The 56,310-nt window shown below is 61.1% G+C and carries 52 protein-coding genes, 1 pseudogene and 2 riboswitches (2 of these 55 cut by a window edge); of the genes and pseudogenes, 31 read left to right on the top strand and 22 right to left on the bottom strand.

Annotated elements, in window-relative coordinates; translation table 11 throughout:
* From carB to C8D04_RS06490, 3 genes are all read left to right on the top strand, one after another.
* Positions 1-170, top strand: the 3' portion of a protein-coding gene (gene carB, locus C8D04_RS06500) for a carbamoyl-phosphate synthase large subunit (protein WP_116004119.1). The gene continues 3,076 nt to the left of window position 1, outside the view; 170 of the gene's 3,246 nt are visible here — the last part of the coding sequence; its start codon lies off the left edge, out of view; the stop codon is at positions 168-170.
* A 203-nt stretch (positions 171-373) separates the two neighbouring features.
* The gene (gene greA, locus C8D04_RS06495) at positions 374-850 is read left to right on the top strand and encodes a transcription elongation factor GreA (protein WP_116004118.1); all 477 of its coding nucleotides are present in this window, start codon (positions 374-376) and stop codon (positions 848-850) included.
* 18 nt (positions 851-868) lie between these two features.
* Complete coding sequence (locus C8D04_RS06490; protein WP_116004117.1) at positions 869-1,297, top strand: DUF4149 domain-containing protein; 429 nt, start codon at positions 869-871, stop codon at positions 1,295-1,297.
* Positions 1,298-1,315: 18 nt separating this feature from the next.
* On the opposite strand, the gene C8D04_RS06485 is transcribed toward C8D04_RS06490, so the two are convergent.
* Positions 1,316-2,065 (bottom strand): glycosyltransferase, encoded by a 750-nt coding sequence (locus tag C8D04_RS06485; RefSeq protein WP_116004116.1) that lies wholly within the window; start codon positions 2,063-2,065, stop codon positions 1,316-1,318.
* 4 nt (positions 2,066-2,069) lie between these two features.
* The gene (locus tag C8D04_RS06480; protein WP_116004115.1) at positions 2,070-2,546 is read right to left on the bottom strand and encodes a YhbY family RNA-binding protein; all 477 of its coding nucleotides are present in this window, start codon (positions 2,544-2,546) and stop codon (positions 2,070-2,072) included.
* A 32-nt stretch (positions 2,547-2,578) separates the two neighbouring features.
* On the opposite strand from C8D04_RS06480, the gene C8D04_RS06475 reads away from it, so the two are divergent.
* From C8D04_RS06475 to glmM, 5 genes are all read left to right on the top strand, one after another.
* Entirely contained in the window at positions 2,579-3,241 is a 663-nt protein-coding gene (locus C8D04_RS06475; RefSeq protein WP_116004114.1) for an RlmE family RNA methyltransferase, read from the top strand.
* Between the two features lie 157 nt (positions 3,242-3,398).
* A complete protein-coding gene (gene ftsH, locus C8D04_RS06470) occupies positions 3,399-5,315 on the top strand; it encodes an ATP-dependent zinc metalloprotease FtsH (RefSeq protein ID WP_116004113.1) in 1,917 nt (638 codons plus the stop codon).
* A gap of 65 nt (positions 5,316-5,380) precedes the next feature.
* Positions 5,381-6,214, top strand: coding sequence for a dihydropteroate synthase (gene folP, locus C8D04_RS06465; RefSeq protein WP_116004112.1), 834 nt, complete (start codon positions 5,381-5,383; stop codon positions 6,212-6,214).
* A gap of 400 nt (positions 6,215-6,614) precedes the next feature.
* Positions 6,615-9,233 (top strand): molybdopterin-dependent oxidoreductase, encoded by a 2,619-nt coding sequence (locus C8D04_RS06460; protein ID WP_199562977.1) that lies wholly within the window; start codon positions 6,615-6,617, stop codon positions 9,231-9,233.
* 222 nt (positions 9,234-9,455) lie between these two features.
* Positions 9,456-10,790 carry a phosphoglucosamine mutase gene (gene glmM, locus C8D04_RS06455; protein WP_116004110.1) on the top strand — a complete coding sequence of 445 codons (1,335 nt, stop codon included), beginning with the start codon at positions 9,456-9,458 and terminating at the stop codon, positions 10,788-10,790.
* An 80-nt stretch (positions 10,791-10,870) separates the two neighbouring features.
* On the opposite strand, the gene C8D04_RS06450 is transcribed toward glmM, so the two are convergent.
* A complete protein-coding gene (locus C8D04_RS06450) occupies positions 10,871-13,135 on the bottom strand; it encodes a bifunctional diguanylate cyclase/phosphodiesterase (protein WP_116004109.1) in 2,265 nt (754 codons plus the stop codon).
* Between the two features lie 323 nt (positions 13,136-13,458).
* Here C8D04_RS06450 and C8D04_RS06445 point away from each other — a divergent pair, with 323 nt between their 5' ends.
* The 3 genes from C8D04_RS06445 (at position 13,459) to C8D04_RS06435 (ending at position 17,074) form a co-directional block, all read left to right on the top strand.
* Positions 13,459-14,289, top strand: coding sequence for a GNAT family N-acyltransferase (locus C8D04_RS06445; protein WP_116004108.1), 831 nt, complete (start codon positions 13,459-13,461; stop codon positions 14,287-14,289).
* A 128-nt stretch (positions 14,290-14,417) separates the two neighbouring features.
* Positions 14,418-16,598, top strand: a complete 2,181-nt coding sequence (gene ppk1 / locus C8D04_RS06440) for a polyphosphate kinase 1 (protein WP_116004107.1) — start codon at positions 14,418-14,420, stop codon at positions 16,596-16,598.
* A gap of 14 nt (positions 16,599-16,612) precedes the next feature.
* Positions 16,613-17,074: a histidine phosphatase family protein gene (locus C8D04_RS06435; RefSeq protein ID WP_116006057.1), complete on the top strand. Its 462-nt coding sequence runs from the start codon at positions 16,613-16,615 to the stop codon at positions 17,072-17,074.
* A gap of 65 nt (positions 17,075-17,139) precedes the next feature.
* Here the strand turns inward: C8D04_RS06435 and C8D04_RS06430 are convergent, their stop codons facing one another.
* Positions 17,140-18,621 (bottom strand): exopolyphosphatase, encoded by a 1,482-nt coding sequence (locus C8D04_RS06430; protein WP_116004106.1) that lies wholly within the window; start codon positions 18,619-18,621, stop codon positions 17,140-17,142.
* A 290-nt stretch (positions 18,622-18,911) separates the two neighbouring features.
* Here C8D04_RS06430 and pstS point away from each other — a divergent pair, with 290 nt between their 5' ends.
* From pstS to phoR, 7 genes are all read left to right on the top strand, one after another.
* On the top strand, positions 18,912-19,934 hold the full coding sequence (gene pstS, locus C8D04_RS06425) for a phosphate ABC transporter substrate-binding protein PstS (protein WP_116004105.1): 1,023 nt from the start codon (positions 18,912-18,914) through the stop codon (positions 19,932-19,934).
* Between the two features lie 68 nt (positions 19,935-20,002).
* On the top strand, positions 20,003-21,007 hold the full coding sequence (pstC, locus tag C8D04_RS06420; protein WP_116004104.1) for a phosphate ABC transporter permease subunit PstC: 1,005 nt from the start codon (positions 20,003-20,005) through the stop codon (positions 21,005-21,007).
* Positions 21,008-21,035: 28 nt separating this feature from the next.
* Positions 21,036-21,890, top strand: coding sequence for a phosphate ABC transporter permease PstA (gene pstA / locus C8D04_RS06415; RefSeq protein WP_116004103.1), 855 nt, complete (start codon positions 21,036-21,038; stop codon positions 21,888-21,890).
* Between the two features lie 60 nt (positions 21,891-21,950).
* Positions 21,951-22,736 carry a phosphate ABC transporter ATP-binding protein PstB gene (gene pstB / locus C8D04_RS06410; RefSeq protein WP_116004102.1) on the top strand — a complete coding sequence of 262 codons (786 nt, stop codon included), beginning with the start codon at positions 21,951-21,953 and terminating at the stop codon, positions 22,734-22,736.
* Between the two features lie 10 nt (positions 22,737-22,746).
* Positions 22,747-23,448, top strand: coding sequence for a phosphate signaling complex protein PhoU (gene phoU, locus C8D04_RS06405; protein WP_116004101.1), 702 nt, complete (start codon positions 22,747-22,749; stop codon positions 23,446-23,448).
* Positions 23,449-23,463: 15 nt separating this feature from the next.
* A complete protein-coding gene (gene phoB, locus C8D04_RS06400; RefSeq protein ID WP_116004100.1) occupies positions 23,464-24,171 on the top strand; it encodes a phosphate regulon transcriptional regulator PhoB in 708 nt (235 codons plus the stop codon).
* Positions 24,172-24,177: 6 nt separating this feature from the next.
* Positions 24,178-25,536, top strand: coding sequence for a phosphate regulon sensor histidine kinase PhoR (gene phoR / locus C8D04_RS06395; protein WP_116004099.1), 1,359 nt, complete (start codon positions 24,178-24,180; stop codon positions 25,534-25,536).
* Here the strand turns inward: phoR and C8D04_RS06390 are convergent.
* From C8D04_RS06390 to trxA, 5 genes are all read right to left on the bottom strand, one after another.
* Positions 25,469-26,857: an MATE family efflux transporter gene (locus C8D04_RS06390; RefSeq protein ID WP_116004098.1), complete on the bottom strand. Its 1,389-nt coding sequence runs from the start codon at positions 26,855-26,857 to the stop codon at positions 25,469-25,471. The genes phoR and C8D04_RS06390 overlap by 68 nt on opposite strands.
* A gap of 30 nt (positions 26,858-26,887) precedes the next feature.
* Positions 26,888-28,603 (bottom strand): hypothetical protein, encoded by a 1,716-nt coding sequence (locus C8D04_RS06385; RefSeq protein ID WP_116004097.1) that lies wholly within the window; start codon positions 28,601-28,603, stop codon positions 26,888-26,890.
* A gap of 164 nt (positions 28,604-28,767) precedes the next feature.
* A complete protein-coding gene (locus tag C8D04_RS06380) occupies positions 28,768-29,025 on the bottom strand; it encodes a type B 50S ribosomal protein L31 (protein WP_116006056.1) in 258 nt (85 codons plus the stop codon).
* A gap of 101 nt (positions 29,026-29,126) precedes the next feature.
* Positions 29,127-30,389 carry a transcription termination factor Rho gene (gene rho / locus C8D04_RS06375; protein ID WP_116004096.1) on the bottom strand — a complete coding sequence of 421 codons (1,263 nt, stop codon included), beginning with the start codon at positions 30,387-30,389 and terminating at the stop codon, positions 29,127-29,129.
* A 269-nt stretch (positions 30,390-30,658) separates the two neighbouring features.
* Positions 30,659-30,991, bottom strand: a complete 333-nt coding sequence (gene trxA / locus C8D04_RS06370) for a thioredoxin TrxA (RefSeq protein WP_116004095.1) — start codon at positions 30,989-30,991, stop codon at positions 30,659-30,661.
* A gap of 218 nt (positions 30,992-31,209) precedes the next feature.
* Here trxA and C8D04_RS06365 point away from each other — a divergent pair, with 218 nt between their 5' ends.
* From C8D04_RS06365 to C8D04_RS06355, 3 genes are all read left to right on the top strand, one after another.
* Complete coding sequence (locus tag C8D04_RS06365; RefSeq protein WP_116004094.1) at positions 31,210-32,571, top strand: TIGR03862 family flavoprotein; 1,362 nt, start codon at positions 31,210-31,212, stop codon at positions 32,569-32,571.
* Positions 32,572-32,656: 85 nt separating this feature from the next.
* Positions 32,657-33,583 (top strand): adenylate/guanylate cyclase domain-containing protein, encoded by a 927-nt coding sequence (locus C8D04_RS06360; protein ID WP_116004093.1) that lies wholly within the window; start codon positions 32,657-32,659, stop codon positions 33,581-33,583.
* A gap of 89 nt (positions 33,584-33,672) precedes the next feature.
* Positions 33,673-34,383, top strand: coding sequence for a hypothetical protein (locus tag C8D04_RS06355; protein WP_116004092.1), 711 nt, complete (start codon positions 33,673-33,675; stop codon positions 34,381-34,383).
* Between the two features lie 196 nt (positions 34,384-34,579).
* Here the strand turns inward: C8D04_RS06355 and C8D04_RS06350 are convergent, their stop codons facing one another.
* The 5 genes from C8D04_RS06350 to C8D04_RS06330 all read right to left on the bottom strand — a co-directional run bounded on the left by C8D04_RS06350 (position 34,580) and on the right by C8D04_RS06330 (position 40,273).
* On the bottom strand, positions 34,580-35,827 hold the full coding sequence (locus tag C8D04_RS06350) for an acyl-CoA dehydrogenase family protein (protein WP_116004091.1): 1,248 nt from the start codon (positions 35,825-35,827) through the stop codon (positions 34,580-34,582).
* A gap of 35 nt (positions 35,828-35,862) precedes the next feature.
* The gene (locus tag C8D04_RS06345) at positions 35,863-36,948 is read right to left on the bottom strand and encodes a phosphotransferase (protein WP_116004090.1); all 1,086 of its coding nucleotides are present in this window, start codon (positions 36,946-36,948) and stop codon (positions 35,863-35,865) included.
* Positions 36,949-36,956: 8 nt separating this feature from the next.
* Positions 36,957-37,676, bottom strand: coding sequence for a Crp/Fnr family transcriptional regulator (locus C8D04_RS06340; protein WP_116004089.1), 720 nt, complete (start codon positions 37,674-37,676; stop codon positions 36,957-36,959).
* 247 nt (positions 37,677-37,923) lie between these two features.
* The gene (locus tag C8D04_RS06335; protein WP_116004088.1) at positions 37,924-38,703 is read right to left on the bottom strand and encodes an enoyl-CoA hydratase; all 780 of its coding nucleotides are present in this window, start codon (positions 38,701-38,703) and stop codon (positions 37,924-37,926) included.
* A 49-nt stretch (positions 38,704-38,752) separates the two neighbouring features.
* A complete protein-coding gene (locus tag C8D04_RS06330; RefSeq protein WP_116004087.1) occupies positions 38,753-40,273 on the bottom strand; it encodes a 3-hydroxyacyl-CoA dehydrogenase in 1,521 nt (506 codons plus the stop codon).
* A gap of 163 nt (positions 40,274-40,436) precedes the next feature.
* Between C8D04_RS06330 and C8D04_RS06325 the strand changes: the two genes are divergently transcribed.
* Positions 40,437-42,476 (top strand): hypothetical protein, encoded by a 2,040-nt coding sequence (locus C8D04_RS06325; RefSeq protein ID WP_133243609.1) that lies wholly within the window; start codon positions 40,437-40,439, stop codon positions 42,474-42,476.
* 88 nt (positions 42,477-42,564) lie between these two features.
* Here C8D04_RS06325 and C8D04_RS06320 read toward each other — a convergent pair whose 3' ends face one another.
* From C8D04_RS06320 to thiO, 4 genes are read right to left on the bottom strand one after another with little or no spacing between them, the layout of a single operon-like run.
* Entirely contained in the window at positions 42,565-43,467 is a 903-nt protein-coding gene (locus C8D04_RS06320) for a thiamine phosphate synthase (protein WP_116004085.1), read from the bottom strand.
* Positions 43,464-44,273: a thiazole synthase gene (locus C8D04_RS06315; protein WP_116004084.1), complete on the bottom strand. Its 810-nt coding sequence runs from the start codon at positions 44,271-44,273 to the stop codon at positions 43,464-43,466. Before C8D04_RS06315 ends, C8D04_RS06320 begins: the two co-directional genes overlap by 4 nt.
* Before the next feature lie 4 nt (positions 44,274-44,277).
* Positions 44,278-44,475 (bottom strand): sulfur carrier protein ThiS, encoded by a 198-nt coding sequence (thiS, locus tag C8D04_RS06310; RefSeq protein WP_116004083.1) that lies wholly within the window; start codon positions 44,473-44,475, stop codon positions 44,278-44,280.
* 12 nt (positions 44,476-44,487) lie between these two features.
* Positions 44,488-45,567 carry a glycine oxidase ThiO gene (thiO, locus tag C8D04_RS06305; protein WP_116004082.1) on the bottom strand — a complete coding sequence of 360 codons (1,080 nt, stop codon included), beginning with the start codon at positions 45,565-45,567 and terminating at the stop codon, positions 44,488-44,490.
* Between the two features lie 40 nt (positions 45,568-45,607).
* Positions 45,608-45,726, bottom strand: a riboswitch (TPP riboswitch).
* A gap of 137 nt (positions 45,727-45,863) precedes the next feature.
* Between thiO and thiD the strand changes: the two genes are divergently transcribed.
* Positions 45,864-46,718 carry a bifunctional hydroxymethylpyrimidine kinase/phosphomethylpyrimidine kinase gene (thiD, locus tag C8D04_RS06300; RefSeq protein WP_116004081.1) on the top strand — a complete coding sequence of 285 codons (855 nt, stop codon included), beginning with the start codon at positions 45,864-45,866 and terminating at the stop codon, positions 46,716-46,718.
* A gap of 34 nt (positions 46,719-46,752) precedes the next feature.
* Here the strand turns inward: thiD and C8D04_RS06295 are convergent, their stop codons facing one another.
* Together C8D04_RS06295 and C8D04_RS06290 are read right to left on the bottom strand one after the other, a co-directional pair.
* Positions 46,753-47,148: a glutathione S-transferase N-terminal domain-containing protein gene (locus C8D04_RS06295; protein WP_116004080.1), complete on the bottom strand. Its 396-nt coding sequence runs from the start codon at positions 47,146-47,148 to the stop codon at positions 46,753-46,755.
* A 57-nt stretch (positions 47,149-47,205) separates the two neighbouring features.
* Positions 47,206-48,477, bottom strand: coding sequence for a cytosine permease (locus C8D04_RS06290; protein WP_116004079.1), 1,272 nt, complete (start codon positions 48,475-48,477; stop codon positions 47,206-47,208).
* Between the two features lie 52 nt (positions 48,478-48,529).
* A riboswitch (TPP riboswitch) is annotated at positions 48,530-48,635 on the bottom strand.
* Between the two features lie 124 nt (positions 48,636-48,759).
* Here C8D04_RS06290 and C8D04_RS06285 point away from each other — a divergent pair.
* The 5 genes from C8D04_RS06285 to C8D04_RS06265 are packed head-to-tail and all read left to right on the top strand — an operon-like array spanning position 48,760 to position 52,356.
* Positions 48,760-49,470, top strand: a complete 711-nt coding sequence (locus C8D04_RS06285; protein WP_116004078.1) for a YebC/PmpR family DNA-binding transcriptional regulator — start codon at positions 48,760-48,762, stop codon at positions 49,468-49,470.
* Between the two features lie 8 nt (positions 49,471-49,478).
* Complete coding sequence (locus C8D04_RS06280; RefSeq protein WP_116004077.1) at positions 49,479-49,763, top strand: DnaJ domain-containing protein; 285 nt, start codon at positions 49,479-49,481, stop codon at positions 49,761-49,763.
* Positions 49,760-50,326: a hypothetical protein gene (locus C8D04_RS06275; protein WP_116004076.1), complete on the top strand. Its 567-nt coding sequence runs from the start codon at positions 49,760-49,762 to the stop codon at positions 50,324-50,326. The genes C8D04_RS06280 and C8D04_RS06275 overlap by 4 nt, the downstream gene beginning before the upstream one ends.
* A 12-nt stretch (positions 50,327-50,338) precedes the next feature.
* Positions 50,339-51,085, top strand: a complete 747-nt coding sequence (locus C8D04_RS06270; RefSeq protein WP_116004075.1) for a hypothetical protein — start codon at positions 50,339-50,341, stop codon at positions 51,083-51,085.
* On the top strand, positions 51,085-52,356 hold the full coding sequence (locus C8D04_RS06265) for a hypothetical protein (protein ID WP_116004074.1): 1,272 nt from the start codon (positions 51,085-51,087) through the stop codon (positions 52,354-52,356). Before C8D04_RS06270 ends, C8D04_RS06265 begins: the two co-directional genes overlap by 1 nt.
* Positions 52,357-52,430: 74 nt before the next feature.
* Here the strand turns inward: C8D04_RS06265 and C8D04_RS06260 are convergent.
* Both C8D04_RS06260 and C8D04_RS06255 read right to left on the bottom strand, forming a co-directional pair.
* A pseudogene (locus C8D04_RS06260) lies at positions 52,431-52,703 on the bottom strand (IS30 family transposase); the annotation flags it as partial.
* A 207-nt stretch (positions 52,704-52,910) separates the two neighbouring features.
* Positions 52,911-53,450 (bottom strand): PaaI family thioesterase, encoded by a 540-nt coding sequence (locus C8D04_RS06255; RefSeq protein ID WP_233521125.1) that lies wholly within the window; start codon positions 53,448-53,450, stop codon positions 52,911-52,913.
* Between the two features lie 51 nt (positions 53,451-53,501).
* On the opposite strand from C8D04_RS06255, the gene C8D04_RS06250 reads away from it, so the two are divergent.
* The 3 genes from C8D04_RS06250 to C8D04_RS06240 all read left to right on the top strand — a co-directional run.
* Positions 53,502-53,981, top strand: a complete 480-nt coding sequence (locus C8D04_RS06250; protein ID WP_116004072.1) for a MarR family winged helix-turn-helix transcriptional regulator — start codon at positions 53,502-53,504, stop codon at positions 53,979-53,981.
* Positions 53,978-55,345 carry an MATE family efflux transporter gene (locus C8D04_RS06245; protein ID WP_116004071.1) on the top strand — a complete coding sequence of 456 codons (1,368 nt, stop codon included), beginning with the start codon at positions 53,978-53,980 and terminating at the stop codon, positions 55,343-55,345. Before C8D04_RS06250 ends, C8D04_RS06245 begins: the two co-directional genes overlap by 4 nt.
* A gap of 64 nt (positions 55,346-55,409) precedes the next feature.
* Positions 55,410-56,310 carry the 5' portion of an NADP-dependent oxidoreductase gene (locus tag C8D04_RS06240; protein WP_116004070.1) on the top strand. Its footprint extends 101 nt past the window's final position, so the window shows 901 of its 1,002 coding nt (coding positions 1-901); the start codon lies at positions 55,410-55,412; its stop codon lies beyond the right edge, outside the window.

Here is a 56,310-nt window from a genome sequence, read left to right as displayed (position 1 = left end):
GCCGCAACGCCATTGCCGACTCGCGTGCCATCCGCACCAGTTCGCTGCAGGCACGGGTCACCACCTTTACGACCATTTTCGGTGCCGAGGCCGCTGTCGAGGGTATGAAGCACATGGACCAACTGGATGTTATTTCTGTGCAAGAGATGCACGCACAACTGCAGGCCTGAATTCGTACCAGCGACTTAAGAACTGGAGGCCGAACCCCGCGGGGTTCGCGACCGGTTTCAAACACGGCATAATTGCCGCATGAACCCAAACCGCCGCGCGGCAACGTGCGGCGGTTTGCTTTTGGGCGTCGCCACATCGTTGTGGCGCGCAGAACCAGTCGCGCAATGCGCGGCACCCCTATACACCCATGGAGACGGAGAGAATGGCCACCATTCCCATTACCAAGCGCGGCGCCGAGAAACTCAAAGCCGAACTGCATCGACTCAAAACTGTAGATCGTCCAGCGGTCATAGCGGCGATTGCCGAGGCGCGCGCACAGGGCGATTTGAGCGAAAACGCCGAGTACGAAGCGGCCAAGGACCGCCAAGGCTTCATTGAGGGGCGTATCCAGGACGTCGAGGGCAAACTGTCGGCCGCGCAGATCATCGACCCCGGCAGCATTGATGCCGAAGGCAAGGTGGTTTTTGGCGCGACCGTGGAGCTGGAAGACGAAAACACGGGCGACGCTGTGACCTACCAGATCGTGGGCGAGGACGAGGCTGACCTGAAGCTGGGGCTGATCAACATTTCCAGTCCCATCGCGCGTGCGCTCATCGGCAAGGAAGAGGGCGACACGGCCGAAGTGCAGGCGCCGGGTGGTATTCGTCGCTATGAAATCGTGGGCGTCAGCTACGTCTGACCGGCCCAGGCCTGCGCCATGACTGCCCGTTTTCCTGCACTGCTTGCTGCGCTCTGGTGGGGAAGCCTGGGGGCCATTGGCTTTCTGGCTGTGCCCTTGCTGTTTGTGTACCTGCCCACGCCGGCCATGGCGGGCAGCATGGCGGCACGGCTGTTTGCGGCCCAGACCTGGGTGTCCGTGGTCTGCTGCGTGCTCTTGCTGCTGGTTTCAAGGCCAAAAGGGGATGTAACGCTTTATCCATGGGCGCGAGAAGCTACACTTTTTATAGTGTTTGGCCTCCTGCTGGCGCTTTTGGTGCAATTTGGCGTGGCGCCACGCATCGTGGCGCGGCAGGATCTGCGGCTATGGCACAGCGTGGGGACGCTCATGTACGCCCTGCAATGGGGCTGTGCGCTGGCAACCCTGTGGCATACGCTGCGCGGCCCGACGCGGCCACTGCCCGCCTGAGGACGGTTTTTTCCGCTCTTACTCGTGCCAGTGCTCGGCCACCCAGGTGGCGGGCTGGATAAAGCGAAAGCGCCGGTTGCGCCGTCCTGCCAGGGCGTCTGGCGGATTGCATTCACCATGGAAAATCACCACCCGCGCACCTGCGGGAACAAAAGGTGGTTTCCAGTAATTGGTCGGCCAGGTGGGGATGCCGTCGTACTTGAAGCTGGGGCACCATTCGGTTGGCCAGTATTGCAGCTTGCCTTGCTTGTGCAGGAAGTCCGACAGATAAGCTTGTTCGTTGCGGAACTGCTGGCGAATTTCGTTGAAATGCCCGCGAAAATATTCCAGAACGTCGGGGTGCGCGCCCAGTTCAAACCGGTAGACCGAAGAGTTGCCGGTAATACGCCAGGGGCGTTTGTAATCGTGGATGATGAGAAAATCACCCGGTTGGGTGAAGAAATCGTCCAGGCTGCCGGTGACCACCACGTCCACATCCAGGAACAGTGCCGTGCCGCGCAAACCATGCAGATCGGCAGTGAAAGTGGCCAGCTTGTTCCAGCCGCGCTCGGGAATACCCGCGGGCAGGTCCAATGGCGGGATGGGCAGGCATTGCACCTCGGGGCGGATACCTTCGGCATCGTCCGTCAGGCAGACAAAATGGAAATCGCCGCTGAGATGGCGACGCACCATGGCATAGAGGCGATTGACGTATTCGGGCCCGTATTTGGTGCCCCATTTCATGCAGATGACATGGCGCTGGCGCGCCGTGGCGGCGGTACCGGTCATCGCGTCAGCTGGTTTGGCGCTTTTTTACCGAGGTCGGCTTGCGCTTTTTAGCGCGCTTGACCTGACCACCAGAGGTCAGGCGCTGGTTTCCCAGCACGCGCAACTGCTTGATCTCGGGGCGTTGGCCGCCGCGCTTGCTGTACTTCATCACTTTGACGTCGCGCGGGCCCGGCATGCGGTCTTCGTCCGGTGTCTTCACTTTTTCGGGCTGCGGGCGCCACAGCACCAGCAGCTTGCCGATGTGCTGGATGGGGGCTGCGCCCAATTCGGCGGCCAGTTCCTGGTACATCAGCTCGCGCGCAGCACGGTCGTCGCTGAAGACACGGATCTTGATCAGGCCATGGGCGTTGAGCGCGGCGTCGATTTCTTTGCGCACGCCGGGCGTCAAACCATCGCCGCCAACGAGGACGACGGGCTTGAGATGGTGGGCCTCGGCGCGGTATTCGCGGCGTTCGGCAGAGGTGAGTTCAATTTGGGGCATGGGCCGTATTATCGAGGCAGGACGAAAGAAGCATGAAAGTCAAATCCCAGAGCAAAAAAATCAACAAAGCATGGCTGAACGACCATGTGAACGACACCTACGTCAAATTGGCACAAAAAGAGGGGTTTCGCGCACGCGCGGCCTACAAGCTCAAGGAGATCGATGAACAGTTTGGCTTGGTGCGGCCCGGTGCCACCGTGGTGGATTTGGGCTGCGCGCCTGGGGCCTGGAGCCAGTACGTACGCCGCCGACTCTCCCCGGCCGGGGCGGCAGCAGGTACGCTCGACGGCCGCATCATTGGGCTCGACCTTCTGCCCATGGAGCCGATCGAGGGGGTCACTTATCTGCAGGGTGATTTCCGTGAGCCCGAGGTGCTGGCACAACTGGAAGATGCCTTGCAAGCCCGTCCTGTGGACGTGGTGGTGTCAGACATGGCGCCCAATCTGACAGGCATCGCATCGACAGATGCCACGCGCATTACGCATCTGGTGGAGTTGGCGGTGGAATTTGCTTGTGCCCATTTGCGGCCCGAGGGGGCGCTGGTCGTCAAGCTGTTCCATGGGGCAGGATATTCAGAGTTGGTGCAGTTGTTTCGCGAAACTTTTCGGGTGGTCAAGCCCGTCAAGCCCAAGGCTTCGCGTGACAAATCGTCGGAAACCTTTTTGGTCGGCATCGGTCTGAAAAACTCACCCTGAGGATCTTTGGGCGGGGCAGTGCAGCTTTTTTTCTTGTAAACCCTTGATCTTCCAATGGGTGCCAAGGGGTATTGCCCAACCTTGCCGGGTTGAAACGCCTAAAATCAGTCCCATTTAAGAACGTGAAATCGTTTCGCCACCCTCACCGGAGCTCCGCTTGAACAATCAGTGGTTTTCAAAAGTTGCCGTATGGCTTGTCATCGCCATGGTGCTGTTCACCGTGTTCAAACAGTTCGACACCCGCGCTGTAGGGGCTGCGGGCCATATCGGCTATTCGGAATTTCTGGAAGAAGTGCGCAACAACCGCATCAAGAGCGCCACCATCCAGGAAGGCCAGGGGGGCACCGAGATTGTGGCCGTCACCCAGGACGACCGCCGTCTCCGCACCACGGCCACTTACCTTGACCGGGGCTTGGTGGGCGACCTGATCAACAACAACGTCAAGTTCGACGTCAAGCCACGCGAAGAAGGTTCGCTGCTGATGACTCTGCTGGTGAGCTGGGGTCCTATGCTGCTGCTGATTGGCGTGTGGGTGTATTTCATGCGCCAGATGCAGGGCGGCGGCAAGGGCGGCGCCTTCAGCTTTGGCAAGAGCAAGGCGCGCATGATGGACGAGAACAACAACACCGTCACCTTTGCCGACGTCGCCGGTTGCGACGAGGCCAAGGAAGAGGTGAAGGAAGTCGTGGACTTTCTGAAAGACCCGCAGCGTTTTCAAAAGCTCGGTGGCCGCATTCCGCGTGGCCTGCTGCTGGTGGGTCCTCCCGGTACCGGCAAGACGCTGCTCGCCAAGTCCATTGCTGGCGAGGCCAAGGTGCCTTTCTTCAGTATTTCGGGCTCTGATTTTGTGGAGATGTTCGTTGGCGTGGGCGCAGCGCGTGTGCGCGACATGTTCGAGAACGCCAAGAAAAACGCCCCCTGCATCATCTTCATCGACGAGATCGACGCCGTGGGCCGTCAGCGTGGCGCTGGCCTGGGCGGTGGCAACGACGAGCGCGAGCAGACGCTGAACCAGATGCTGGTTGAGATGGACGGCTTCGAGACCAATCTGGGTGTGATCGTGGTGGCTGCAACCAACCGCCCCGACATCCTCGACGCAGCGTTGCTGCGCCCGGGCCGCTTCGACCGCCAGGTCTATGTCACGCTGCCCGATATCCGTGGCCGTGAGCAAATCCTGAATGTGCACATGCGCAAAATCCCGGTGAGCCAGGACGTGAATCCGGGTGTTATTGCCCGTGGTACGCCCGGCATGTCGGGCGCCGATCTGGCCAACCTGTGCAATGAAGCCGCTCTGATGGCTGCGCGCCGCAATGCGCGCACCGTCGAGATGCAGGACTTTGAAAAGGCCAAGGACAAGATTCTCATGGGCCCTGAGCGCAAGAGCATGGTCATGCCCGAGGAAGAGCGCCGCAACACGGCTTACCACGAGTCCGGCCACGCGCTGATTGGCAAACTGCTCCCCAAATGCGACCCGGTGCACAAGGTCACCATCATCCCGCGTGGCCGTGCCCTGGGCGTGACGATGAGCCTGCCCTCGCAAGACCGCTACAGCTATGACAAGGAGTTCATGCTGAATCAGATCAGCATGCTGTTTGGTGGCCGTATCGCAGAAGAAGTGTTCATGCACCAGATGACTACAGGCGCGAGCAACGACTTCGAGCGAGCGACTTCCATTGCGCGCGACATGGTCACACGCTACGGCATGACCGATGCACTGGGCCCGATGGTTTATGCCGAGAACGAAGGCGAAGTGTTCCTGGGGCGCTCGGTCACCAAGACCACCACCATGAGTGAGTCCACTATGCAGAAGGTGGACGACGAAGTGCGCAAGATCATCGACGAGCAGTACGCCTTGGCACGCAAGCTCATCGAAGAAAATAGTGACAAGATGCACGCCATGGCCAAGGCCTTGCTGGAATGGGAAACCATCGATAGCGACCAGCTTGACGACATCATGGCAGGCAAGCCACCGCGCCCGCCCAAGGACTGGACGCCGCGTATTCCACCGTCGGGCGATGGCCCCACGGGTGGCACACCTGCCGTGAGCACCGATCCTGCACCCACTGTGGCCTGAAGGGCCTGTGGGTGTCAAAACGGGGCCTTTGTGCCCCGTTTTTTTTGCATTTTTGACCACTGCACATGATCTGGCACACCACCCGTTTTGCGATCGACCTGTCCCGGCCCCGGATCATGGGCATCGTCAACGCCACGCCCGACTCTTTTTCAGACGGCGGGCGCCATGCCACGGCCCGCCAGGCGTTGCTCCATTGCGAGCAGTTGGTGCGCGAGGGGGCGGATATTTTGGACATTGGCGGTGAATCGACGCGGCCCGGCAGCCCTCCGGTGGCGTTAGAGGATGAGCTTGCCCGTGTTCTGCCCGTGCTGCGCGAAGCGGTGCATTTGGGCGTGCCTGTGTCGATCGATACCTGCAAGGCTGAAGTGATGCAGCATGCACTTGACCTGGGTGCTGACATCGTCAACGACGTGTGGGCGCTGCGCCAGCCAGGCGCCGCACAAGTGGTGGCCCGCCACCCGGCGTGCGGCGTTTGTTTGATGCACATGCACCGTGATCCGCAAACCATGCAGTCTGCACCGATGGAGGGAGACGCCGTTCTGCAGGTGCTCTCATTTTTGAAGCGCGCTGCGCTTGATTTACAGGCGCTAGGGGTCAATCGGCAACGAATTGTGCTGGACTACGGCATCGGGTTTGGCAAAACTGTGGAGCAAAATTTTGCCCTTCTGGCCCGCCAGGATGAATTGCTTGCCATGGGCTACCCGCTGCTGGCGGGCTGGTCCCGCAAGTCCTCGCTGGGTGCCGTGACCGGGCTGGATGTGGATCAGCGCTTGATACCCAGCGTCACTGCAGCCCTTTTGGCCGTGGAGCGCGGCGCGCATGTGGTTCGTGTGCACGATGTGCGTGAAACTGTGCTGGCGCTGGCTGTGTGGAAGGCGATGCGATCAGAGGGGCTCTGAACCTCAGCGGCCTTCCCAAGGGCGTGTTTCACTGTTGCACGGCGCTGCCGCCATGCTCTGCCAAGCCGGCATTTTCCATCCGCACGGCAAGCCGTGAAGCCTCGCCATTCATGCTCTACGGGCCCCTTAAAAAGTGCGGCGGCGCACTTCAGGCGCTTGAATGCGTCATTCATTTGCGTAATACCCGCGCATTGCCGTCATTTGTTGAGCCAGGTCATTGCGCTGTCAAATGAATTTGAATATTGAAAATATCCATTGACCTTTAATATATTGGGGTTTACCCTTCAATAACCACATTATTTGAAAGGTAAATATGAGGCTGACACGACGCAATTTACTCGGTGCTACCGGAGCATTGGGTTCGGCTGGGCTGGCAGTATCCTTGTTCCCGCTTGGGCCAGTGGCCCGCGCTATTGCACAGACGCCCGCACCGGCGGCAGCGGCGGTGGATTTGGCTTCCTGGACAGGTACGGTGGCGCATGCAGACCACTATGGGCCTTTCATTGCCACGGTGACCAATGGGCGGTTGACCCAGGTCACGCCGACGGCTGCAGACAAGCGTCCCACCCCCATGCTGACCGAAGGCATGCTGGCGCGCACCTACGACAAGACGCGTATCGCAGGGCCGATGGTGCGCAAGTCGTATTTGGAAGCTGTGCAAAGCGGTGGCAGCAGCAAGCCCGAGTTGCGCGGCAAGGACGATTGGGTGCAAGTGAGCTGGGATACAGCGATCGGCCTGAGCGCCAAAGCTATTCTGGACACGATTGAGAAGCACGGTAACGAGGGGTGCTTTAGCAGCAGCTATGGCGGCTGGTCGCATGGCGGTATCTTCCGGCCCAATGTGCTGCAGGGGCGTTTCTTCAACCTGCTGGGCGGCTCGTCCATGACGGCCGGCGACTATTCAGCTGGGGCCGGGCAGGTGATCATGCCCATGATCATTGGCGACCTGGAAGTCTATTCGGCGCAGACCTCGTGGGAGCAGGTACGTGACAACACCGAGGTCTTTGTCTTTGTGGGTTGCGACCCCGACAAGAACAACCGCATCGAATACACGGTGTGCGACCACGAGATGTATCCCAACTTCGATGCCATCAAGAAAGCGGGCGTGAAGTTCATCTCGATCAACCCGCAGGTCACCACCACCGACGAGCAGATGGGCTCCGAGTGGGTGAGAATTATCCCCAACACGGACACTGCGCTGTTCTTGGCGATGAGCTACCACCTGTACCGCACGGGCAAGTACAGCAAGGCCTTCATCAGCAAGTACACCGTTGGTTTTGACCGCTTTCTGGCCTATCTGGAAGGCAAGGACTCTGACGGCACGCCGCCCAAGACGCCCGAGTGGGCCAGCAAGATTACGGGCATCCCGGCGGCCAAAATTCGGGAACTGGCCGAGCTCATGGCCAGCAAGCGCACGCAGATTGCCGGTTCCTGGGCCATCCAGCGCGCGCACCACGGTGAGATGCCTTACTGGGCCATCGTCAACTTCGCCTGCATGCTGGGCAATATCGGTCTGCCGGGCCAGGGCATTGGTTTTTCGTGGCACTACGGTGGCGGCGGAACGGCGCAATCAGGCGGCACCGCACCCCGCGGCATGTCGCAGGGGCGCAATCCGATCAAGAAAATCTGCCCGGCATCGCGGATCAATGAAATGCTGTTAAACCCCGGCAAGGCATTCACCTACAACGGCAGCACCTACACCTTTCCCAAGGTCAAGCTGATCTACAACGCGGGCAACAACTTCTTCTCGCACCAGCAGGACTTGAACGAGTTGGCGCGTGCCATGCAAGTCGTGGACACCGTCATCGTGCAGGATTGCTGGTGGAACGGTTCCGCCCGCATGGCCGACATCGTCTTGCCCGCGACCACCACGATGGAGCGCAACGATATTTCCTCGGGCGGCACCTACAACATCGACAAGGTGTTTGCCATGCGCCAGGTGGTGGCGCCCGTGGGCGACGTGCTCGACGACTTCGAGATCTTCCGCCGCCTCTCGGAAGTGTGTGGTGTCGAATACGCCTTCACCGAAGGCAAGACACAGATGGACTACGTCAAGGAAGCTTTCGCCGCCAGTTCGGCCGAGGGCAGCATGCCCTTCGAGGAATTCTGGGAAAAGGGCATGGCCCCGATCAAGGTACCCAAGGAAGCACGCAAGTGGGTGCGCCACGCCGACTACCGCAAGGACCCGAAGAAAAACGCGCTGCATACCCCCACCGGCAAAATCGAGATGTATTCGGCCAGCATCGACAAGATGAAACTGCCCGATATGCCGCCCATGCCCAAATTTTTGGAGCCCGGTGAATATCTGGGCAATGGCAAAAAGGGCCAGTTGCATGTGGTCAGCCCGCACCCGTACTTCCGCCTGCACTCACAAATGAACAACGCGGAGCCGCTGCGCAAGCGCTATGCGGTGCAGACGCGCGAGCCGCTGACGATCAGTACGCAGGATGCGGCCGAGCGCGGCATCAAAGACGGTGATCTGGTGGAGCTGTACAACGACCGCGGCTCCCTAGTGGTGGGTGCACGGGTGTCCGACAAAATCATGCCCGGCGTGGTCAGCATCTACGAAGGCGCCTGGCCACAACTCGACAGCAAGGGCCGCTGCAACAATGGCCAGGTGAACTTCCTGACCTCCAGCCGAGGTGCCAGCGGCCTGTCCCAGGCTACGACGGCCAACACCTGCATGGCTTCTTTGCGCAAATGCACCGATGCGGACGCGGGAGGCACCAAGGCGTTCGATCCACCGCAGATCGTTGTCAAAAAAGACATTAAGTTTGACGAGAAGTTTTTTGGCCTGGAGCGTGCGCAAACGCTGCGCGAAAAGGCGACGGCCTCGCTCAGTCCGGGTGAAAAAATCTTCTACCAGCGTTGCACCGTCTGCCACGGCCCGCGGGACCCGGGCGGCTTCAATAAGAAGCAGTGGCTGGGCATCACGCAAAGCATGTTCCCACGCGCCGGTCTGGACGACGGTGAGCAAAAGCTCGTGCTGGAATTCCTGATGAAGAACGCGAAACAGTAAGCGATTTACTTGCCTCTGCGCCCTGACCCTGAAATGGGTCAGGGCGCTTTTGCTTTGAGGGGATGCGAAAATAGCCAGGCGTCGTGTGCGGAGTGGGTTGGTGGGTGGCGATCACGAGGGATAGCCACCGATCCATCGTCTCCATGGGCGCCGTCCGCGTGCGTGCACTTGCGTCCGGGCTACTTTCAAAATCCAGCGAACCAGCGCTTTAGGAAACCGGGAATGACAAGAAAATATTTTGGAACCGACGGCATTCGCGGCACGGTGGGGCAGGCGCCTATTACGCCCGATTTCGTGCTGCGCCTGGCACATGCCGTTGGCCGGGTGCTGCGCCAGACCGAGGACCGCCCCACGGTGCTGATCGGCAAAGACACCCGTATTTCGGGTTACATGCTGGAGAGCGCGCTGGAGTCGGGCTTCAACTCGGCCGGAGTGGATGTGGTGCTTCTGGGACCCTTGCCTACGCCAGGCGTGGCATACCTGACACGCGCCCAGCGCGCCAGCCTGGGTGTGGTGATTTCGGCCAGCCACAATGCCTTTCCTGACAATGGCATCAAGTTCTTCAGTGCCCAGGGTACCAAGCTGCCCGATGCGTGGGAGCTGGCGGTCGAGGCCGCGCTGGATGAACCCCCGGTATGGGCCGACTCGGCCTCGCTGGGTAAAACCCGCCGGCTCGACGACGCAGCGGGACGGTATATCGAATTTTGCAAAAGCACCTTCGATCAGGACCTGACGCTCAAGGGGCTGAAGATCGTGGTGGACGCGGCACATGGGGCGGCGTACCACATCGCTCCCAAGGTGTTCCATGAGCTGGGCGCCGATGTGGTAGCCATTGGCTGTGCGCCCGATGGCCTGAACATCAACCATGAGGTGGGTGCCACGCACCCGGATGCCTTGGTGCGGACCGTGCGAGCCAACCACGCCGACTTTGGTATTGCCCTCGATGGCGATGCTGACCGATTGCAGATGGTCGATGCGCAGGGGCGCCTGTACAACGGCGACGAGCTGCTCTATTTGATGGTGCGCGACCGCATGGCGCGCGATGAGCATGTCCCCGGTGTGGTGGGCACGTTGATGACCAACATGGCCATTGAGCTGGCCTTGCAGGCGCGTGGCGTGAAACTGGTGCGAGCCAAGGTCGGAGACCGCTATGTGCTCGAAGAGCTGGCCCGCCATGGCTGGATTCTGGGCGGCGAAGGCTCTGGCCACCTGCTGGCGCTGGACAAGCACACCACGGGTGATGGCCTGGTCAGCGCGTTGCAGGCGCTTCAGACCTGTGTGCGCAATGGACAGACCCTGGCGCAACTGCTCGATGGCGTGGATCTCTTCCCCCAAGTGCTATTGAACGTGCGTCTGCCCCCGGGAACAGATTGGCGTTCCAACGCTTTGCTGGCCCGCGAGACCCAGGCCGTCGAAGCAGAATTGGGGCAGGCGGGGCGATTGCTCATTCGTGCCAGTGGCACCGAGCCTTTGCTGCGCGTGATGGTGGAGGCGCGTGACGCTGCCCAAGCCAGTTCTTGCGCAGAACGGCTGGCACAGGCTGCACGACAAGGATAATTGCTACTTAATTAATAGCATATAGCGCTTGACTGGTAAGCGCTGGAGCCTGTTTTGATAGTAATTTTTCATGATGCAGCTCAGCGTTCCCGGTCCCTGCAAGGCGCTTCAGTGGCATCGATGGGAGTGCGTGATTGTGGCGTTTGCGGCTTGTGCAGGGCCTGTAGCAGGGTTTGCAACTGCGGTGCGGGTTGAGGGTGGCCGCAATAGTAGCCTTGCGCCTGATGGCAGCCTTGCGCATGCAAAAAGTCAAATTGCCCGCGTGTTTCCACGCCTTCTGCCACGGTCTGCATACCCAAGGCCTGGGCCATGCGGATGATGGCGCTGACGATGGCCTTGTCGCTGGGGCCGTTGTCCAGATCGCGCACAAAAGACTGGTCAATTTTGAGTGTGCTGACGGGAAACTGCTTGAGCTGGCTCAGAGATGAATAGCCGGTGCCGAAGTCGTCGATCGACAAGCGCACGCCACGCGCATGCAACTCGCGCATGGTGGCAATGGCGCTGCGGGGATCCTCCATGGCAACACCTTCGGTCAACTCCAGTTCCAGCGCGCCGGGAGGGACGCCGGTTTCTTCCAGGATGCGCGTGATCAGTTCCGGCAGCCGGGGCTCGCGGAACTGGACGGCAGACAGGTTGACCGACATGGACGGCAACGCTAGTCCTTGGGCATGCCAGTCGCGCATCTGGGTCAGCGCAGTGCGCAACACCCACTCGCCAATGGCGAGGATCTGACCACTGTCTTCTGCAATGGGGATGAATTCACCCGGCGATACCGCCCCCAGTTCTGGGTGCTGCCAGCGCAGCAGGGCTTCCATCCCCAGCACCTGGCGGGTGGCAATGCATACTTTGGGCTGGTAGTGCAGGGTGAATTGCTGGCGCTCAAGGGCGCGGCGCAGCGCGTTTTCCAATTGCAGCGCCCGCACCGAATGGGCCTGCATCTCCCGTGTGAAGAAGCGATAGGTATTGCGGCCATCGAGCTTTGCGCGGTACATCGCAACATCAGCCGATTGGCTCAGCGAGTCAAAATCATCGCCATCTTCGGGAAACACGGCGATACCCATGGAGGGGGCGATCGTCAATTCGTGGTGATCAATCTGGTAGTGCTGGCGCGACGCTTCCAGCAGCTTGCCGGCCACCCGTTCGGCTCCCTTGGCATTGGCGCCGGGTAGCAGCAAGATGAACTCATCACCACCGAGCCGGCAGACAGTGTCCTTGTCGCGCACCACGGCCCGCAGGCGCCGGGCAATGGCCACCAGCAAGGTGTCGCCTACCTGGTGGCCGAGCGAGTCGTTGACATGCTTGAAATGGTCCAGATCTAGGAAAATCACGGAGAGCGGGGTTTGCGTCTGGCGCGCCACCTCAATGGCCTGGATGCTGCGCTCTGCCAGCAAGGTGCGATTGGGCAGGCCGGTGAGAGGATCGTAGTGCGCCAGCCAGTAAATACGCTCCTGGTCGGCTTTGCGGTCGTTCATCTCGCGGTGCAGGCTGTCGACGGTTTCTCGCAGTTGCTGTGTGCGTTGGGCTACCAGCGACTCCAGCTCTGCGTGCACTTTGATCAGTGCAGCCTGTGCCTGGCGACGCTCCGTGATGTCCATGCAGATCCAGATCGATCCGAGCGCAAGGTTGGCGGGGTCAATCGCCTTGCTGCGCACATCGCACACCACGGGGGTGCCGTCTCTGCGGGCGAGTGTGACTTCGCCCTGGAAGGATTGGCCCTGTGAAAGTACCGGGGCGGAGCGATGGCCGACCTCTTCCCAGTCGGCGTCGCTGGTGTACCAACGCCGGGATGGACTCCCTTGCAGTTCTCCCGGGCCGTAGCCGAGCATCTGCTCGAAGTGCCGGTTGCAGCGTGTGAGAGTTCGGTTCTGCAGGTAGACGATGCCCACCATGGCGCTATCGAACAAAACCTCTTTTTCCCACAGCGCTGTATGGAGCTGGGTTTGCGCTGCTTTTTGTTCATCGATGTCGTCAATCAACCAAATGGAGCCTTCAAGGCTGTCCTGCGGATTGATGAGTGTGCCCGTAAGGCGCCCCCAGAACTGTGAGCCATCGCGCCTGCGCATGCTGCGCTCAGTGCGGAAAGTGTCTCCGGCCGCCACCACGGGATAGGCCGCACGGGTCAGTTCGCGATAGGCCTGCAGGTCGGGATAAAAGCCCTCGCTGCGTTGCCCAATGAGTTGTTCAGGCGTGCTGTAGCCAAAAATTTCCGCGTAACGCAGATTGCAGCGAACCACCTGGCGCTTGCGGATGAACGCAATGCCCGCGCCAGCGCTGTCCAGCAAGGTTTGCTGTTCTCGCAGGGCACGTTCTAGTGATGTGGTGGGACGGTGGGCAGGAGAGAGCAAATGTGAAATTTTTGAAAAGGGAGCCGCAGCGGACAAGCCTAGCAGAACCCGATTCCATCAGCTAATTGTATGAAATTGTACGTTCTTGGTGGATGGAAAGAAATATGGAACATGTTTGAAGGACGAGGGTTTTCTGTGGTTTTCAATTCGGCCCTGTCCAAGGTGCGGGTGGCGGAAAGCTCGTCATGGTTTGTTCACAGGCCTGACTTGGGTGCGTCATGCATGGAAGCCAGACTGCCATGGAGGTTGCCCCGTAGCGCTTGCAGTGCTGGCGTGCTACTGCTACTGCGGTTTCGCGGTGGGCCTCATACAAAGGAGTTTCCATGAGTGATTTGCCAAACCCAACGCGCCCCTTGTCGCCGGTATCGTTGCCTCGGGGGTCGCTTCATCGCCCCTATCGTTCGAATGGGGCGGCGCACCCTGTGCCGGGTGGGGGTGTGGAGGTGGTTTGGGCGCGACACCTCGACGAAGTCCGGCAGGCGCAACGCCTGAGATACGAAGTTTTTGCGACTGAAATGGGGGCGCGGCTAAAGCCCACCATCAAGGGCCACGACATTGACATCTTTGATGATTTTTGCGAGCACCTTCTGGTTCGTGACCTTGGCACGGGGCAGGTCGTCGGTACCTATCGCGTGCTGACGCCCGAGCAGGCACGGCGTGCCGGCTGCACTTACAGCGATACCGAGTTTGACCTGACCCGTCTGAGCGAATTGCGGCCGAGAATGGTGGAGTTGGGCCGTAGTTGCGTGCATGCACAGCATCGCCATGGTGGCGTCATCATGGCTTTATGGGGTGCGTTGGCCGATTTCATGGCACGTAATCAACTCGACACCATGGTGGGTTGTGCCAGCATTCCTATGCAGCACAACGGTGCTGCATGCGGCAATGCCGCTGCCAGCATTTGGCACAAGCTGCGTGAAACCCATATGGCTCCTATGGAGTACCAGGTGCATCCCCGTCTGCCGCTGCCTGTGGAGCGACTGGATGCGAGCCTGGATGTCGAGCCACCGGCCCTTATCAAGGGCTACCTGCGCCTGGGTGCTCGCGTGCTGGGAGCACCCGCTTGGGACCCCGATTTCAATACCGCAGACCTACCCATGCTCATGCGACTGGTCGATTTGCCCGTGCGTTACCGCAAGCACTTTTTGGGGTGATGGGGCTGGTTGCGTGGTGTGATGAAAGACCGCTGTGTCACGAAGCTGTCACGCATCCAATCCATATTTCGCTATCGATTGATCAGTATCCCAACGTGCCCATGTCCCCCGTCTTCAGTGAAATAAACATGATTGCGCCCTACACAACGGGCGTATTGGAGAACACCGCACGGGCTGCAGTCTCGGCTGAACGGGTCCCTCAAGCGTCGGACAATTCGTTGGCTATTCTTGCGCCTTGTCTGACGGCTCCAGGTGTTTCAGGATTTTTGGATCGTGACCACTGCATCCTCGCGTTCAACGAAAGGGTGTTGGATTGGGCGGCCCGTGCAGATGTGCCGTTGCTGGAAAGGCTGCGCTACTTGAGTATCGTGTCGTCCAATCTGGATGAATTTTTTGAAGTGCGTGCCGAGCCGCACATCACGGCTGCACGCAATGGCGAAACCAAGGGGCCTTATGGTGAAGCGTCGCTGGCCGCATTGACAGCCAAAGCGCATGAATTGGTGGCGCGTCAATACGCTTTGTACAACGAGGCCCTCGTGCCTGCGCTGGCAGTGAAGGGGGTGTGCATCGTGGCACATGGCGACCGCGGCAGTGCGCAGCGGCGCTGGGTGAGCGACTATTTCGCCCGAGAAGTCCGGCCACTGCTGGTTGCTGTGGGTTTGGACCCCGCGCATCCTTTTCCGCAGGTCGCCAACAAGTCGCTCAATTTTATTGTGCGACTCAAGGGTGCTGATGCGTTTGGGCGAGAAAACGACATTGCGATTGTGCGGGTTCCACGGGCATTGCCTCGGTTTATCCGGATGCCGATGGGAGTTGCACCCAAGGGCAAGAATTTCGTTAGTGTTTCCAGCGTGATCAGAGCGCACTTGTCCGATCTTTTTCCAGGGCGCGAAGTCACTGAGTTCTCGCAGTTTCGCGTCACGCGACACTCGGATCTTGCAGTAGACGAAGAGGATGTGCGCAACCTGCGCATGGTGCTGCGCCAGGGCTTGCAGCAGCGTAATTTTGGACAGGCCGTACGCTTGGAAGTCTCCAGCAGTTGCTCCGCCTACCTGTCGAATTTTTTGTTGCGCCAATTTGATCTTCCTGCGGCAGCCCTGTACAGGGTGCATGGACCTGTGAATCTGGTGCGGTTGGCGCAATTGGTAGATCTGGTCGATGACCCACAACTGCTGTTTCCAGTCTGGCGGCCTGTCTGGCCAAGTCAATTGATTTTGGGCACATCCATCATGGCCCAAATGCGACAGCGCGATACGCTGATCCATCACCCCTTTGAGAGCTTTGATGGGGTCTTGGCTTTTCTGCGCGAAGCTGTGAACGATCCACAAGTGGTGGCCATCAAGCAGACTATTTACCGAACAGGTTCCGATGCGGTACTGATGGAATTGCTGCGTGAGGCGGTACGCCGCGGCAAAGAAGTCATGGCCGTGGTGGAGCTAAAGGCACGGTTTGATGAAGAGGCCAATATCAACTGGGCAGAAGCCTTGGAGTCGGTGGGTGCCCAGGTGGTGTACGGCGTTGTTGGGTTGAAAACGCACGCCAAAATGTTGCTTGTGACACGCAAGGAAGGCAAGCAGCTGCGCCGTTATGGCCACTTGTCCACCGGTAACTACAACCCGCGCACAGCGCGTCTCTATACCGATCTGAGCTACCTCACCGCGGATGAGGAAACGACGGCCGACATGGACCATGTGTTCAACCATCTCGCCAGCCAGAATCGGCTCCCACGCATGCGACGCTTGCTAGTGGCACCGTTCCAGCTCCATCGCCGTATGCTGGAGAAGATCGAGCAGGTTGGCTTGGCGGCAAGCCGGGGTGAGGGCGGGCGCATTGTGGCCAAGATGAATGCTTTGACGGATGAGGCATTGGCCCGTGCGCTGGTGCTCGCCGGTCAGCGCGGCGCGAAAATTGACCTGATCGTGCGTGGCGCCTGCATCCTGCCCGCGCAAGTGCCCGGGTTCACTGAAAATATCCGTGTTCGCTCCATCATCGGGCGCTTTCTGGAACATTCCCGGATTTTTTATTTTGGCAAGGGCGCTGAGGAGGAACTGTTTCTCTCCAGCGCTGACTGGATGAACCGCAACATGCTGCGGCGCGTGGAAATTTCCTGGCCTGTGACGGACCCGATCCTGCGTCAACGTATTATTGATGAGTGCCTGGTGTCGTGTCTGCACGATGACCGAGACGCTTGGGAGTTGTTGTCTGATGGCACTTATATGCGTGCTGCAAAACCTACCAGCGGGCAGGGTGCACAGAATGCACTGATGGCGCGGTATGGTGTGTCGATTGTCGTGCCGCACAACGGCTGATCCGAATGTCCAGCATGGATCTGATTTTGTGGCGCCATGCAGAGGCAGAGATGGGTGCAGCGCACATGGATGACCTGTCGAGACCACTCACAGCACGGGGGGAAAAACAGGCCGCTCGTATGGCAGCATGGCTCGAGAGGCAGCTACCTGATGGGCTGAGGGTGCTATCGAGCCCGGCGCGGCGCGCAGAGCAGACGGCCACTGCTTTGGGGCGCAAATACAAGTTACGCGCCGAGTTGCTGCCCGATGGCACTGCACAGGATCTTTTGGAGTTGGTGCAATGGCCGCGTTCTCGAGGAGCCGTTCTGGTGGTCGGACACCAACCGGTATTGGGCCAAACCATCGCCCATCTGCTGGAGATCCATTCGAACCAATGTGCGGTGCGAAAAGGATCGGTCTGGTGGTTGCGACAGCGCCAGAGCGTGGAGCGCAGTGAAACAACTTTGCTGGCTGTCTTGTCACCAGATTTTCTTTGAAATCCTTTGTCGGTCCTGAGGGGCGTTATTCGGCCAGATGCACGGAAGCGGTCATCGTATGGGCATCAAGGCAGGTGTGCTTCCAGTTCCCAAGGGGTGCGTTGCCATGCGAGCATTTCTTCACGCAGCAGGTGGGCAGACTGAGGGTAGGCGGTCGCCCATCCAGGGTTCGCTGCAAGGTTAAAGCGCTGTCCTTTGATGGACAGCGTAAATCCTTCCAAGTCGGGATCACGCCGGGCGTGGCACAAAGCCACCGCAAGTCGAAGGGCCATCAGTTGAAAAATAAAAATGGGGTCATCTATATCGGCTTGTAGCTTGCGGACCTTTCCCCTATGACCCAGCACCAAGGATCCCAGGCCGTGCAATTCATGTTTGGCGAAGCCTGCAACGTCTGTGTTCTCGAGAATATAGGCGCCGTGGCGGTGGTAATCGCTGTGGGAGATGCGGCAGCCAATTTCGTGTAGGCGACCGGCCCAGTTCAGATTGCGCAGTACGGATTCGGAGGGCCTGGGTGAAATTTGCTTGAAAAGAAAGCAGGCGGTCTTTGCCACACGCTCGGCCTGAGAAAGGTCTACGGCAAAGTTGAGTGCCAGCCCCTGCACTGATGCGGTTCGCAGATCTGTCTGTGGTTGTTCGCGATCCAGCAGGTCATACAGGGCGCCCTGGCGCAGGGCCCCTTGTGCCACTTGCATTTCATGGATGTCCAGAAGATCGAAAACGGCTCTCAGTATGCTGAGCCCTCCGCCGATGACGGGACGGCGATCGTCTTTGAGACCATCCAGCCGGATGCGATCGACACTTTGCGCACGCAACAAACGCTCGCGCAGCCAGTCCAGTCCGCTGCGGGTGATGGTTTCCCCCGCAGACTGACCAGCGGCAACAAGCACGTCGCGCACCGCCCCTACAGTCCCTGATGATCCATAGGCTACATCCCAATGACTCGGACGATAGGTTTCCAGTGCCTCGTCCAGAACCGCTTTGGCAGCGATTTCGGCGGTTGTAAAAGCCGATGCAGACAACCGACCATTGGGGAAAAATTGTGTGGACCAGGCCACGCTGCCTACGCAGAATGAAGCGACAGCGTGGGATGTAAAACGCTCGCCCAGGATGAGCTCCGTGGATCGCCCTCCAATATCAACAACCAGACGTCGCTCCCCAGACTCTGGAAGCAGCCGCGAGACACCCTGGTAGATCAGCCGAGCTTCTTCCAGCCCTGACACCACATCGATCGGATGGCCTAGTACCTCGCCACCGCGTTGCAGAAAAACGTGGCTGTTGCGAGCCTCTCGCAAGGTCTGTGTGGCAACGGCGCGCACCTGAGCGCGGGGGAAATTGGCCAATCGTTCGGCAAAACGGGCCAGGCAGTCCCAGCCGCGTTGCATGGCTTCTGTGCTCAGGTTGTTCTCTTCATCCAGGCCGTTGCCTTGGCGCACGGTTTCCTTCAGGTACTCGATACGCTGAATATGTCCGAATTCGTAGCGACCGATTTCGAGACGAAAACTGTTGGAGCCGAGATCAATGGCGGCGAGGTGTGTGCCGTTCTGCATGGGTTTTTGAAAGAGGATTCGTGCGGCAAGGTAACGTGAGGGACTGAATTTCCGGGGGGCTGTTGCGAGACGATAGGCAACATGAGCCCGGCCGATGGTGGGCGATGCGAAGACGAATACTCTTGTGGTTGGAAAATTCTTCCCATTGTGTCTCAGCACCGTGTCAGCGCAGTGACTGCGTGAGGATGTTCTTGAAAATTCAGGAAAACTTTTTGTGTATGTCACAGGTTTGTCATTTAAGGTTTTTAAAGTTCGTTTTGTTCCTGTTAACGCTTACTGAAAGGTACTGAATGAAACGCACATTTCTGAAAATCGTCGCTGTCACGTTGGCTTCCATGACTATGGGCAGTGCGTTTGCTGCCGATATCACTGGCGCGGGTGCAACGTTTCCCTTCCCGATCTATGCCAAGTGGGCTGAGGTCTATAAAAAAGAAACGGGCACGGGCATGAACTACCAGTCGATCGGATCCTCGGGGGGGATCCGTCAGATCCGTGCCAAGACGGTGGCTTTCGGCGCGACCGATGCGCCGGTGCCAGGCAGCGATCTCGATAAGGACGGCATGGTGCAGTTTCCCGCCATCATTGGCGGTACGGTGCCAGTGCTTCACCTGGAAGGCTTTAAGCCCGGCGAATTGCGTGTGAGCGGTGGCGTTTTGGCAGATATTTTTCTAGGCAAGATCGCCAAATGGAATGATGCCAAGCTGGCAGCGCTGAACCCTGGAAAAACCTTGCCCGACCAGAACATCACCGTGGTACACCGGGCTGATGGTTCGGGAACCACGTTCAATTTCACGGATTACCTGACCGCTGTCAGCAAAGAGTGGGCAGATTCGGTGGGCAAGGGCGCTGCCGTGAAGTGGCCGGCACCGTCGTCGGTCGGTGGCAAGGGTAATGAGGGCGTTGCCGCCAATGTGAATCGCATCAAGGGCGCTGTAGGCTACGTTGAGTATGCTTACGTCAAGAAAAACAACATGAATTTCCTGCAACTGCAAAATGCAGACGGCAAGTTCGTGAGTCCTGACGACAAGTCCTTTGCTGCTGCTGCGGGTGGTGCAGACTGGTTCAGTATGCCGGGCATGGGGATTTCAATGGTCAACGCCAAGGGCGCCGAGAGCTGGCCTATCAGTACCGCCTCGTTCATCCTCATGTACAAGGATCCAGCCGACAAGGCGCAGTCTGCTGAAGTTTTGAAGTTTTTTGACTGGGCTTTCAAGAATGGCAAGGCGATGGCTGCAGAGCTGGACTATGTGCCGCTTCCCGATAGCCTGACTGCTGAGATCCGTGCCAAGATTTGGTCGCAGATCCGCAAGTAATCGGAGACTTCCGGGGTGTCTTTTGTCAGAGGGCTGGTGTTGGCAGAAGATGCCCCAAGGAAACCCACATGAGTGTTGAGATCACGATGAGCGCACAAACAATGCCCGATGCGGCGCATGCACCAGCCAAAGCGATGGTGTCGATTGCCCAGCGGCAGCGTCTTCAGGATATTTTCTTCCATCGGCTGACCCAGGGTCTATCGCTGCTGGTGCTGGCTGCGCTGATGGGCATCATCGTGTCGCTTTTCATCTATGCATGGCCGACGTTTCACAAGTTTGGTGCCCAGTTCATCTGGCGCGTGGAATGGGACATCGTCAATGAAGAGTTTGGTGCAGCCATCGCGATCGTGGGAACCCTGGCCAGTGCGGGCATTGCGCTGTTGATTGCCGTGCCCCTGGCCTTTGGTATTGCGCTGTTTTTGACAGAAACCTGCCCTGTGTGGTTGCGCCGCCCGTTGGGCACAGCGGTGGAGTTGCTGGCAGCGGTGCCGTCCATCATCTACGGCATGTTTGGTCTGTTTGTTTTTGCCCCGCTGTTTGCCGACTACTTTCAGATGCCGGTGCAAAAACTGCTGGGCTCAATGCCATTGGTGGGTTTTTTGTTTGGCGGCAGTACCAACGGGTTTGGCATTCTGGCGGCGGGCATTGTGCTCGCATTCATGGTGCTTCCCTTCATCGCTGCGGTGATGCGGGATGTTTTTGCGATTGTTCCACCCATCCTTCGCGAATCCGCCTATGGGCTGGGGTGTACCACTTGGGAGGTGGTCCATCGTGTCGTGCTGCCCTATACGCAGAAGGGTGTTGTGGGCGGAATCATGCTGGGTTTGGGGCGCGCCCTGGGTGAAACCATGGCAGTGACTTTTGTGATCGGCAATGCCAACCGCATGCCTGCATCACTGTTCTCGCCGGGCACTTCCATTGCATCCACTTTGGCCAATGAATTTGGCGAGGCAGCGGACTTCCACCTGTCCGCATTGTTTGCGTTGGGATTCCTGCTTTTCGTCATCACTTTCGTGGTGCTTTCGGCAGCAAAAATCCTAATGTTGCGGGCGGAAAAGGCCAAGGGTCTATAGGCGCTCTCAAGGCCATCAAAGAGTCTTCATGGAATACAACACCAAAATCTATCAAAAACGGCGGCGCGCCAATGCGGTGGGCCTGACGCTTTCCTTGGGCTCCATGGCCCTGGGGTTGTTTGTGCTGCTCTGGATACTGAGCGTGCTGTTTACCAAAGGTTTTGCTGCGCTGGACTGGAACTTGTTTACCCACTCCACGCCAGCCCCAGGTTCCGAGGGGGGTGGCCTGGCCAATGCCATCGTCGGTAGCCTGATGATGGTGGGGTTTACCGTGCTGGTGTCTACACCGGTAGGTGTCTTGGCCGGCGTGTACCTCGCGGAATACGGCGATCAGAGCAAAACGGCTGAATTGACCCGCTTTGTGACCGACATCATGTTGTCGGCACCCTCCATTGTTCTGGGGCTCTTCGTTTATGCCATTGCCGTCGCCTCCATGGGCCATTTTTCCGGCTGGGCCGGCAGCATGGCGCTGTCGCTGATTGCCGTTCCGGTGGTGGTTCGCACGACCGAGAACATGCTGCGCCTAGTACCAGGCAGTCTGCGTGAAGCGGCCTTTGCACTCGGCGCACCGCGCTGGAAGGTTTCCATCATGGTGAGCTTGCGCGCCGCGCGCAGTGGTGTGATGACGGGTCTTTTGCTGGCTGTGGCGCGTATCAGCGGTGAGACGGCTCCGCTGCTGTTCACTGCCCTGAACAACCAGTTTTTCAGCACCAACATGAATGCGCCTATGGCCAATCTGCCCGTGGTGATCTTTCAGTTTGCGCTCAGTCCGTACGACAACTGGGTACGCCTGGCCTGGGCCGGCGCACTGCTCATTACGCTGGCGGTGCTGGTGCTCAACGTTGTGGCGCGGATCTTTCTGCGCGAAAAAGACAAGGTCTGACATTTACGCCCTTTTTTGCACGGCCTGTCGATGCAGGTACGTCCTTTAACAGAACTGACAATGACCAACGCTACCGCGACGACGACTCCCACCAGGAATGCGCTGGAATTGCGCAATCTGAATTTCTACTACGGTAAGTTCCAGGGACTGCGCAACGTCAGTCTGGATATTGCCGAGCACAAGGTCACCGCTTTTATCGGCCCCTCGGGTTGTGGAAAATCGACCTTGTTGCGCACGCTCAACCGGATGTATAGCCTCTATCCCGGCCAGCGGGCGGAGGGCAGCATCCGCTTTTATGGGCAGGACATCCTGGACCCGAAGCAAGACATCAACTTGCTGCGCGCGCGTATCGGCATGGTGTTCCAGAAGCCCACGCCTTTTCCCATGTCGATCTACGACAACATTGCTTTTGGCGTGAAGCTCTATGAAGCGCTGTCCCCCAGCGAGATGGATGACCGGGTGGAGTGGGCGCTGTCGAAGGCCGCCTTATGGACCGAAGTGAAAGACAAGTTGCACCAGAGCGGCCTGTCGCTTTCGGGCGGTCAGCAGCAGCGCCTGTGCATTGCGCGCAGCGTGGCGGTGAAGCCTTCTGTGCTGCTGCTTGACGAACCCACTTCGGCGCTGGACCCGCTGTCTACGGCCAAGATCGAGGAGCTGATCGATGAGCTCAAGCACGACTACACGATTGCCATCGTGACCCACAACATGCAGCAAGCGGCGCGTTGCAGTGACTACACCGCTTACATGTATCTGGGCGAAATGATCGAGTTTGGAGCGACCGAGGCGATCTTCTTCAAGCCCGAACGCAAGGAAACCGAAGACTACATTACCGGCCGTTTCGGCTGAGGAGCGATTTATGGCAGACAAACATCTTTCTTCCCAGTTCGACAGTGAACTCAATGGGGTTTCCTCACGTGTCATGGAAATGGGGGGGCTGGTGGAGTCCCAGATCCGACAGGCAATTCACGCGCTATCGCAGTTCAGTCTTGAGGCGGTAGAGCAGGTTCGTACGATCGAAAACCGGGTCAATGCCATGGAGGTAGAAATCGACCATGAACTCTCCACCATCATCGCCCGGCGCCAGCCCACAGCACGCGACCTGCGCCTTTTGCTGGCTTTTTCCAAGGCCACGGCCAATCTGGAGCGTATGGGTGACGAGGCCCACCGCATGGCACGCATGGTGCAATCCATCATTGAAGGTGGTGCGCCGCGCTGCCTGCCCTCGAATGACCTGCGGGTGGCCGCCGACCTGGCATCGGGGCAGTTGCGCAAGGCGCTCGATGCCTTTGCCCGGCTGGACACAAAAATGGCCGTCGCAATCCTCAGGGAAGACGACCTGATTGACAGGGAGTTCGATGGCTTCGTTCGCAAACTCATCACCTACATGATGGAAGATCCGCGCACGATCTCCCCCAGCCTGGACCTGCTTTTTCTGGCCAAAGCCATCGAGCGGATTGGCGACCACTCCAAAAATATTGCCGAGCTCATCATTTATCTGGTGAAGGGCATGGATGTGCGACACACCTCTTTGGATGAGATTGAATCGGCGGTCCTGTAAAGGGGTAGAAAAGGAATGAGAAAGCTTCCCCATGTCCTGATCGTGGAAGACGAACCCGCGATTGCTGAATTGATAGCTGTGAATCTGCGACACAACGGTTTTCAGCCCGTTTGGGCTGAGGACGGCGAGACTGCACAGCGCGAACTCGACGCCGTCTTGCCCGATGTAATCCTGCTCGACTGGATGTTGCCCGGCCAGAGTGGCCTGCAGCTTGCGCGCAAGTGGCGTGCCAGTAGCCGTACCAAATCCATCCCCATTCTGATGTTGACCGCCCGCGGGGATGAGCCGGACAAGGTTGCGGGGCTGGACGCTGGAGCGGACGACTACATCACCAAGCCTTTTTCGACCCAGGAGTTGCTCGCACGTATCCGCGCAGTCCTGCGTCGCCGCGCACCAGAGCAAGCACAAGAAAGTGTGACGATGGGGGCATTGGTTTTGGACGCTGCAACGCACCGTGTCTCGTTGGACGGGCAAGCCTTGAAAGTCGGCCCGACCGAATTCAAGTTGCTGCATTTCTTCATGACCCATCCCGAGCGGGTGCACAGCCGCGCCCAGTTGCTGGACAAAGTGTGGGGTGACCATGTGTTTATTGAGGAACGTACGGTCGACGTCCATGTCAAGCGGCTGCGCGAAGCACTGGGCGAGGCGGGCCTGATGGTGGAAACGGTGCGCGGCGTAGGTTACCGGTTTGCGGCTCCGCCACAGGTGCCCTTGCGGGTCTGAGCTCCCATGCTCTGGCGATTTTCTATTTTCCTGTGCTGGCAATTGCTGGGCATGGGTCTGGGGTGGTGGCAAGCTGGCGCCTGGGGGGCCGCTTCAGGGGCTGCGGTTGCGGCATGGATCTGGTTTTTTCTGGATTTGTGGCGCGGTGCCCGAGTGCTGGGCTGGATGCGCACGGGTGAAATGGTCAAGGCACCTGCGATGCGGGGCATGTGGGGTGAGGCAGTGGAGCGCACCCGGCGCCTGGTGCGCAAGCAGGAATCACAGGCCCAGGAGAGCCAGAGCCGGCTGGAGGACATATTGGCTGCCTTGCAGGCGTCGCCCAACGGCGTTGTGCTGCTGGACAAGGCGGGCCGCATTGAGTGGTGCAATGCCATGGCCGCGGCACATTTCGGGTTCGATGCGCAGCGCGATGCGCTCCAGTCCATCCGAAATCTGGTGCGCGACCCGGAGTTCAATGCCTATTTTGCTGCCCAGGACTATTCTGCAAGTGTGGTGCTGGAGGGGCGCGAGAGCACGCCGTCCCGGCCGGTACGGATTGCCGTGCAATTGCATCCCTATGGCGATGGCCGCAGTTTGCTGCTCTCACGGGATATCACGGCACTGGAGCAGGCCGACGCCATGCGGCGAGATTTCGTCGCCAATGTGTCGCACGAAATCCGTACGCCTTTGACGGTATTGATGGGTTTTGTGGAAACCTTGCAGACGCTACCGATTTCGGCCGATGAACGCGCGCGGTATCTGGAATTGATGGCACAGCAGGCCACGCGCATGCACAGCGTAGTGCAGGATCTGCTGGCGCTCTCTCGTCTGGAAGGCAGCCCTTTGCCGGGGATGCGCGAGTGGCATCCCGTGCAGACCTTGTTGCTGCGCTGCGAGGAGGAGGGACGGGCGCTTTCGAACCTGTTGATCCGTGGCCAGGCGCGTCCGCATGAATGGACGTTTCCGGAGCCCGCCGCAGGGGCCGAGGCGCTCGACATTGCCGGCAGCATGAAGGAGTTGCAAAGCGCTCTGTCCAATCTGGTGGGCAATGCCGTGCGCTATACCCCGGCCGGGGGGCGTATTGCAGTGCAGTGGAAGACACTTGCCGATGGCCGTGGTGTTTTTTCGGTGCAGGATACCGGCCCCGGCATTGCTCCGGAGCACATTCCCCGGTTGACCGAGCGCTTCTACCGCATTGACCGCAGCCGCTCACGCGAAACGGGGGGCACAGGCTTGGGGTTGGCCATCGTCAAGCATGTGCTGCAGCGCCATGGCGCTGAGCTGCACATTGCGAGTGTGTTGGGGCAGGGCTCGACGTTCAGTGTTGTTTTCCCTGCAAACAGGCTGCGCCATGTAACGCTGGAGCAGGATGAAGAGACGCATTGAGTGCGCGTTGGAGCATCCATGCGAAGGCGGCCGCGGTCACGGCCAGCGCCGCTGCGCTCGCCGCCCAGAACGGCGCAGGGGACTGCAGCGCGGGTAGGCTGCCCATGCCCTGATAGGCCAGCACATAACCGCCCCCTAAGCCCATACCCCACAGCATGCAGCCATACACCACAAGGGGCGCAAGGGTGATGCGGTAGCAGCGCAGCACGAACACACACAGCGTCTGGACCGCATCGAACAAATGGTAGACAGCGACCCAAACCAGCAGTGCTGACGTCAGCAGGATGACGTCAGCGTCATTGCTGTACACACGAGCCAGAGATTCTTTTGCTATAAATAATATAGCTGATAGCGCAATACTGGTAAGCGCTGAAAGCCAAAAACCCATCCAGGCTACATGGCGGGCCAACGCATCGTTGCCGGCGCCGCGCCAGAAGCTTACCCGTGCGCTGGTGGCAATGGCAAAGGAGAGCGGGACCATGTACAGCACGGCAGCCAGATTGGCGGCAATCTGGTGCCCGGCGGTCGCCAGGGTGCCCTGCCGCGCGATGAAAAGCGCCATCAGCGTGTACGAAGTAACCTCCACCGTGATGGCCAGGGCGGCGGGGACGCCCAGCCTGGCAAAAGCGCCCAGCTGCGTCCAGTCAGGGCGCTCCATGGACCTCCACAGGCGCAATGGTGTGTAGATGTCCTGGGTGCGCAGCAGGTACAGCCCCAAGCCGAGCAGGGTGCAGTTCACCACCAGTGTGGCCCAGGCGCACCCCACAACCCCCATGGCAGGCAGGCCGGCGCCGCCAAAAGTGAACCAGATGGACAGGGGGATCTTGACGAAAAGCGCGGCCACCTGCAGCCACGTCACCAGTTGGGGATGGCCCAATGCCTGGTTGAGGGTGCTGTACAGCCGAAACAGCAAGGCCGGTGGTAAAGCCAGTGCCAGAACGCCCAGGTATTGGGAAACCGGCGCACGCAGCGCTGTGGGTACATCGGTCCATTCAAGGACGGCATCTGGGAACAGCAGAGCGGCCATGCCCAGCAGACAGGTGGCAGCGCACAGGTAAAGTGCTTGGCGGAATGTACGGCCAATGTCTGCCGGATTCTGAGCGCCGCGCTGTTCCGCCCAGACCGGCAGGAGCGCCTGCAGCAACCCCATGAGCGCCACGTAAACACTGATGAAGATGGCTGAACCAATCGACAGAGCGGCCAGTGAGGCCTCGGCATGTCGGCCCGCCACAATGGTGTCCGTGACGCCAAAGGCCATGACGGCGAGCTGACCCGCCAACACAGTCAGTGCATGGCGAGTAATCGCCGATCGTTCCGACATTGTTGTCACACTCATTCCACCCACAAGCGCTTAAGGTGCGCTGTACCGGTACAGCAGCAAGGCGTCGTTGCGGTCGGTGGGGCGTCCTTGTGTGGTGTTGAGTGTCCAGCCGTTCAAGTCAGGCATCCATGGCGGGCCCATGGGCAAGTCCGTAGCATCTATTTGCTGAGCCCACACCAGCCATGGGCAGCTGGGGGGGCTGGCGAGGGGGGTCAACCGTAGCTGGCCATGAAATTGCAAGGCTGCGATCTGGCTGCGGCCCAGGCCGAACATGTGCATGCAGGGCGGTTGGTGGGCCGCCGACACAATGGCATGCATCTGTGGGGCATCGCTGCGGGCGTAGTTGAGCATAGGAAGCCAGAGTGTCATCAGCAGCAGCCAGCTGAGCGTGGCGCCGGAGGCAGGAAGCACCAAACTTTTCCAGATTGGTTTGCGATCCCGGCCTGTACGCCACCCTACCAGAGCGCACCACGCCGCGGTGGCAGCCAACGCTACGGCAAATGCCAGAAATGAGAACTCGGGCTCGAACCCGCGCGCCAGTTTGGCGACGTTGGCGGCAGGCTTGGCGGGAATGCCGGTCTGTGTAGAGACCCAAACCACCCAGATGGCGATGGCGGACACGGAGAAGAACAGCAGCGTGAACCAGTCGATCAATGCGGCCACGCTGCGGCGCAAGGTAGGCAGGGCAAAAGCCGCCAAAGCCGCCAATGCGGGAAGACCCAGCAGCAGGGCACGGTCGGCCGGCTGAGTGCACAGGCTGGCGCCCATCGAGATCAATACAAACCACAAAGGCAGCATCAGATGACGGTGCAATTGCCGGTTCCAGATTTGCTTGCGCCAGCGCCAGAGGGTCCACAAAGCCAAAGGCCATGCGGGCCAGGTAAACCACACCAGAAGGCGTCCCAGGCTGGGCCAGTCCTTCGTATCGGCTTGGGGCCAAACAATCCGCCAGCGCCACAGGTCCAGTTGCCAGGCTAGAACGGTCACGGCCACCGCCAGCAGGGAAATACCCAGAGCCAAAAACCGGGCACGTACATGGGATGTGCCTGCGTTGTTCGGGTCGCAAACGCACATCATGCTGCCGCCCAGGCCGTAGAGCAAGGCCAGTGCAGGAGCACCACTGAGCACCAGCCCCGGCAGCCCCACTATCAGGGCCAGGAGTGGTCCGAAGGTTCTATGAGGCGCCGCAGCCAGTCCATAGAAGAGCAGGGAGGTGCAGCACAACTGTACAAGATACGAAGTGGTTTCGTGGGAAGGCTGGGCCAACCCCAGGCAGGCCAGTAGGGCCAGCAGGCCGCCATCGGCCATGGCGCGGGCATAGTCTGCGGGGTCGGCCTCGCCACCAAAGGCAAATGCGACAGGTTGCGCCCCTGGGCTGCGCGCCAAGTCATGAATGCCATACCAAGTGGCCTGAAGGGTTAACGCGAGCAGCAGAACAAATGGAATGCGGACGGCCCATTCAGGCGCCAGCCAGGGCGATGTAAATTGAATAGCCCATGCACCGAGCCAGTATGGGAGCAGGCCATCTGTCTCAGGCGGTAGATCGCCCAGCAGGGGAGACAGCCATGGCGTATGCCCTTGCGCCAGTTCGATCATGTAACCTAAAGCGGTCATGTCGGCGCCACGCCATGGGTCCCGCCCCAGAAAACCCGGCACGATGTAAGCTAGACACAGCAGCAAGAGAGCCCAACGGGGCAAGCGACGCACGGCACTCTGGGGAACGATGGCGGGAGTGGGCTGGTTCACGCTGCAAAAGAGGAAGAGGGTGTGCCGTTTTTAAAAACCTGCGATAGCGTAAAGACAGCGCTTGCGGGCAGAGGTGTCCAGGCGGGATGATCGCAAGTATCCCGGAAATGCAAAGAAAAAGGCAGCGCGGTTGCCCGGGCTGCCCTTTGGCGGATTGGCGAGAATTACTTCGCCGTGGTCTTGCCGAAGCGGTTGCGGAAGCGTTCCACACGGCCACCCATATTGTCCACCGATTTTTGCGTGCCGGTGTAGAAGGGGTGCGATTCGCTGGTGGTATCAAGCTTGAACAGCGGCAGTTCGCGTCCGTCTTCCATCTTGATCATTTCCTTGGCGTTCACGCACGAGCGCGTGACAAACTTGAAGCCGTTGGACATGTCCTGGAAGCAAACTTCGCGGTAGTTTGGGTGAATGCCTTCTTTCATGGCGAATCCTTGTATGTGTATCAACTGCGGCAGCCACTGCAGCACCTATTTGCCACAGCACTTTTCGCGAAAAGCTCTAGATTATCGCATGAATGGGGCGATCAGCCACCGCGCCGCATCATGTCGAAAAACTCGACGTTGCTCTTGGTTGCCTTCATGTTTTTGATCATGAGCTCCATCGATTCGATTTCATCCATGTTGTACATGAATTGGCGCAGGATGCGGGTTTTCTGCAGAATCTCGGGTGCCAGCAGCAGCTCTTCGCGGCGTGTGCCGCTCTTGTTGAGCTCGATGGCGGGAAATACGCGCTTTTCGTACAGGCGGCGGTTCAGGTGGATTTCACAATTGCCGGTGCCCTTGAATTCTTCAAAGATCACTTCGTCCATGCGGCTACCGGTGTCTACCAGCGCTGTGGCGATGATGGTGAGCGAGCCGCCTTCTTCGACCTTGCGGGCTGCTCCGAAGAAGCGCTTGGGGCGTTGCAGAGCAGCAGCATCCACCCCCCCCGACAGCACCTTGCCGCTCGACGGCACAACGTTGTTGTAGGCGCGGGCCAAGCGAGTGATCGAGTCCAGCAGAATCACCACGTCCATCTTGAGCTCGACCAGGCGTTTGGCCCGCTCGATCACCATTTCGGCCACGTGCACGTGGCGTGCGGCGGGCTCGTCAAAGGTGGAGGCAATGATTTCGCCCTTCACGGTACGCTGCATTTCCGTCACTTCTTCGGGGCGCTCGTCCACCAGCAGCACCATCAGGTGCACGTCGGGGTTGTTGGCCGTGATGGCGTGGGCAATGTGCTGCATCATCACCGTCTTGCCGCTTTTTGGCGGGGCAACGATCAGGGCGCGCTGGCCACGGCCGATAGGCGCGATGATGTCGATGATGCGGCCAGTGATGTTCTCTTCGCTCTTGACGTCGCGCTCCAGGCGCATCTGCTCCTTGGGGAACAGGGGCGTCAGGTTTTCGAACATCACCTTGTGCTTGTTTTGCTCCGGCGGGCCGCCGTTGACCGAGTCCAGCTTGTTCAGCGCAAAGTACCGTTCACCATCTTTGGGTGTGCGGACTTCACCTTCGATCATGTCGCCGGTGTGCAGGTTAAAGCGACGCACCTGGCTCGGGCTGATGTAAATGTCGTCTGTGCTGGCCGTGAAGCTTGTGTCTGGGCTGCGCAGGAAGCCAAAACCGTCAGGCAGGATTTCCAGCACGCCATCGGCGATGATTTGTTCCCCGGTCTTGGCCCGCTTCTTGATGATCGCAAACATCAACTCCTGCTTGCGCATGCGGCCGCCGTTTTCGATTTCAAGCTCTTCAGCCTGCTTGAGGACTTCAGACACGTGCAGTGCCTTGAGTTCGTTTAAGTGCATGGATTGACTCCTTGGCGGAGCTGGTATGAATCTTGGGAGAGGGGGGCTGGTGCCGGGTGGACTGCTGTTTGCAGACCCAGCTTGCCTGGGATCTTGACCCGGCTGCCAATGCATGCAGTCCGGTGATCTGTGGGAATTATGACAGGAAAAAATGCAGAGGCTTTGTGGGCACTGAATCGGGTGGGGCGATAAATGTCGTCCGGGGCCACTGGCCTGTGTTGTCTGTGGCCCCAAAAACCGCTGGCTGCAAAGCCAGCAGTTTTCTCGAATCAGGCCAATTGCTGGTCGATGAACGCGGTCAGTTGTGCCTTGCTCATCGCGCCGACCTTGGTCGCGGCCAACTGGCCATCCTTGAAAATCATCAGCGTGGGGATGCCGCGGATACCGAACTTGGCCGGAACTTCGCGGTTTTCGTCGACATTCATTTTGGCAACTTGCAGCTTGCCTTGGTAGGCGCCTGCCACTTCGTCGAGAATGGGGGCAATCATCTTGCAGGGGCCGCACCATTCTGCCCAGTAATCGACCAGGACCGGTGTACCGGATTTCAGTACATCAGCCTCGAAGCTGGCGTCAGAAAGATGTTTGATGAGTTCGCTGGCCATGCGCTTTCCTTGTTGGTGGTGTACCGGTACGTATAAAGTTCTTTTATTGTGACAGAAACAAGGGCGCCCCTGTCGTCGACAAGGCGACGCGGCGCTATGACTGTCATAGCAAAAATCGATGAACGAAATACCCGTTGTGTTCCGTGGGCACCATCGACAGCAGCCATCTCATTTCACCAGCCTCCAATCGCCGCATGTCGGCATGAACCTTATCCAATATGACTGAGTTGATATCTGTTCCGCCACAGCGCGTATGTGATGTAGCCGTGGTGGGCGGCGGGCCCGCGGGCTTGATGGCCGCAGAGGAGTTGGCCCGCGCGGGCAATGCTGTGCACCTGTTTGACGCCATGCCGTCGGTGGGACGAAAATTTTTGCTGGCCGGCAAGGGCGGGCTTAATCTGACGCATTCTGAACCGTTCGATATCTTTATTTCCCGTTTTGGGGGGCGCGCACCGCAGTTGTTGCCTTTGCTCAAAGAGTTTGGCCCTGAAGAGTTGCGTGGCTGGGCAAAAGCACTGGGTGTAGATACCTTTATCGGCACGTCTGGCCGGATCTTTCCTGCCGACTTGAAGGCTGCTCCTCTGCTTCGCGCCTGGCTGCACCGTTTACGGACCATGGGCGTGCAATTTCATATGCGCCACCGGTGGTGTGGCTGGGCAGAAGACGGCGCTTTGCGGCTGGTGTCGCCGACGGGTACGCTGTTCGTGCAGGCAAAGGCAGTGGTTTTGGCCCTTGGCGGCGCTAGCTGGGGCAGACTGGGGTCTGACGGCGCTTGGGTGCCGGTGCTGGAATCTTGCGGTATGCCGGTGGCGCGGTTGCGGCCTGCCAACTGTGGTTTTGATGTCCCAAGTCGGGTGGCTTTGGCCGGAGAGACGCGGCGTGAATTTCTGCAGGAACTCATGGGTCAACCGCCAGTAGTGCAGACGGGCTGGTCGCCACATTTCGCGCAGCGCCATGCAGGCCAGCCTTTCAAATCGGTCGCCATTACCTTTAGCAGCCGCGATGGCCGCAGTTTTTCGCGCAGAGGCGAGTTTGTTGCCACAGTGACCGGCGTGGAGGGTAGTCTGGTCTACGCGGTGTCGGCATTGTTGCGTGATGAGATCGAGGCCCACGGCAGTGCTACGTTCCAGCTGGATCTGCTGCCCGATCACTCGCTCGAGCGCGTGCTGACGGAGGTGCGCCACCCCCGTGGATCGCGTTCTTTGACCAGCCATCTCAAAAGTCGCCTGGGCCTTGATGGCATCAAGATGGCCATTCTTCATGAGCAACTGGACAAGGCGCAGATGAACGACCCGGTGGCTTTGGCGCAGGCTATCAAGGCCTTGCCCATTACCGTGGTGGCGCCCCGGCCATTGGACGAGGCCATCAGCACCGCTGGCGGCGTGGCTTTCGAAGGATTGGATGACCAGCTTATGGCTCTTGGTCGTCCAGGTGTCTTCTGTGCAGGGGAAATGCTCGATTGGGAAGCCCCCACCGGAGGCTATCTGTTGACGGCGAGTCTGGCAACAGGGTTTCATGCCGGGCGCGGCGCTGCGGCATGGCTTGAGGCCAACGAGCGAGGAGCAGCGGCGGTCCCTTGAAGAAGTGGGGCGCGCAGAGGGTTCTGCGTGATGTCATCACTTGATCTAAACTGCTGACGATGACAACCACTGTGTCTTTGCCTCCATGAGTTCAATCTCGACGGTGGTCTTTGCCGACCTCTCCGGGAGCACCTCGCTCTACGAAACGATGGGCAACGAGCGCGCGGCCAAGACGGTCATGCGTCTGACGCAATGGATCGCCGAAGTCATGCAGGCGCACCAGGGGCGTGTGGTCAAAATGCTGGGGGATGGCGTGTTGGGCATCTTTGCCAGCGCCAACCAGGCAGTAGCGGCTGCCGGCGAACTGCAGCGCAGCCACCAGATTCATCTCCAGCGCTGGCCCGAAGTATTGCGCATGGAAATGCACGTAGGCGTTGCCTGCGGAGAGGTTTTGGAAGTCGACGGTGATGCCTATGGCGATGCCGTCAACGTGGCATCCCGGCTGTGCGAGCGCGCGGGACCAGGCGAAATCTGGACCAATGATGTCACGGCTGTGGATGCTGGGGTGGTTCCGCATGTGCGCTTTCGCAAGCTGGGCGTTTTTGAGATACGCGGCAAGACCGAGGCACAACTCATCTACCAAGCCGAATGGCGAGAACAGGATTCGCCGGAGCAGCTGACCATGCAAGCGGGTCTTCACAGCAATGTTGCGCCTTTGGACTCGTTGCCGGGTTCGATCGAGTTGGCATGGAAAGGCGAGACACTTTTGTTTTCGTCGGAGGATATGCCCTTGCACATTGGCCGCTCCAGTGCGGCGCAGGTCAGCATTGCGGACCCCCGTGTTTCTCGTATGCACGCCCGCATCGACTGGACGAATGGCGCCTTCGCACTGACCGATGTCAGCAGTTTTGGCACATGGGTTCAGTTTGCGAACAGTGACACTGCCGTTCCTTTGCGTCGCAGTGCCTGCTTGCTCCATGGTGAGGGACGGTTGGCCCTGGGCATGCCTTTTGATGCCGGGGCGCCGACACTTGATTTCCGCGTCACTGGCAGCAGCATGCATCTGGGGTAGGTGCGGCTATTCTGCCAAGCGGGCAGCAGGGTGCATTCAGGGTCAATTTGGCGTTTAATGGAATGCACTGTCCATACCGCAAACCTGCCATGTTTGAACGACTTCGTTCCGTCTTTGCACGCAGCCAGGAGCCTGTCCATATCCAGGGCATTGCAACGCCTGCGCAGCTTGCGCTCTGGGCTGCTGCGCAGCGTTGGTCTTTCGATTTTCAGGGTGAACCGGCACGGTTTCAGCTGAGCGGTACGGTGGTGGGGCAACCTTGGCTGCTGGAAAGCGGATCGCCTACGCGCGACTATCTGAAGGGTACGGAGTTGCGTGCCAGAACCGACCCGCATGCAACCCCTGATGCCAGTGTCATGGTGATCAGTCGCACGCTGAAAGAGGTTTTGGAGGGGCGCGTTTATGGCGCCCTTACGGAAACCCTGCAGACCGCTGTGGACGAAAGCCTGCCCCAAGAAATGCGCTGGCTTGCCATGTACGAGGAAGTGCAGTGGCCTGAACTGCCGCCTTCTTTCATACGGCTTTTTTCCGTGGTGGGCGACCGCAAAGAGCAGGCGCGCCGTTGGGTCAATGCAGCCGTGGTGTCACACCTTCTTGGGAGCCGCAGTGCAGAACAGGCGGCGTTGCCCCTTGTGCTGATGCTGTCGGGTGGCCAGTTATCGCTGCGGATGCAGACCATGGACTGCTACCTTCCCGACCTCGAATACGCTACCACCCTGTTGATGGCCGCAGCTACCGTGGCGGCGCAGAAGCTGCCGCCTGCGTCTGACTCGGGGCCCGCCACGCTGCCGCCCGGGTGAGGTCGGCAGGTTCCTGCAGACTTAGGGCAATGCTGAACAAGTCCCTCACGCGCTGCGCATCCGTACCTCGGGCGGTCTGCGGCGTTGCAAATCCTCGCCATAGCTGCGGCTATGGCTGCGGTTTGCGCCTTGCATCCCATCCCGATGCACGGCGCGCATCATCGCGGTGACTTATTCAGCATCGCCTTAGAGCGCCTTAGTGCGCCTTGGGCGGTGCGTACTTGCCCAGTTCCATTTTGGCAATGGAGGCGCGGTGCACTTCGTCCGGGCCATCGGCAAAGCGCAGGGTGCGCGCCTGGGCATACGAGAAAGCCAAGGGGAAGTCATCGCTGACGCCACCGCCACCGTGGGCCTGCAAAGCCCAGTCGATCACCTCACAGGCCATGCTGGGAGCGACCACCTTGATCATGGCGATTTCGGTTTTGGCGACCTTGTTACCGGCCATGTCCATGATCCAGGCCGCCTTGAGCGTGAGCAGGCGCGCCATGTCGATCTTGCAACGTGCTTCGGCAATGCGCTCTTGTGTCACGCCTTGCTGGGCCACCGTTTTTCCAAAAGCCACGCGGCTCATGGAGCGCTTGCACATGAGTTCCAGCGCGCGCTCGGCCAGGCCGATCAGGCGCATGCAGTGGTGGATGCGTCCGGGGCCAAGGCGCCCCTGGGCGATCTCGAAACCGCGGCCTTCGCCCAGCAAAATGTTAGAGACGGGCACGCGCACGTTCTCGAACAGTACTTCGGCGTGGCCGTGGGGTGCATCGTCGTAGCCGAACACGTTGAGCGCACGTACCACCTTCACGCCGGGCGTGTCGGCGGGTACCACGATCATGCTTTGTTGCGAATGGCGGGGCGCTTCGGGGTCTGTCTTGCCCATGGTGATAAGCACCTTGCAGCGCGGATCCATCGCACCGGAGGTCCACCACTTGCGACCATTGATGACGTATTCGTCGCCCTGGCGCTCGATGCGTGTCTCGATGTTGGTGGCGTCGCTCGATGCCACATCGGGCTCGGTCATGGCGAAGGCTGAGCGGAACTTGCCTTCGAGCAGGGGTTTGAGCCAGGTGGCCTTGATACCGTCGGAGCCGTAGCGCGCAATGGTCTCCATGTTGCCGGTGTCGGGCGCGGAGCAATTGAAGACTTCGCTGGACCAGAGCACGCGGCCCATGATTTCGGCCAGCGGGGCGTATTCAGCGTTGGTCAGGCCAGCGCCGTGGTAGCCCGAGGCCTCGGCCGTATCCACAGGCATGAACAGGTTCCACAGTCCAGCAGCCTGGGCTTTGGCCTTGAGGTTTTCGACGGTCTGTAGCGGCGTCCAGCGCTTACCGATCGCCGTGTTGGCGGCCAGCTCGGCGGCGTACTGGCTTTCAGCCGGGTAGATGTGGTCGTCCATGAACTGGAGCAGTTTCTTCTGCAGTTCCTTGGTTTTGGGCGAGTAATCGAAGTCCATGGGTTCTCCTTGAAAAACGGGGGTATTGGCGGTGCTTAACCGCGCTGGGCGAAAGACCAGGCCATCTGGGCCAGGGGGCGGGCGCCTTCGCCCGAGGCCTTGGCCTGGGCGCTCGATGCCGTGCCGGCTTCGACGCGCTTGGCAATGCCTTGCAGGATGGCGGCCAGGCGGAAAAGGTTGTAGGCCATGTAGAAGTTCCAGTCGGCGGCCAATTCCTCGGGGGTGGCCAGGCCGGTGCGCTCGCAGTATTTGCGGATGTATTCGGCTTCGGATGGAATGCCCAGCGCCGCCAAATCCAGCCCGCCAATACCCCGGAACATGCCCGGCGGGATATGCCAGGCCATGCAGTGGTAGCTGAAGTCGGCCAGCGGGTGGCCGAGCGTGGACAGTTCCCAGTCCAGTACGGCAATGACGCGCGGTTCGGTGGGGTGGAACATCAGGTTGTCCAGCCGGAAGTCGCCATGCACGATGGAGACGCGGTTCTCGTCGCGTGCACCGGCAGGCATGTGGGCGGGCAGCCAGGCCATGAGTCGGTCCATCTCTTCGATGGGCTGTGTGATCGAGGCCATGTACTGCTTGCTCCAGCGGCCGATCTGGCGTTCGAAGTAGTTTCCAGGCTTACCGTAACCGGCCAGGCCTCGTTCGGCAAACGGGACCGTGTGCAGGGCGGAGATAACCCGATTCGATTCGTTGTAGATGGCTGTGCGTTCCTCGGGATTCATGCCGGGCAGAGCCTGGTCCCAGAGCACGCGGCCTTGCATGAACTCCATGATGTAGAAGGCGCGCCCGATGATGGATTCGTCTTCGCACAGCACATGCATGTGCGGCACGGGCACATCGGTGCCTTGCAAGCCACTCATCACTGCGAATTCACGTTCAATGGCGTGGGCCGACGGCAGCAATTTGGCCACGGGGCCGGGTTTGGCGCGCATCACGTAGCTCTTGCTGGGCGTGATGAGCTTGTAGGTAGGGTTGGATTGCCCGCCCTTGAACATTTCGACGCTCAGGGGGCCTGCGAAGCCTTCCAGGTGCTGCTCCAGCCAGCTGCTGAGGGTGGCTGTATCGAATGCGTGCTGATCGGAGACGGCACGGGTGCCGATGAAGTGGTCGAAATTGCTCATGGGTGGGGTCAGTTGTCGAGTTCGGTGATGTCCATCAAGGCGTCGCGGTCGCGCACGACCAGCCCGCCGGGTTCGATGCGGATGATGTCTTCACGTTCAAGTGCCTTGAGTTCCTGGTTGACACGCTGACGCGAAGCGCCCAGCAGCTGGGCCAGCTCTTCTTGTGCCAGTTGCAGGCCGATGCGCATCTCGTTGCCATGCGAAAGGCTGGGGATGCCGTAACTGCGCACCAGGTGCAGCAACTGCTTGGCCAGCCGTGCGCGCAGCGGCAGGGTGTTGAGGTCCTCCACCAAGCCGTAGAGCTGGCGAATGCGCCGGGCATGCAGGCGCAGCATCGCTTCGTACAACTCCACATGCATGGCCAGAACCTTCTTGAAATCGGCCTTGGCTACGCACAGGATGGTGGTCTCGCCATGTGCGTAGGCATCGTGCGTGCGCCGGTCTCCGTCGAAGATGGCCACGTCGCCAAACCAGATGCCCGGCTCCACGTAGGTCAGCGTGATCTGCTTGCCCGAGATGGAGGTTGAGCTCACGCGCACCGCGCCCTTGGCGCAGGCGATCCACTCCTCGGGCGGGTCGCCGCGGGCAGCGATGAGGCCACCATCCTTGAAGCGTTTGACGTAAGCGCATCGCAGTATGTCGTGTCGAAGTGAAGGTGAAAGAGATGAGAACCAGCGACCGGAGTTGATCGCTTCACGTTCTTCGATAGTAAGAATAGGGTCGTCCATGGGCTGTCTTTTGGGTGACTAGGTACGCGGTCATTGTCGCGTCAGGGACGGCCAGCGGACATGGGGGTTGTCACCTGCGTGTCTGGATGCGGGCCAGGCGCGCAGGTGCACAGCGGCACGCAGCGCCCCCATAGCTGCTACGGCGTGCCTGAATTGTTTGAATGAAAAGTGGCTCTAACGCTTGTGGGTAAAGCGGTAGTAGCTACTCAATCAATAGCGTTGCAGGCGCTGCGCGCCATACGCCCGATCAGCGGTACTGCGGCTTGCGCTTTTCCAGGAAAGCGCTGATGCCTTCACCCGCGTTGGCATGGTGCAGGTTGCGCACAAAATGCTGGTGCTCCAGATGGAGGTGGGTATTGAGCGTGTGCTGGCCCGCTTCGTCCAGCAGTTCTTTGATGCTGGCCAGTGCATTGGGGGCACGTTCGTTCAGCGTCTGGGCCAGTTCCAGTGCGGCGGCCAGTGCGCCGCCGGGGTCGGCCAAGCGGTTGACCAGGCCCAGAACGTGCAGGCGCTCGGCGCTGGTGCGCTCGCCACACATCAGTAGTTCGGCGGCCAGGGGGCGGGGCAGGGTGTGGGCCAGGCTCCAGCTGGCGCCGCCATCGGGCGAGAGGCCTACCTGGCTGTACGACATGGCAAAAACCGCATTGCGCGCGGCCACGATCAGGTCGCATGCCAGGGCCAGCGAGAACCCGGCACCGGCTGCGGCCCCTTCGATGGCGGCCACCACCGGTTTGGGGTAGGCGCGGATGGTCTCGATCCAGTTGTGCAGCGCCTCGATGCTTTCTGATTGCACCTCAGTGCCCAGGCTGCGGTTGGCCTGCAAACGCTGCAGGTTGCCGCCGGCGCTGAACATGCCGCCGGCCCCCGTGATGACCACGCTGCGCACCTCGGCGTTGCGTTCGGCGCCATTGAGTGCTTCGGTGCCTGCTGCGTAGATGGCGGGGTCGAGGGCGTTGCGCAGATCGGGGTTGCTGATGGTCAGAACCAGGGTCTGGCCGTGGCTGGTGCTGTGAAGTTCTGCGGGCATGTAGGTGCGATTCCGTTGGATAAAGGGGGGCGGCAGAACGCGGCTGACCTTACTCTTCCTCGTGCTGCAGGCTCAGGCCAATGGCGCCACGGCGGCGCAGCCAAGGGCTGGGGCGGTAGCGGGGGTCGCCATACACGGTCTGCATGTTGAACAGTACTTCCAGGATATTGGTGGGCCCCCAGCGGTCACCCATGGCCAGGGGCCCAAGGGGGTAGCCCAGCCCCAGGGTGACGGCGGTTTCCAGGTCGCGCGGGCTGCAGATGCGCTGCTGGCAAATGTCGCTGGCAATATTGACAATGGTGGCCACCACCCGCTGGGTGACAAAGCCCCCGCTGTCGCGCACCACGCTGACGGCCTTGCCGTCGCGTGCCATCAGGGCGTGGGCAGCATTGCGGATGTCCACGCGCGTCACGGGGTTCGTGGCCAGTACGCGGCGGCGGGTGGTATTTTCTTCGATCAGCATGTCGATGCCGATGGTACGTGCCGGGTCCAGACGCTCCACCACGGCCACGGTCGTGATGTCAAAGCCCAAGGGCGCCACCAGAATGATGGCGCTGGCTGAAGGCGCCGCGCCGGTCTCGATGTCGGCGCCCAGGTTCTTGAGCATCTGGTAGATCTCCGTGCGGCGTGCCGCCCGGGGCGATACCCACACGGGGGGCATGTTGTCCACCACGGGCACTGGAGCTTCGGGGGTTGCCTGGGCTACGCCGTCGGTATAGCGGTAAAAGCCTTCTTCCGTTTTACGGCCCAGCAGGCCACCTGCCAGGCGCTGCGCCGTGACCACGCTGGGGCGGTAGCGCGGTTCTTCGTGGTACTGGTGGTAGATGGATTCCATGACCGGGTGCGATACGTCCAGCCCCGTCAGGTCCATCAGTTCGAAAGGCCCGAGCTTGAAGCCCGCCTGGTCGCGCAGGATGCGGTCGACCGTGGCGAAATCGGCCACGCCTTCGTCCACGATGCGCAAGGCCTCGGTGGTGTAGCCGCGGCCCGCATGGTTGACGATGAACCCCGGACTGTCCTGGGCCTGCACTGCGGTGTGTCCCATCTGGGCTACTTGCGCGGCCAGGGCGGTGCACAGGGCGGGGTCGGTCCGCAGGCCAGCCACGACTTCCACCAGCTTCATCAGGGGAACGGGGTTGAAGAAGTGCAGCCCTGCCATGCGCCGGGGGTTTTGCAACGCCGCAGCGATGGCCGTGACCGACAGCGACGAGGTGTTGCTGGCGAGCGCTGCCTCTGGCCGCAAAACGGTCTCCAGTTCACGCAGCAGGGCTTGCTTGGCGTCCAGGCTTTCCACGATGGCTTCGACGACCAGGTCGCAGTCGGCAAGGTCGGCCAGCGCATGGGCCGTCTGCAGGCGCGCGGCGCAAGCGTCACGCTGGTCTGCGTCCATGCGGTTTTTGGTGACCTGTTTGTGCCACTGTTCCAGAATGGCATCGTGCGCGCGCTGCGCCATGCCAGGCTGTGTGTCCAGTAAACGCACCTGGCTCCCTGCCTGGGCCATCATTTGCGCAATGCCCCGGCCCATGGCACCAGCACCCACCACACCCACTACTGGAAATTGAATTTTCATAGCGTAATTATGACCATGGCCTTGTTGATAGGTTTTGTGCAAGAATTCGACACATATTTTGAGAAAAAATGTGAATTTTCGTAACGCACTTTTGGCGCTAACTTTAGGCTCTTTTGCAGGGGCTGCCGCGGCCTTGGCTTTAGGGCCTTCCAGAGGCGCTGTGTTGCTGGGGCGTTCGGTGGACCTGGCCTTTGAAGTGCAGCCCGATCCCGGCCAAACCGTGGCGCAGGCTTGTATCACCGCCGAAATACTGTCGGGCGCCGTTCCGGTTTCGCGCGGTAGGGTTCGCGTCACGCCGCTGCCCGAAGTGCAGGGCCGTGCTTCTATGGTGCGTGTGCAATCTTCTGCCATCGTCGACGAGCCCGTGCTCACGGTCACTTTGCTGGCCGGCTGCAATGGCAAGACATCCCGCACTTACACCTTCCTGGCAGACCCGCCCGCCAGCATGACAGCGGGCACCCGACCCATCGTGATTCCCCGGGTGGAGATGCCTGAGGACGTCAGCGACGCAACCGCTCCGACGGGTTTGGGCGCGGGTACGGGCAGCCGTTCAGGTAAAACATCCGAGAATAATGGCCCGCTGGTACCTGTGTCCCGCAGGCCACAGGCCGCGCAAGCACCGGCGCCTTCGAAGAGCGCTGCCGCACTGGCACCGACCAGGCCGTCCCGGCCCCTACCAAAGGCCGCTTCAAAGGTGAAAGCCCCTGAGAAGGAGGCGTTGGCCCCTCGTTCGCGCCTGGTGATGGAGCCCCTGGAAAACTGGCTCGAAACTCCGGCTCCCCTGCAGCTGACGACCGAGCTGCAGCTGCCCGAGGTGCCCGCGACCACGCTGCAGCGCGAGCAGGCCCAGGCCCAGTGGAAAGTGCTGAACATGCAGCCTGAGGACATCCTGCAGGAGAGTGCCCGCACCGCGGCACTCAATGCCGAAATGTCCCGTGCGAAAACACAGGCCGACAGCGAGCGCGCCGCCGCCATCGCTGTGCAGCAGCGCCTGGAACTGGAAAAATCCGAACGGTTTTCAGCCACCATCGTGTATGGCTTACTGGCTTTGCTGGCGGCTATTCTGGTTTGGGCCGTGTGGATGGCGCAGCGCTTGCGCGCCGCCCACCGCCAGGCCCAGGATGCCTGGGCTGGCGCCCTGGTCCGGCCAGTGCCGGAAACACCTGTGCCGGTGCCACACGCCATAGCCCCCGAGCCCGTGCAGCCCCCACCGGTAGCGCAGCCGCCGGTCCCTGCGGCTGTGGCGCGTGCGCGGTCTCCGATTTCTGGGCTTGCACCCCTGTCGGTGGCTGTGCCAACCGCGGAGCGCCAGCACAAGCAGCCCGACCCCGCGCCGCAGCCCGTGTTGCTGATCAACCCCGAAGAACTGTTTGACCTGCAACAGCAGGCCGAATTTTTTGTGTCGGTGGGTGAGCATATCCAGGCTATCGGTGTGCTGCGCAAATACATCGCCGATAACGAAACCACGGCGCCTTCTGCTTACCTGGAGTTGCTGCGCCTGTACCGCTCGCTCAGCCGGGTGGACGATTTCAATGAACTGCGAGCGCAGTTCCATCGCCACTTCAATGCGTTGGTGCCCGAGTTTTCCTCCTTCAACCGGCCGGGTCGCCCTTTGTTGACCTATGCCGACGTGTTGGCTGAGATCGAGGCGATCTGGAGCGATGAATCGGTTTTGCCAATGCTCGATAGCCTGCTGTTTCGGCATGGCGATGCGGTGCTTGAGCGCTTCGATCTGGCCGCCTTTGACGATTTGTTGCTGCTCAACGCCATTGCCCGCACCACGCCGCCGTCTGCACGCGGGGCGCCGCCGCCGCGTAAACGCACCACCCCGGTCGTCAGCGTGGTGGATGAGCCCGTGCAGGACAACGCTGCCAAGACCGACGTGGAACGCGACGCGGCTGCGCACCCGATCGACGGGATGGACAGCATGCTGGAATACGACCCGGACTGGCTGAGCATGGAATCCACCCGGGGCGATGTTTTGCTCTCCACCAAGGCCCCCGCGGGGGTTGAGACCATTGACTTTGACCTGAGCGACACGTTGACCGGCGGGCCCGTGGCGTTGCCCCCCATCACCCAGAGCGACCTGCCCGCCGTGCCACCTACAAAGCCTCCAGAGCCGGGACAGCCCGTCGGGTTTGGTTCCAGCAGCGATCGCTTTGAAGTGCGGTTCGAACTCGAAGAAGTCCAGAAGCCGAAGTGATCGGCCTGGCGGGTTTGGTTATTCCGGCGATATGCTATTGAAAATATAGCTTCCAGCGCTTGACTACAAAGCGTTGGAGCCATTTTTCTTATGAAATTTGCATGGCCTTTAGAAGTTGCGCTGCCGTGGCTTCGGGGTCTGGCGCATTCACCAGCGCCCGCACCACGGCGATGGAGCCCACGCCGGTTGCCAGAATGCCCGCGAACTGTTCCGCTCCAATGCCACCAATCGCCACCGTAGGGTAGTCCTGCAGCAGGCGCGCGTAGGCTTGCAGCCGCGCCACGCCTTGTGGCGCGGTCGCCATGCGTTTAAGTGTGGTGGGGAACACGGCGCCCAGGGCGATGTAGCTCGGCTGCACCGCATCGGCGCGCAGCATTTCCGCATAGCCGTGCGTGCTCACGCCCAGGCGCAGGCCACTTTGGCGCAGTTCTTGCACTTGCGCCGCACTGAGCGCATCCAGATCTTCCTGGCCCAGGTGCGCACCATAGGCTCCGGCAGCCATCGCCTCGCGCCAGTGGTCGTTGATGAACAGCAGGGCCCCCGTGCCTTGCACGGCCTGCACGGCGGCGAGCACTTCGCGGGCAATGGCGGCGGTGTCATCCGATTTGAAGCGCAGTTGCACTGTGGGCACGCCTGCGCGGGCCATGCGGCCGACCCAGGCGGCATCGGGCAGCACGGCATACAGGCCGAGCTGCTGTGGGCAGACGGCAAAAGGCGTTGCGTGCGGCCGCGTCTGCAGCCCAAAATCTTGCGCCACAGTGGGCCAAATCTCGGGTGTGGTGCTGCCGGTACGCTCCCAGCGCGCTTGCCAGGCATGGGCCAGCACCTGCGCATCGTGGGCGATGAAGCCCAGTGCACTGCAGGCCTGCAGCGCGCCCAGGTACACCGGCGCGTCGCTTTCGGGCGCAGGCACCGGCTGCGGCGGGAAACCGGTCAAGCTCGTGGCGTGGGCCGCAGTAATGGCTTGCGCCAGGGTGTTGCTATCAGTCATGCGGGCGCATGGTGCCAGAACGGGGTGCCGAGCACCGGGGTGCTGGGCTGGGCGGCTTGCTGGGGTTGCATGGCCCCTGCATGGCGGGCGGCGCGCCCGGCATGCACAGCGTCGGCAAAGGCGCCGGCCATGGCCACCGGGTCTTGCGCCAGGGCTACGGCGGTGTTGAGCAGCACGCCGTCAAAGCCCCATTCCATCACCTGGCAGGCGTGCGAAGGCAGGCCCAGGCCCGCGTCGATCAGCATGGGCACGTTGATGCGTTCGCGCAGCACCTGCAAGGCATAGGGGTTCATGGGGCCGCGTCCCGTTCCGATGGGCGCAGCCCAGGGCATGATGGCCTGGCATCCCACGTCCACCAGGCGCTGGCACAGCACGAGGTCTTCGGTGCAGTAGGGCAGTACGTAGAAGCCGTCGCGTACCAGCTTCTCGGCAGCAGCCACCAGGTTCAGGGTGTCGGGCTGCAGGGTGTAGTCGTCGCCAATGACCTCTAGTTTGATCCACGGGGTGTTGAACACCTCGCGTGCCATTTGCGCCGTGGTGATGGCCTCTTGCACGCTGTGGCAGTTGGCGGTGTTGGGCAGCACCGGCACGCCCAGCTCCCGCAGCAGTTCCCAGAAACCCTGGCCACTTTCGGCCGGATTACTGCCCTGGCGGCGCAGCGAGGCTGTGACCATGGCCGGCTGGGCCCTCTGCACGGCGGCCTTGAGTGCCGACGGCGAGGGATAACGGGATGTGCCCAGCAGCAGGCGGCTGGAAAACTGCTGGCCGTACAGGACCAGGGCGTCGTCGGTTGATGTCGTGTTCATGGTTTTAGCCCCCTGTGACGGGGGAGATCACTTCGACCTTGTCACCCGCTTGCAGCAGGTGGTGCGGGTGTTGGGGCGCGGGTATAAAAACAGTGTTGACGGCCACGGCGTAGGGCGGTTTTGCCTGCATGGCGGCCAGGGCGTCGGCCACGCTGGCGCCCTCGGGCAGTTCGTGGGGCTGGAGATTGATGAGAATGTGCATGGTTGTGGCGCTTCAGAGCAATTGCATCAACAGATCGAACTCAGCCGCCCGCGCTGACGTGCCGCCTGCGAGGATATCCAGCACCACATCATGCATCGCAGGCGCAATCATGTAGCCATGGCGGTACATGCCGTTGACCTGCAGCGTGCGCGCCGCCAGTTGGCGCACGGCTGGCAGGTTGTCGGGCAGGGCGGGGCGGCATTGCACCGACAGTTCCAGAATGCGGGCCTCGGCAAAGCCCGGGTGCACGGCGTAGGCAGCGCTCAGTAATTCCAGCGTGGAACGCACGCTGGCCGGCGAGAGGTCTTCGGACTCGATCTCGGTGGCGCCGATCACGAACACATTGTTTTCCTTGGGCGCGATATAGGCCGGGTAGCGCGGGTGCAGCAACCGTGTGGGCCGCTGCAGCGTGACCTCGGGGGCGTGCAGGCGGATCACCTCGCCGCGCACACCGCGCAGTTGGGGCCAGTCACCGCGTGCGCCCAGGCCGCGGCAGTCGAGCAGCCAGCCCGGGTGGTCTGCGCCAAAATAGCCCAGTTCGCGCGGCGTGTTCCAGTGCAATTGCACACCCAGGTGCTCCATCTCGCCAGCCAGCGAAGCCAGCAGTTGCCGGTTATCGAGCTGGCCTTCGCCAGGCAGGTACATGCCCTGGGCAAAGCGCGGCGCGAGCGCGGGCTCAATCTGCGCCATACCCTCGCTGTCGAGCATCTGCATGGCAGGCAGTTCGGTGACGCTGGTGCGGGTGTTCTCGAGTTGCTGGCGCATGCGGGTGGCCTCTTGCGCGTCCTGGCGGTGCCATACGAGCAGCGTCCCCTCTTGCTGGAAGTACACCGGCATCGCCAGCGGTGCCAGCAGCTCGGGCCAGCGCCTGAGCGAGTGGCGGCCCATGCGTACCACGCCATGCTCGGCGATGGCCGATTCGGCCAGCGGGGCCAGCATGCCTCCGGCCACGCGGGCAGCCGAATGCTCGCCCAGCGGGCCGCCTTTGTCGTAAATGGCCACGCTGTGGCCCTGGCGCGCAAGTGATACGGCCAGCAAGCGCCCCAGCAGACCGGCGCCGAGAATGGTGAAAGAGGTGTTGGAAAGCGTCATGTTTGTCCGTCTGCGGTGTTACAGGGGACAAAACGGGCAGGTGCCTGCACTGGAAACTCCCCACGCCAGCATGATCTGGATCGGGTAACGGGGCGCAAAGCCCCAGGGTGTTTCTCAGTCCGCGCCACGTTGGGTAGCGGGACACCCCTGTTTCGTCCGTAAGCGGCAATTACAGCACAACGCCGATTCCCCTGGCTTGATGTGGCGCATGCGCAGGCCTCGGATCTGGCGTTGGTTCCCTGGGGTTGTGGGGGGTGACGGCAGGGGCGCTTTGGGTTTCCGGGATAATTTTCGCCATGACGCACACAGCACCCCTTTCTGCACAGGCTCCCCGCTACGCCCGCGTGCTCTCCATTGCCGGGTCAGACAGTGGCGGTGGCGCCGGTATCCAGGCCGACCTGAAAACCTTCAGCGCCCTGGGCTGTTATGGCATGACCGCCATTACCGCCATCACCGCACAAAACACGCAGGGCGTGCGCGCCATCCACGGCGTGCCGCCCGAGATGCTGCGCGCACAGATCGAGGCCGTGGTGGAAGACATTGGCGTCGATGCCGTGAAGATCGGCATGCTGCATTCGCCCGAAGTGGTGGCCGTGGTGGCCGATGCCCTGCGGCGCTACCAACTGCTGCATGTGGTGCTCGACCCGGTCATGGTGGCCACCAGCGGCGACCGCTTGATGGCCGACGAGACGGTACAGGTGCTGGTGCGTGAACTGTTCCCGCTGGCCACCGTGGTGACCCCCAACCTCGACGAAGCGGCGCTGCTACTGGGCCGCGCCATCCCGGGCATCGAGGCATTGGACGATGCTGCCCGCGCTTTGCTGGCGCTGGGCGCGCCCGCTGTGCTGCTCAAAGGCGGGCACTTGCCGGGTGATGAGGTGGTGGACGTGCTCGCGCTGCCGGGCGGCACCCTCCAATACCTGCGATCGCCCCGCATTGCCACGCACAACGGCCACGGCACGGGCTGCACGCTGTCGTCTGCCATCGCCGCGCATCTGGCCTTGGGCCATGCGCTGCCCGAGGCCGTGGCGCTGGCGCGCACGTATATTTTGGGCGCTATCCAGGCAGGTGCGGCCGTGCGTACCGGCAAGGGCCACGGCCCACTCAACCACGGTTATGCGCCCATGGCGCAGCGTGTCATCCAGGGCTGACTGTCAAGGATTTTTGCGCCCGTCTCAGGCGGCCTCAGGTTACCTGTGCGAACTGGCTGCGCAAGTAGCTGATGATTTCTTTGGAGTCGTAGAGCCAGCGGCTGTTGCCTGCTTTGTCGGTGATCTTCAGGCAAGGTACCTTGGCCTGGCCGCCTTGCTGCACCAGTGCAGTCCTGTCGGGGCCTTCCGGCTGCGCGTCCACTTTGGCGACCGTCAAGGACAGGCGGCGCATTTCTTGGCGCACCTTGATGCAAAAAGGGCAGGTTTTGTACTGGTACAGCGCCAGGCCCTTGCATGCCTGGTCAACGGCTTCCTGCCCTGCCTGAGAGCGCACGATGCCTTGGGGGCGGGTCAGCGCCTCCTTGAGAAGCATCACCGGGCCCAGGACAATGCGCAGGGTCTTGAAAAAGAATCGGATAAAAGATTTCATGGGCCATTCTAGGCAAGCCAAGTGGGCACACCACGGTATGCCCGAGACACGGGCCGTTCAGCGGCGTGGACGGGTTGCGTAGGCCAGCACAAAGCTTACGGCCAGCGTGGGCAGGGCCGAGCCCAGCACGGGGGCGAACTTTGGTAGCAGGTGGTAGAAAGCGATGCCAGCCAGCCAGATCACAATGGGCGCCGCGTGCGCCTTGCCTGCGGCCTGCAGCGCTGAAGCGGCATTGGCGCCAAAAGCCAGGCGCCCCAGAATCACGCCAAACAGCGGCACGAATACCGAGCTGAGCATGAGCAAAAACGGCTCTAGGCTGTGCATGGGCAGCACCAGCGCCATGAGCGTACAGACCACTGCCACGACCAGGCCCCACTGGCGCACGCTCCAGCGCGGCAATAGGCTGTGGGCCGAAACAGCGCCCGAATAGGTGTCGCCATAAGCGTTGTCCACCTCGTCAATCAATATCAGCGACAGCGCGATCAGCCCGCCCTGCGCCAGCAGCAGCGCGGTCACCAGGTCCTGGCTGGGCAACGTCAAGGCGACGAGCACCCCCAGCGCGTAACACCACACATTGGCCAGCGCGTAGCCCAGCCAGGTGCCCCGCAACGCAGTGCCGCCACTGCGGCCATGGCGCGCATAGTCAGCCACCAACGGTAGCCACGAAATAGGCATGGCAATCACCAGGTCCAGCGCGGGCATCACGCCCATGCCGCCTTCGCCGCGCCGCTGCCACAACTGCTCGAACCCCTGCGCCTGGGCCAAGCCCAGGAACTGCCAGCTCAGCCACAGCAGCGACAACACCACCAGCGGCAACGCCACGCGGGCAATGATGCGGCGCACCAGCTGCACCATTGAGCCGCTGATCAACAGCGTGATCACGCCGCCCCAGAGCAGCGTAGCCAGCATCGGCCAGTAGGTCGCTGCCATGGCACCTGACTGGCGCCCGATGGACACCGTGGCGTCGCGCATCACCACCAGCTCAAAGCTGCCCCAGCCAATCAGCTGCACGATGTTCAGCACAATCGGCAGGCGCGCAAACGCGCGGCCATAGACCGCGTGCATCAACCCGGCGCTGGCCAGCCCGCTGTCGCAGCCAATCTTTGCCACCCAGCCCAGCAGCCCGGCTCCGATGATGGAGCCCGCCACAATGGCCAGTACCGCCTCTTGCGTGCCCAGCGCGGGCATCAGGTAGGCGCCCACCTGCATGACCAGCAGACCCACGCCCAGGCTGAACCACAGAGAGGCATGGTCGTGCCAGCGGAAAACGCGCTGCGCGCTGGATACGGGGGTCAGCGCTTCGTTGGTGGAAGCGGTTGCGGTGTTCATGCGGACTCCTTGGCAGCATCGGTGCAAGAAAGACCCGGGCCACGCGGTCGGTGGGCGTTAGAACGGGCTTCCCTGCGCGAGGATGATCTCAATCAGGTTCAAAGGGACTCTCTCAGCCCGCGCGCCAATATCGGCGTGGGGCACCCCTAGCGAATGCACCAGTCTTGCGGTGGTGCGGGGCGGATTCTAGCGGCAGTGGTAATCTCTTGGGTTTTGCCTGGGGTTTCCCTGCGCAGCGCCGCGCGCGCGCGGGTGCGCCCCAGGACCAGCCAAGGAACTCGCATGGGTGCGCAATGGAAAGCAAAGGGCAAGGCGCAGGCCGCCGACGCCCGCGGAAAGCTGTTTGGCAAGCTGGCCAAGGAAATCATGGTCGCTGCGCGCGGCGGTGCCGACCCGGCGGGCAACTCCAAGCTGCGCCTGGTGCTCGAGCAAGCGCGCAAGGTCTCCATGCCCAAAGACACGCTGGACCGCGCCATCAAAAAGGGCGCCGGCATTGGCGGCGATGCGGCCAGTTTCGAGCATGTGGTGTACGAGGGTTTTGCCCCGCACCAGGTTGCGGTGATGGTCGAATGCCTGACCGACAACGTCAAACGCACGGCGCCCGAAATGCGCGTGCTGTTTCGCAAGGGCCAACTCGGTACCTCGGGCTCGGTCGCCTGGGACTTTGACCATGTGGGCATGATTGAGGCCGAACCCGCGACTGCCGGTATCGATGCCGAAATGGCCGCCATCGAAGCCGGTGCGCAAGACTTTGAACCCGGCGAAGAAGAGGGCCAAACCCTGTTTTGGACCGATCCAGTCGACCTGGACACTGTGAGCCGCGCTCTGCCTGCGCACGGTTTTACCGTGCTCTCGGTCAAGCTGGGCTACCGGCCCAAGAACCCGGTCAATCCTGCCAGCCTGAGTGCTGAGGCGCTGGAGGAGGTCGAAGCCTTCCTTGCGGCCATCGACGCCAACGACGACGTACAAAACGTGTACGCCGCACTGGGCTGATCGGGCCGATGCAAAGCGACCACTACGCAGCCCTGGGCCTTGCGGCCAACGCCACGCTGGCCGACATCAAGCGGGCGTTCCGGCAAAAGGCCTCGTTCTACCACCCCGACCGCAACACAGCGGCTGACGCAGCCCTGCGCTTTCGCGAGGTGCAACAAGCCTACGACGTGCTCTCGGACCCCGAGCGCCGCCAGCAATACGACGACAACCGCCGCCGCAACCTGCTCGACGACCCTTTGCAAACCGCAACGGAAATCTGGCAGGCCTTCGTGCGTGAACGCAATCTTCCATGAAACTCTCTCGCTACTTCTCCGACTTGCGCAAAGCCTACGAGGCCGAGCTCGATGACCTGACCTCTGATTCCGAAGGCAAGGATGTATTAACGAAGCGCCTTGCCGCCAAGCGCAGCGAAATCGGCTTCCTGGTGCAGATGTTGGACTACAGCCCCGAGATGGTGGCCGTGGTTTTCCACCGCGCATTTCGTTTTCCCAAGCTGGCAGCCATGCAGCGATTGCTGACATTGCCGCCCGAGGCACTGCCTACATGGCCGGAACTGGCGGGCGCCGTGGCCCTCGAACCCTGGGCGGAACCTGTGGCGCTCAAAGTGCTGGCAGAGCCCGGCGGCGCGACTTTCATGACCGTGGCCGCCTGCCTGGAGTACCTGCACGCCCACGGGTTTGGCCCTGCCGACGCCGCACAAGGCACACCGGATGACGAAGAAGCTCGCAACAGCGACGAGGGCGACGACGGCGACGGCCTGAGCGCCGACGACGCCAGCGACCCGCCAGATGGCCGCTCGCTCGACGAAGCCGGCGCCGACTGGCTCGCAGACCAAGGTTTCGAGCGCAAGGACTGACACTGAGAACGTATGAACCACCTGGCATTGATTGAAAAAACCACCAGCCTGATCGCGGCTGGCGACATCGTGGGCGCCGAGAGCGCGCTGGCCGACCTGGCCGATGAGGAGGGCGACCGTGCGCTGATGGTTGTGCTCGACCAGCTCGCGCCCAAAGATGTGCTGGCCGTCATGCGGGAGTACGACAGCTCCAAGGCGTCCGTCGTGAACATGTTGGTCACACCCGAGCAGTTCGCCCGCGCCATGGTGCTGGAGAAACAGTACAAAGACCTCACGCACCAGCACTTGCGCAGCATGGTTAACGCCGTCGTCTTTCGTGAAGACGCCGACCCGTTGGAATTTTTGAACGCCATCGGCGACCTGGACGGCGGCGCCGAAGCCCTGGCCAACTACTTCACCGAAAAATGGAGCCGCATTGAGGCTTTTGCCCGTACCGGTGTTTTTGAAGCTACCGAAGACTACGGCCTGATGCTGAGTGACGATGAGCTGCTCGCGTCGGGCTACGTGCGCCCGCGCGTCGAGCTGGACGAAGTGGCCGACCAGGACTGGATGCAGATGGCCTGGCTGCTGCGCTACGAGTGCCGCGACCTGTTTATTGAAATGCTCTTGGTGCTGCGCGCCAAAGCCCGCGCACACGACCTGGGCGAAGGTGACGAGCAGCCCGAGGAAGAGGACGACGGCAAGTTCGAGACCAGCGAGACCGACCGCGGCAACGTCACACCGGCAGCGCGCACCTCTGACGAAGAATCGGCCATCTGATGCCTGGCAGCCGTTCGCACGAAGCACCGCCGCAGGCGCTGGCCCTGCACGACGCACGCTCGTTTTTCGAGCGCGCGCTGGCGCACGGCGTTAACCACGGCATTCTGGGGGCCGAAAAGCTCGCCGCCCTGCATGCGGAGGCTCCCAAGGGCATGGTGCAGATAGCGCGCTACTTTGGCAGCGAGTTTTTGCGGCCCGAACTGGAACGTGCGCGCGAGCGCATCGTCAACTTCGTCAGTCTGCATTTGCAGGATGCGTCGGGCGGTGACCTCGCACAGGCAGCGCAACTGCTCGCCACGCATTCGCTGCTGTCGCGCTCCAAAGCCGGCACCGACATGCTGCGCGCCCTGATTGCCCTGCCCGAGAGCACCCACTTTGGCATGCAGGGCCAGGACGAGGCCCAGGTCTCGTTGCTGGCGCTGTGGTCGCTGCGCAGCTATGCCCAGTACCGTGAAGAACTGGCGCGGCGCAGCCGCATTGGCGAGGTGGTGCAGGCAGCGCTGTGGATTGCCAGCCACTACCAGCTGGACGACGAAGCGCTGGAAGAGGGCGGCGCCGACGCCGAAGGCGTGCTGCGCACCGCCCTGGCCCTGCACGCCCTGGCCCCGCGCAGCACCGAGTGGCCAAGCGCGGCGACGTTTCAGAAATTGCTTGCTGCCCGCCGCAAGGCAGGCAAAGCCGTTGTGGGTGCTGACGCGCTCGCGGTGCCCAAAGGGCTGCCGCCCGCGTTGCACGCCGTGGTAGATGCGCAAAAGCCGGTCGTGCTGGCCGATTTGCAGAAGCTTCTCGACCCCGCTCGCCCGCTTGCACAGCAACTGCGCCCCATGACTGCGCTGCGCCACCGCTACTTTTTGCTCGAAGATCCGTTGGGCGAGGTGGACGAATACCTGCGCGCGGCCGCATCGCAGCCGGGCGATGAGGCGCCCCCCGCCGCCGCCAGCAAAACCTGGCAACGCGCGACACTGGGCGAGCAAGACGAAGCCGCGTTGCTCACCCTGTTCCTGTGCCTGGCCACCGGCGTGCCCAAGAAAACACTGCTGCCCGAAAAAGCCGCCAAAACCCTGGTGCGCAAGCTGCGCAGCAAAGGCTGGCAGCCAGAACTGGCCGACGCCTTCATCCGTGCACACGCCCCCGAAGTGCACCGCGCCGACTACCTGGCGCTGTGGCAAGGCTTTGTTTCTGAAGCCCGTGCCACGCTGCAAGACGACCACGACTACGGTTTGGGCGACGCGCTGTCGCTGCTGCGGCGCGAGTGCCATGTCAGCGAATAAGCTAATGCTCATTTATTGATAGCTGTTCGCAATTATCCAGCAAGGGTGGATTCAAGTCCAAGTGCAACATTTGTTCAATGCACTGAATCAGCCTGGAGGTTCAGCCGCTGCAAGTGCTGCGCATAGACCTCCAGGGGAGTGCGGTAGCCCAGGGTCATCCTGGGACGCCCATTGAGCTCATCGGCCACGGCATCGAACTGCTCCTGGGTGTAGCTGTTCCGATCGGTGCCCTTGGGGAAGTACTGGCGCAGCAGCCCATTGGTGTTCTCGTTACTGCCGTGCTGCCACGGGTTGTAGAGATCGCAGAAGTACACTTTCATGCCCGTGTTCTCGGTGAGCCTGGCGTACTCGGCCATCATTGACCTCGGGTTCGCAGCGGAAAATCAAGTGGGCTGAAGACGACTTGGTGCTGCCGACCCATTGCAAACGTATGCAACTGCGCAATCTACATTGCAACTATCGACGCGCATGGGGGCGTGTGCAGCTTCTGCAGGGAGGAGCATTTCAATTGGCTCTCGAGGGAGCCCAATGTTCGCAACTCAAAGAGGTCGAGCTCAGCCCTCGGCAGGCAGGTCGAACACAAAGCAGGTGGTGGTGGCATGCGCGTAAAGCTTGCCACCTTCATCTTCAATGCGAGCTTCGGCTGTGGCCATCTGCCGACCTCCGTGGATCACGGTGCCCACCGCGCGCAGTGGGCCCGTTTTGTGTGAAGCGGAGCGCACTATATTCACGCTGAGCTCTGCCGTGGTGTATGAGCGCCCGGCGGGCAGGATGGTCTGCACCGCGCAGCCCAGCGCCGAATCCAGCAGCGTCGCAAACCATCCGCCGTGCACCGTTCCCAAGGGGTTGTAGTGGCGGAACTCTGGGGTCCCTTGAAACACTACCCGGCCCTGTCCGACCTCGATCAGCGCCATGTTCATGGTGTCGCTGATGGGCGGGTATGGCAGCTCGCCCGACATCATTGCTTCGAGAATCTCACGCCCACTTTTGCCCGCGAGCTGCTCCCGTTTGGCTAGCCCGGCGACGCCGCCACCGGCTGTCATGCGTTGAACGGCAGCTTCGGCTTGGTTTGTCCAGTTGGTGATGGGTTTCATCATTTTTCTCTATTTACTTGTATATGCAATGGTTGTAGATACAATTAGATCATGAAAACCGAACTTCCTGCGATCACAAAGCCACAGGGCTGCACCAACCTCAAGCTGCGCCAACTCATGCGCCGCATGGGTCAGCGCTACGACGCGCAGATGGCCTTGGTGGGCCTTAAAACCACGCAGTACTCGCTGCTCGCCTGTGTCGATAAGCTCGGGCCCTTGCGCCCTGGCGAGTTGGCAGCGCAGCTCAAAATGGACGCTTCCACGTTGACGCGTAACCTCAAACCGCTGGTGAATGCAGGGTGGGTCAGGGTAGAGACCGGGGCCGATGCGCGCAGCCGATTGGTGGCTATCACCGACGATGGGCGTGTTAAACGCGCCGAGGCCAAGCGCTACTGGCGCAAAGCGCAAGACGAACTCAATCGGCAGCTCGGCCTGGAACAGGTCGCTGCGTTGCACGCGTTGATCGATGACGCGATGCACAAGCTCTCATCCGACGCAGATGAGGAAACTGACGAGGTTCGCAGCGCATGAGCGCAGCTTCGCTGACCGTTGCGGCGGCGCCTGATCCTTTGCTGACGCGACCCATCCTGCCAACGCTGCTGCGCTTTGCCTGGCCCAACATGCTGGCGATGCTCGCCACTGCGCTGGCCGCGATCGCCGAGACGGCTTATGTGGGCAGCTTCGGCACCGCCTCACTCGCCGCGATGGCGCTGGTATTTCCCATGGTCATGTTGCAGGCCATGCTCTCGGCCGGCGCGATGGGCGGTGGCGTGTCCTCCGCCGTGAGCCGGGCCTTCGGCGCAGGCCAGCCAGAGCGTGCCAATGCGCTGGCTGTGCACGCCATGTGGATCGGCGTTGGAATCGGAATGGTCTACATGGTGCTGATGCTCGGGTTTGCGCCAACGCTGTTTGCCGCACTCGGTGGCCAAGGCGAGGCTTTGCATCAGGCCGTGGCCTATGCGAATGTGGCCTTCCTGGGGTCGGTTTTCATCTGGTTGGTCAACACCTTTGCTTCCGTCATCCGTGGCGCGGGCAACATGCGCGCGCCCTCGGCCACATTGCTGCTGGTGGCGGTGGCGCAGGTGGTGGTGGGCGGTGCACTGGGGCTGGGTTGGGGGCCTTTTCCGCGCTGGGGCATGGCCGGTGTGGCCGCAGGCCAGGTGGTGGCCAATGGGCTGGGGGCCGCTTATCTGTTGTATTACCTGCAGTCGGGCCGGTCGCGTGTGCAATTGCAATGGAGAAACACGCCGATGCAATGGCCGTTGGCATGCGACATTTTGCGTGTCGGCGCGGTGGCCTGCATCTCCCCGTTCCAGACCGTTGTCACCATCCTCATTCTTACGCGGCTGGTCTCGCAATTTGGCACCGACGCACTGGCAGGTTATGGCATCGGTACGCGACTGGAGTTCCTGCTAGTGCCCATGGCGTTTGCGGTGGGCGTGGCATCGGTACCGCTGGTGGGCATGGCCATTGGCGCGGGCAACGTGGCGCGCGCCCGTCAGTCCACTTGGATCGCCGCCGCCTTGGCTGCTGGATTGCTCGGCGCGCTGGGCCTGATTGTCACATTCGCGCCCGATGTCTGGACGCTCCGATTCACGCAGGACCCGGCTGTGGTGGCTGCGGCCGCGCTGTACTTCCGTTGGGCGGGTCCCGCCTACGCCTTGTTTGGGTTGGGGCTGAGTCTGTACTTTTCTTCCTTGGGCGCGGGCAAAGCCGCAGGCCCGGTGTTGGCGGGCACGCTGCGCATGGTGCTCGTGGCCGCTGGCGGTGCGGTGTTGGCCTGGGCCCAGACGCCGCCTTGGAGCATCTTCGCGCTGGTGGCGGTGGGCATGGCCGCGTATGGCGTGGCCTCTTGGGCCGCAGTGCGGTTCACGCCATGGGGAAACGAACGGTGACGAAAAAGTCGCTACATCGCAAGGCCTCGGCCGAGCCAAAACATGACAGCAACAAGGAGAACCCATGAAAGCATTTCAGCTTGAACGCTACGGCAAGCAGCGCCCGCTGCAATCCACCAACATGCCGGAACCGGCTTTGCATGACGACGAGGTGTTGGTTCAGGTGCACGCCGCTGGCGTGAACCAACTGGATTGCAAAATCCGAGACGGTGAGTTCAAACTGATCCTTCCTTATCGGTTACCCCTCGTTCTGGGGCACGACGTGGCGGGCGTGGTGGTGAAGGTCGGGCCACGTGTGGAGCAGTTCAAGATAGGTGATGAGGTGTACGCGAGGTTGGACGATTTTCGGATCGGCAGCTTTGCAGAATATGTGCCTGTCAAAGAGACATCGCTGGCGCCCAAACCCAACAATCTCACGATGACAGAGGCGGCATCCATTCCATTGGTGGGTCTGACTGCGTGGCAGGCATTGGTCGAGAAGGCGAAGCTTCGGCCAGGGCAGCAAGTGTTCATTCAGGCAGGCTCTGGCGGTGTTGGAACTTTCGCGATCCAACTGGCCAAGCACCTGGGCGCCACCGTGGCCACCACGGCAAGTGCGGGCAACGCGGCACTCGTCAAAGGCTTGTGCGCCGATGTGATCATCGATTACAAAACCCAAGACTTCGAAGACGTGCTGAGCAATGTGGACGTGGTGTTGCACAGCCAGGACGGCAAGACGCTGGAGAAATCCCTGCGTCTGCTCAAAAGTGGTGGGCAACTGGTTTCGATTTCGGGCCCGCCAGACCCCGCATTCGCCCAAGCCATTGGCGCGTCGGCGCTTGTGAAACTGGCCGCTCATTTGCTCAGCGCAGGCACTCGGCGCCGCGCCAGAGGCCGAGGGGTTGGCTACTCATTCCTGTTCATGCAACCCAGTGGAAGTCAGTTGCGCGAGATCACCCGTCTCATCGAGACGGGCGTGATCCGAC

It is taken from the genome of Simplicispira sp. 125, assembly GCF_003096555.1.
Classification (GTDB): Bacteria; Pseudomonadota; Gammaproteobacteria; order Burkholderiales; family Burkholderiaceae_C; genus Simplicispira.
This window is presented reverse-complemented; position numbering and strand designations above follow the sequence as displayed.

What these genes read in the sequence shown, in the direction of transcription:
- greA (WP_116004118.1), top strand. Translation starts at nt 374, where the DNA reads ATGGCCACCATTCCCATTACCAAGCGCGGCGCCGAGAAACTCAAAGCC.
- C8D04_RS06490 (WP_116004117.1), top strand. Translation starts at nt 869, where the DNA reads ATGACTGCCCGTTTTCCTGCACTGCTTGCTGCGCTCTGGTGGGGAAGC.
- C8D04_RS06485 (WP_116004116.1), bottom strand. Translation starts at nt 2,065, where the DNA reads ATGACCGGTACCGCCGCCACGGCGCGCCAGCGCCATGTCATCTGCATG.
- C8D04_RS06480 (WP_116004115.1), bottom strand. Translation starts at nt 2,546, where the DNA reads ATGCCCCAAATTGAACTCACCTCTGCCGAACGCCGCGAATACCGCGCC.
- C8D04_RS06475 (WP_116004114.1), top strand. Translation starts at nt 2,579, where the DNA reads ATGAAAGTCAAATCCCAGAGCAAAAAAATCAACAAAGCATGGCTGAAC.
- folP (WP_116004112.1), top strand. Translation starts at nt 5,381, where the DNA reads ATGATCTGGCACACCACCCGTTTTGCGATCGACCTGTCCCGGCCCCGG.
- glmM (WP_116004110.1), top strand. Translation starts at nt 9,456, where the DNA reads ATGACAAGAAAATATTTTGGAACCGACGGCATTCGCGGCACGGTGGGG.
- C8D04_RS06445 (WP_116004108.1), top strand. Translation starts at nt 13,459, where the DNA reads ATGAGTGATTTGCCAAACCCAACGCGCCCCTTGTCGCCGGTATCGTTG.
- ppk1 (WP_116004107.1), top strand. Translation starts at nt 14,418, where the DNA reads ATGATTGCGCCCTACACAACGGGCGTATTGGAGAACACCGCACGGGCT.
- C8D04_RS06435 (WP_116006057.1), top strand. Translation starts at nt 16,613, where the DNA reads ATGGATCTGATTTTGTGGCGCCATGCAGAGGCAGAGATGGGTGCAGCG.
- C8D04_RS06430 (WP_116004106.1), bottom strand. Translation starts at nt 18,621, where the DNA reads ATGCAGAACGGCACACACCTCGCCGCCATTGATCTCGGCTCCAACAGT.
- pstS (WP_116004105.1), top strand. Translation starts at nt 18,912, where the DNA reads ATGAAACGCACATTTCTGAAAATCGTCGCTGTCACGTTGGCTTCCATG.
- pstC (WP_116004104.1), top strand. Translation starts at nt 20,003, where the DNA reads ATGAGTGTTGAGATCACGATGAGCGCACAAACAATGCCCGATGCGGCG.
- pstA (WP_116004103.1), top strand. Translation starts at nt 21,036, where the DNA reads ATGGAATACAACACCAAAATCTATCAAAAACGGCGGCGCGCCAATGCG.
- pstB (WP_116004102.1), top strand. Translation starts at nt 21,951, where the DNA reads ATGACCAACGCTACCGCGACGACGACTCCCACCAGGAATGCGCTGGAA.
- phoU (WP_116004101.1), top strand. Translation starts at nt 22,747, where the DNA reads ATGGCAGACAAACATCTTTCTTCCCAGTTCGACAGTGAACTCAATGGG.
- phoB (WP_116004100.1), top strand. Translation starts at nt 23,464, where the DNA reads ATGAGAAAGCTTCCCCATGTCCTGATCGTGGAAGACGAACCCGCGATT.
- phoR (WP_116004099.1), top strand. Translation starts at nt 24,178, where the DNA reads ATGCTCTGGCGATTTTCTATTTTCCTGTGCTGGCAATTGCTGGGCATG.
- C8D04_RS06390 (WP_116004098.1), bottom strand. Translation starts at nt 26,857, where the DNA reads ATGTCGGAACGATCGGCGATTACTCGCCATGCACTGACTGTGTTGGCG.
- C8D04_RS06380 (WP_116006056.1), bottom strand. Translation starts at nt 29,025, where the DNA reads ATGAAAGAAGGCATTCACCCAAACTACCGCGAAGTTTGCTTCCAGGAC.
- rho (WP_116004096.1), bottom strand. Translation starts at nt 30,389, where the DNA reads ATGCACTTAAACGAACTCAAGGCACTGCACGTGTCTGAAGTCCTCAAG.
- trxA (WP_116004095.1), bottom strand. Translation starts at nt 30,991, where the DNA reads ATGGCCAGCGAACTCATCAAACATCTTTCTGACGCCAGCTTCGAGGCT.
- C8D04_RS06365 (WP_116004094.1), top strand. Translation starts at nt 31,210, where the DNA reads ATGACTGAGTTGATATCTGTTCCGCCACAGCGCGTATGTGATGTAGCC.
- C8D04_RS06360 (WP_116004093.1), top strand. Translation starts at nt 32,657, where the DNA reads ATGAGTTCAATCTCGACGGTGGTCTTTGCCGACCTCTCCGGGAGCACC.
- C8D04_RS06355 (WP_116004092.1), top strand. Translation starts at nt 33,673, where the DNA reads ATGTTTGAACGACTTCGTTCCGTCTTTGCACGCAGCCAGGAGCCTGTC.
- C8D04_RS06350 (WP_116004091.1), bottom strand. Translation starts at nt 35,827, where the DNA reads ATGGACTTCGATTACTCGCCCAAAACCAAGGAACTGCAGAAGAAACTG.
- C8D04_RS06345 (WP_116004090.1), bottom strand. Translation starts at nt 36,948, where the DNA reads ATGAGCAATTTCGACCACTTCATCGGCACCCGTGCCGTCTCCGATCAG.
- C8D04_RS06340 (WP_116004089.1), bottom strand. Translation starts at nt 37,676, where the DNA reads ATGGACGACCCTATTCTTACTATCGAAGAACGTGAAGCGATCAACTCC.
- C8D04_RS06335 (WP_116004088.1), bottom strand. Translation starts at nt 38,703, where the DNA reads ATGCCCGCAGAACTTCACAGCACCAGCCACGGCCAGACCCTGGTTCTG.
- C8D04_RS06330 (WP_116004087.1), bottom strand. Translation starts at nt 40,273, where the DNA reads ATGAAAATTCAATTTCCAGTAGTGGGTGTGGTGGGTGCTGGTGCCATG.
- C8D04_RS06320 (WP_116004085.1), bottom strand. Translation starts at nt 43,467, where the DNA reads ATGACTGATAGCAACACCCTGGCGCAAGCCATTACTGCGGCCCACGCC.
- C8D04_RS06315 (WP_116004084.1), bottom strand. Translation starts at nt 44,273, where the DNA reads ATGAACACGACATCAACCGACGACGCCCTGGTCCTGTACGGCCAGCAG.
- thiS (WP_116004083.1), bottom strand. Translation starts at nt 44,475, where the DNA reads ATGCACATTCTCATCAATCTCCAGCCCCACGAACTGCCCGAGGGCGCC.
- thiO (WP_116004082.1), bottom strand. Translation starts at nt 45,567, where the DNA reads ATGACGCTTTCCAACACCTCTTTCACCATTCTCGGCGCCGGTCTGCTG.
- thiD (WP_116004081.1), top strand. Translation starts at nt 45,864, where the DNA reads ATGACGCACACAGCACCCCTTTCTGCACAGGCTCCCCGCTACGCCCGC.
- C8D04_RS06295 (WP_116004080.1), bottom strand. Translation starts at nt 47,148, where the DNA reads ATGAAATCTTTTATCCGATTCTTTTTCAAGACCCTGCGCATTGTCCTG.
- C8D04_RS06290 (WP_116004079.1), bottom strand. Translation starts at nt 48,477, where the DNA reads ATGAACACCGCAACCGCTTCCACCAACGAAGCGCTGACCCCCGTATCC.
- C8D04_RS06285 (WP_116004078.1), top strand. Translation starts at nt 48,760, where the DNA reads ATGGGTGCGCAATGGAAAGCAAAGGGCAAGGCGCAGGCCGCCGACGCC.
- C8D04_RS06280 (WP_116004077.1), top strand. Translation starts at nt 49,479, where the DNA reads ATGCAAAGCGACCACTACGCAGCCCTGGGCCTTGCGGCCAACGCCACG.
- C8D04_RS06275 (WP_116004076.1), top strand. Translation starts at nt 49,760, where the DNA reads ATGAAACTCTCTCGCTACTTCTCCGACTTGCGCAAAGCCTACGAGGCC.
- C8D04_RS06270 (WP_116004075.1), top strand. Translation starts at nt 50,339, where the DNA reads ATGAACCACCTGGCATTGATTGAAAAAACCACCAGCCTGATCGCGGCT.
- C8D04_RS06265 (WP_116004074.1), top strand. Translation starts at nt 51,085, where the DNA reads ATGCCTGGCAGCCGTTCGCACGAAGCACCGCCGCAGGCGCTGGCCCTG.
- C8D04_RS06255 (WP_233521125.1), bottom strand. Translation starts at nt 53,450, where the DNA reads ATGAAACCCATCACCAACTGGACAAACCAAGCCGAAGCTGCCGTTCAA.
- C8D04_RS06250 (WP_116004072.1), top strand. Translation starts at nt 53,502, where the DNA reads ATGAAAACCGAACTTCCTGCGATCACAAAGCCACAGGGCTGCACCAAC.
- C8D04_RS06245 (WP_116004071.1), top strand. Translation starts at nt 53,978, where the DNA reads ATGAGCGCAGCTTCGCTGACCGTTGCGGCGGCGCCTGATCCTTTGCTG.